At 28.9% G+C, this 57,671-nt stretch carries 53 protein-coding genes (1 of these 53 running past the window's edge); 7 read left to right on the forward strand and 46 right to left on the reverse strand.

Annotated features, from left to right (window positions below; translation table 11 throughout):
* Window positions 1-90 precede the first annotated feature (90 nt).
* The 4 genes from Y592_RS00005 to Y592_RS00020 form a co-directional block, all read right to left on the reverse strand.
* Window positions 91-1,956: an NAD(P)/FAD-dependent oxidoreductase gene (locus Y592_RS00005; RefSeq protein ID WP_075665044.1), complete on the reverse strand. Its 1,866-nt coding sequence runs from the start codon at window positions 1,954-1,956 to the stop codon at window positions 91-93.
* Between the two features lie 127 nt (window positions 1,957-2,083).
* Window positions 2,084-2,962, reverse strand: a complete 879-nt coding sequence (locus Y592_RS00010) for a DMT family transporter (RefSeq protein ID WP_075665045.1) — start codon at window positions 2,960-2,962, stop codon at window positions 2,084-2,086.
* Between the two features lie 49 nt (window positions 2,963-3,011).
* Window positions 3,012-3,623, reverse strand: a complete 612-nt coding sequence (locus Y592_RS00015) for a coiled-coil domain-containing protein (RefSeq protein ID WP_088368807.1) — start codon at window positions 3,621-3,623, stop codon at window positions 3,012-3,014.
* A complete protein-coding gene (locus tag Y592_RS00020) occupies window positions 3,616-7,575 on the reverse strand; it encodes a RecQ family ATP-dependent DNA helicase (protein ID WP_075665047.1) in 3,960 nt (1,319 codons plus the stop codon). Before Y592_RS00020 ends, Y592_RS00015 begins: the two co-directional genes overlap by 8 nt.
* A gap of 100 nt (window positions 7,576-7,675) precedes the next feature.
* Here Y592_RS00020 and Y592_RS00025 point away from each other — a divergent pair, with 100 nt between their 5' ends.
* From Y592_RS00025 to Y592_RS00035, 3 genes are all read left to right on the forward strand, one after another.
* A complete protein-coding gene (locus tag Y592_RS00025; protein WP_075665048.1) occupies window positions 7,676-8,725 on the forward strand; it encodes a DNA-processing protein DprA in 1,050 nt (349 codons plus the stop codon).
* 147 nt (window positions 8,726-8,872) lie between these two features.
* A complete protein-coding gene (locus Y592_RS00030) occupies window positions 8,873-9,694 on the forward strand; it encodes a patatin-like phospholipase family protein (protein WP_075665049.1) in 822 nt (273 codons plus the stop codon).
* Window positions 9,691-10,392: a hypothetical protein gene (locus Y592_RS00035; RefSeq protein ID WP_075665050.1), complete on the forward strand. Its 702-nt coding sequence runs from the start codon at window positions 9,691-9,693 to the stop codon at window positions 10,390-10,392. Before Y592_RS00030 ends, Y592_RS00035 begins: the two co-directional genes overlap by 4 nt.
* A 97-nt stretch (window positions 10,393-10,489) precedes the next feature.
* Here Y592_RS00035 and Y592_RS00040 read toward each other — a convergent pair whose 3' ends face one another.
* Window positions 10,490-11,560, reverse strand: a complete 1,071-nt coding sequence (locus Y592_RS00040; protein WP_075665051.1) for a SpoIIE family protein phosphatase — start codon at window positions 11,558-11,560, stop codon at window positions 10,490-10,492.
* A gap of 194 nt (window positions 11,561-11,754) precedes the next feature.
* Between Y592_RS00040 and Y592_RS00045 the strand changes: the two genes are divergently transcribed.
* Window positions 11,755-12,372 (forward strand): hypothetical protein, encoded by a 618-nt coding sequence (locus Y592_RS00045; protein WP_075665052.1) that lies wholly within the window; start codon window positions 11,755-11,757, stop codon window positions 12,370-12,372.
* 90 nt (window positions 12,373-12,462) lie between these two features.
* Here Y592_RS00045 and rmuC read toward each other — a convergent pair whose 3' ends face one another.
* Window positions 12,463-13,590: a DNA recombination protein RmuC gene (gene rmuC, locus Y592_RS00050; protein ID WP_075665053.1), complete on the reverse strand. Its 1,128-nt coding sequence runs from the start codon at window positions 13,588-13,590 to the stop codon at window positions 12,463-12,465.
* A 127-nt stretch (window positions 13,591-13,717) separates the two neighbouring features.
* On the opposite strand from rmuC, the gene Y592_RS00055 reads away from it, so the two are divergent.
* On the forward strand, window positions 13,718-14,551 hold the full coding sequence (locus tag Y592_RS00055) for a DMT family transporter (RefSeq protein WP_075665054.1): 834 nt from the start codon (window positions 13,718-13,720) through the stop codon (window positions 14,549-14,551).
* A gap of 11 nt (window positions 14,552-14,562) precedes the next feature.
* Here the strand turns inward: Y592_RS00055 and Y592_RS00060 are convergent, their stop codons facing one another.
* The 16 genes from Y592_RS00060 to Y592_RS00135 all read right to left on the reverse strand — a co-directional run bounded on the left by Y592_RS00060 (window position 14,563) and on the right by Y592_RS00135 (window position 33,887).
* Window positions 14,563-16,293, reverse strand: coding sequence for a penicillin-binding transpeptidase domain-containing protein (locus tag Y592_RS00060; protein ID WP_232218193.1), 1,731 nt, complete (start codon window positions 16,291-16,293; stop codon window positions 14,563-14,565).
* Window positions 16,290-16,553 (reverse strand): hypothetical protein, encoded by a 264-nt coding sequence (locus tag Y592_RS00065; protein WP_075665055.1) that lies wholly within the window; start codon window positions 16,551-16,553, stop codon window positions 16,290-16,292. The genes Y592_RS00060 and Y592_RS00065 overlap by 4 nt, the downstream gene beginning before the upstream one ends.
* A gap of 12 nt (window positions 16,554-16,565) precedes the next feature.
* Window positions 16,566-17,441, reverse strand: a complete 876-nt coding sequence (gene rsmH / locus Y592_RS00070) for a 16S rRNA (cytosine(1402)-N(4))-methyltransferase RsmH (protein WP_075665056.1) — start codon at window positions 17,439-17,441, stop codon at window positions 16,566-16,568.
* A gap of 173 nt (window positions 17,442-17,614) precedes the next feature.
* A complete protein-coding gene (locus Y592_RS00075) occupies window positions 17,615-18,973 on the reverse strand; it encodes an 8-oxoguanine deaminase (protein WP_075665057.1) in 1,359 nt (452 codons plus the stop codon).
* 10 nt (window positions 18,974-18,983) lie between these two features.
* The gene (locus tag Y592_RS00080) at window positions 18,984-20,399 is read right to left on the reverse strand and encodes a PLP-dependent cysteine synthase family protein (protein ID WP_075665058.1); all 1,416 of its coding nucleotides are present in this window, start codon (window positions 20,397-20,399) and stop codon (window positions 18,984-18,986) included.
* Between the two features lie 5 nt (window positions 20,400-20,404).
* Window positions 20,405-22,663 (reverse strand): xanthine dehydrogenase family protein molybdopterin-binding subunit, encoded by a 2,259-nt coding sequence (locus Y592_RS00085; RefSeq protein WP_075665059.1) that lies wholly within the window; start codon window positions 22,661-22,663, stop codon window positions 20,405-20,407.
* A 3-nt stretch (window positions 22,664-22,666) separates the two neighbouring features.
* Window positions 22,667-24,391: an adenine deaminase gene (ade, locus tag Y592_RS00090; RefSeq protein ID WP_075665060.1), complete on the reverse strand. Its 1,725-nt coding sequence runs from the start codon at window positions 24,389-24,391 to the stop codon at window positions 22,667-22,669.
* 231 nt (window positions 24,392-24,622) lie between these two features.
* Window positions 24,623-25,762 (reverse strand): ABC transporter ATP-binding protein, encoded by a 1,140-nt coding sequence (locus Y592_RS00095; protein ID WP_075665061.1) that lies wholly within the window; start codon window positions 25,760-25,762, stop codon window positions 24,623-24,625.
* A complete protein-coding gene (locus Y592_RS00100; RefSeq protein WP_075665062.1) occupies window positions 25,759-26,775 on the reverse strand; it encodes an ABC transporter ATP-binding protein in 1,017 nt (338 codons plus the stop codon). The genes Y592_RS00095 and Y592_RS00100 overlap by 4 nt, the downstream gene beginning before the upstream one ends.
* Before the next feature lie 13 nt (window positions 26,776-26,788).
* Complete coding sequence (locus Y592_RS00105; RefSeq protein WP_075665063.1) at window positions 26,789-27,703, reverse strand: ABC transporter permease; 915 nt, start codon at window positions 27,701-27,703, stop codon at window positions 26,789-26,791.
* 14 nt (window positions 27,704-27,717) lie between these two features.
* The gene (locus Y592_RS00110) at window positions 27,718-28,755 is read right to left on the reverse strand and encodes an ABC transporter permease (protein WP_075665064.1); all 1,038 of its coding nucleotides are present in this window, start codon (window positions 28,753-28,755) and stop codon (window positions 27,718-27,720) included.
* A 121-nt stretch (window positions 28,756-28,876) separates the two neighbouring features.
* Window positions 28,877-30,529, reverse strand: a complete 1,653-nt coding sequence (gene uvrC / locus Y592_RS00115) for an excinuclease ABC subunit UvrC (protein ID WP_075665065.1) — start codon at window positions 30,527-30,529, stop codon at window positions 28,877-28,879.
* A gap of 62 nt (window positions 30,530-30,591) precedes the next feature.
* On the reverse strand, window positions 30,592-31,032 hold the full coding sequence (locus tag Y592_RS00120) for a hypothetical protein (RefSeq protein WP_075665066.1): 441 nt from the start codon (window positions 31,030-31,032) through the stop codon (window positions 30,592-30,594).
* Complete coding sequence (gene gcvH / locus Y592_RS00125) at window positions 31,032-31,400, reverse strand: glycine cleavage system protein GcvH (RefSeq protein ID WP_075665067.1); 369 nt, start codon at window positions 31,398-31,400, stop codon at window positions 31,032-31,034. The genes Y592_RS00120 and gcvH overlap by 1 nt, the downstream gene beginning before the upstream one ends.
* Before the next feature lie 113 nt (window positions 31,401-31,513).
* A complete protein-coding gene (gene feoB / locus Y592_RS00130) occupies window positions 31,514-33,457 on the reverse strand; it encodes a ferrous iron transport protein B (protein WP_075665068.1) in 1,944 nt (647 codons plus the stop codon).
* A 1-nt stretch (window position 33,458) separates the two neighbouring features.
* A complete protein-coding gene (locus Y592_RS00135; RefSeq protein ID WP_075665069.1) occupies window positions 33,459-33,887 on the reverse strand; it encodes a FeoA family protein in 429 nt (142 codons plus the stop codon).
* Window positions 33,888-34,578: 691 nt separating this feature from the next.
* Here Y592_RS00135 and Y592_RS09160 point away from each other — a divergent pair.
* On the forward strand, window positions 34,579-34,947 hold the full coding sequence (locus Y592_RS09160; protein ID WP_075665071.1) for a hypothetical protein: 369 nt from the start codon (window positions 34,579-34,581) through the stop codon (window positions 34,945-34,947).
* On the opposite strand, the gene Y592_RS00150 is transcribed toward Y592_RS09160, so the two are convergent.
* From Y592_RS00150 to Y592_RS00205, 12 genes are read right to left on the reverse strand one after another with little or no spacing between them, the layout of a single operon-like run.
* A complete protein-coding gene (locus Y592_RS00150) occupies window positions 34,944-35,483 on the reverse strand; it encodes a ComEA family DNA-binding protein (protein WP_077286917.1) in 540 nt (179 codons plus the stop codon). The two genes, Y592_RS09160 and Y592_RS00150, sit on opposite strands and share 4 nt — an antisense overlap.
* Complete coding sequence (gene amrB, locus Y592_RS00155) at window positions 35,477-36,268, reverse strand: AmmeMemoRadiSam system protein B (RefSeq protein WP_232218194.1); 792 nt, start codon at window positions 36,266-36,268, stop codon at window positions 35,477-35,479. The genes Y592_RS00150 and amrB overlap by 7 nt, the downstream gene beginning before the upstream one ends.
* Complete coding sequence (locus Y592_RS00160) at window positions 36,265-40,182, reverse strand: type II secretion system protein GspD (protein ID WP_075665073.1); 3,918 nt, start codon at window positions 40,180-40,182, stop codon at window positions 36,265-36,267. The genes amrB and Y592_RS00160 overlap by 4 nt, the downstream gene beginning before the upstream one ends.
* The gene (locus tag Y592_RS00165; protein WP_077286920.1) at window positions 40,182-40,625 is read right to left on the reverse strand and encodes a hypothetical protein; all 444 of its coding nucleotides are present in this window, start codon (window positions 40,623-40,625) and stop codon (window positions 40,182-40,184) included. The genes Y592_RS00160 and Y592_RS00165 overlap by 1 nt, the downstream gene beginning before the upstream one ends.
* A complete protein-coding gene (locus Y592_RS00170) occupies window positions 40,618-41,040 on the reverse strand; it encodes a hypothetical protein (protein WP_075665074.1) in 423 nt (140 codons plus the stop codon). The genes Y592_RS00165 and Y592_RS00170 overlap by 8 nt, the downstream gene beginning before the upstream one ends.
* Window positions 41,037-41,594 (reverse strand): hypothetical protein, encoded by a 558-nt coding sequence (locus Y592_RS00175; RefSeq protein ID WP_075665075.1) that lies wholly within the window; start codon window positions 41,592-41,594, stop codon window positions 41,037-41,039. The genes Y592_RS00170 and Y592_RS00175 overlap by 4 nt, the downstream gene beginning before the upstream one ends.
* A complete protein-coding gene (locus Y592_RS00180; protein WP_143609902.1) occupies window positions 41,572-42,516 on the reverse strand; it encodes a hypothetical protein in 945 nt (314 codons plus the stop codon). The genes Y592_RS00175 and Y592_RS00180 overlap by 23 nt, the downstream gene beginning before the upstream one ends.
* Before the next feature lie 10 nt (window positions 42,517-42,526).
* A complete protein-coding gene (locus Y592_RS00185; RefSeq protein ID WP_075665077.1) occupies window positions 42,527-42,883 on the reverse strand; it encodes a hypothetical protein in 357 nt (118 codons plus the stop codon).
* Between the two features lies 1 nt (window position 42,884).
* Window positions 42,885-44,078, reverse strand: a complete 1,194-nt coding sequence (locus Y592_RS00190; protein ID WP_088368808.1) for a type II secretion system F family protein — start codon at window positions 44,076-44,078, stop codon at window positions 42,885-42,887.
* A complete protein-coding gene (locus tag Y592_RS00195) occupies window positions 44,075-44,803 on the reverse strand; it encodes an ATP-binding cassette domain-containing protein (protein ID WP_232218234.1) in 729 nt (242 codons plus the stop codon). Before Y592_RS00195 ends, Y592_RS00190 begins: the two co-directional genes overlap by 4 nt.
* Window positions 44,733-45,341: a class I SAM-dependent methyltransferase gene (locus Y592_RS00200; RefSeq protein WP_075665079.1), complete on the reverse strand. Its 609-nt coding sequence runs from the start codon at window positions 45,339-45,341 to the stop codon at window positions 44,733-44,735. Before Y592_RS00200 ends, Y592_RS00195 begins: the two co-directional genes overlap by 71 nt.
* Window positions 45,341-45,799 (reverse strand): flavin reductase family protein, encoded by a 459-nt coding sequence (locus tag Y592_RS00205; RefSeq protein WP_075665080.1) that lies wholly within the window; start codon window positions 45,797-45,799, stop codon window positions 45,341-45,343. Before Y592_RS00205 ends, Y592_RS00200 begins: the two co-directional genes overlap by 1 nt.
* Window positions 45,800-45,936: 137 nt before the next feature.
* On the opposite strand from Y592_RS00205, the gene Y592_RS00210 reads away from it, so the two are divergent.
* Window positions 45,937-47,793 (forward strand): transketolase, encoded by a 1,857-nt coding sequence (locus tag Y592_RS00210; protein ID WP_075665081.1) that lies wholly within the window; start codon window positions 45,937-45,939, stop codon window positions 47,791-47,793.
* A gap of 33 nt (window positions 47,794-47,826) precedes the next feature.
* On the opposite strand, the gene Y592_RS00215 is transcribed toward Y592_RS00210, so the two are convergent.
* The 12 genes in view from Y592_RS00215 to Y592_RS00270 are tightly spaced (at most 15 nt apart) and all read right to left on the reverse strand, a layout consistent with a single transcriptional unit that may run on beyond the window.
* Complete coding sequence (locus Y592_RS00215) at window positions 47,827-48,228, reverse strand: hypothetical protein (RefSeq protein ID WP_075665082.1); 402 nt, start codon at window positions 48,226-48,228, stop codon at window positions 47,827-47,829.
* Between the two features lie 12 nt (window positions 48,229-48,240).
* Window positions 48,241-48,519 carry a 30S ribosomal protein S20 gene (gene rpsT, locus Y592_RS00220; RefSeq protein WP_075665083.1) on the reverse strand — a complete coding sequence of 93 codons (279 nt, stop codon included), beginning with the start codon at window positions 48,517-48,519 and terminating at the stop codon, window positions 48,241-48,243.
* Between the two features lie 15 nt (window positions 48,520-48,534).
* Window positions 48,535-49,722: a methionine adenosyltransferase gene (gene metK, locus Y592_RS00225; RefSeq protein ID WP_075665084.1), complete on the reverse strand. Its 1,188-nt coding sequence runs from the start codon at window positions 49,720-49,722 to the stop codon at window positions 48,535-48,537.
* Window positions 49,719-50,033, reverse strand: coding sequence for a hypothetical protein (locus Y592_RS00230; protein WP_075665085.1), 315 nt, complete (start codon window positions 50,031-50,033; stop codon window positions 49,719-49,721). The genes metK and Y592_RS00230 overlap by 4 nt, the downstream gene beginning before the upstream one ends.
* A 2-nt stretch (window positions 50,034-50,035) precedes the next feature.
* Window positions 50,036-51,001 carry a M23 family metallopeptidase gene (locus Y592_RS00235; RefSeq protein ID WP_075666656.1) on the reverse strand — a complete coding sequence of 322 codons (966 nt, stop codon included), beginning with the start codon at window positions 50,999-51,001 and terminating at the stop codon, window positions 50,036-50,038.
* Between the two features lie 8 nt (window positions 51,002-51,009).
* The gene (gene hflX / locus Y592_RS00240; protein ID WP_232218195.1) at window positions 51,010-52,095 is read right to left on the reverse strand and encodes a GTPase HflX; all 1,086 of its coding nucleotides are present in this window, start codon (window positions 52,093-52,095) and stop codon (window positions 51,010-51,012) included.
* On the reverse strand, window positions 52,067-52,342 hold the full coding sequence (gene hfq / locus Y592_RS00245; RefSeq protein ID WP_075665086.1) for an RNA chaperone Hfq: 276 nt from the start codon (window positions 52,340-52,342) through the stop codon (window positions 52,067-52,069). Before hfq ends, hflX begins: the two co-directional genes overlap by 29 nt.
* 2 nt (window positions 52,343-52,344) lie before the next feature.
* Window positions 52,345-52,779, reverse strand: a complete 435-nt coding sequence (locus Y592_RS00250; protein ID WP_075665087.1) for a GerMN domain-containing protein — start codon at window positions 52,777-52,779, stop codon at window positions 52,345-52,347.
* The gene (locus Y592_RS00255; protein WP_075665088.1) at window positions 52,776-53,672 is read right to left on the reverse strand and encodes a DUF4941 domain-containing protein; all 897 of its coding nucleotides are present in this window, start codon (window positions 53,670-53,672) and stop codon (window positions 52,776-52,778) included. Before Y592_RS00255 ends, Y592_RS00250 begins: the two co-directional genes overlap by 4 nt.
* Window positions 53,669-55,345 carry a nucleoside kinase gene (locus tag Y592_RS00260; RefSeq protein WP_075665089.1) on the reverse strand — a complete coding sequence of 559 codons (1,677 nt, stop codon included), beginning with the start codon at window positions 55,343-55,345 and terminating at the stop codon, window positions 53,669-53,671. Before Y592_RS00260 ends, Y592_RS00255 begins: the two co-directional genes overlap by 4 nt.
* A 12-nt stretch (window positions 55,346-55,357) precedes the next feature.
* Entirely contained in the window at window positions 55,358-56,755 is a 1,398-nt protein-coding gene (locus Y592_RS00265) for an Rne/Rng family ribonuclease (RefSeq protein ID WP_077286925.1), read from the reverse strand.
* Window positions 56,756-56,759: 4 nt separating this feature from the next.
* On the reverse strand, window positions 56,760-57,671 hold the 3' portion of the coding sequence (locus tag Y592_RS00270) for an adenosylhomocysteinase (protein WP_077286928.1). Its footprint extends 288 nt past the window's final position; 912 of the gene's 1,200 nt are visible here — the last part of the coding sequence; the start codon falls outside the window, past its right edge; its stop codon occupies window positions 56,760-56,762.

Here is a 57,671-nt window from a genome sequence, read left to right on the forward strand (position 1 = left end):
GAATACAAAAATACCAAAAAAATTAAATAATATAACTCCAGCATAATACTAAAGTCATGCTATTTGAGAGATTGATTTTTGATCCAACTTCTATATTTTTTCTGCTAATTCCAACGCACCGTTAACTGCATCGAAAATTTGTCCAACTTTTAAAGCATCACCTACTAGATATACGTTTTTAATCTTTTTTGAAAGAGTGTTGTATAAAGAATTTTCGCTTTTTGTTCCTGCTGTCACAATTATTTCATCGAAATTTCCAATAGATTCAATTTTTCCATTGCGATTAATAAATACTTCATTATTTTCTTTTATTTCTTCTACAGATGAGTTGGTATAGACTTTTATCTTTGATAAGTATTTTAGAGAGAAAAGTTTTTTTGAAATAAGCTCCATTCCTCTGCCAATTTCATCAAATAATTCAACTATTGTTATATTTTTACCATTATTAACTAATGCTTCAGTAACTTCAACGCCAATTAATCCTCCACCTATAACTAAAATTTTATTTCCATTAACTTTTTTACCCGAAAAGAAATCAAAACCAGTAATATATTTTTTAAGTCCTTTAATTGATGGAACAAAAGGATTTGCACCTGTGGCAATTACAATAGCGTCAAAGTCTTTATCATCAAAGAACTTATCGTCAACTGTCGTATTTTTTATGATTTTTAATTCTTTTTCTGCTTTTCTTATCAAGTCGTCTAAAATATCTTTCATCGATAATTTTCCAGGTGCGTTATAAGCCATTACCCATTGTCCCCCTAAATAATTATTTTTTTCAAACAATGTTATATCATATCCTTTTTTCTTTAAGTATAAACCAGCAAAAATACCTGCTGGACCACCACCAACAATTGCGATTTTCTTCTTATCATTTGTTTTAGGAATAAACGTTTTATGAACTTCAGGATTCGCTATACAATTAATAGGTTTTCCACTTTTTACACTTGATAAACATCCTTGCAAACAACTCCCACATCTGATGTAATCATTTGAATGGTTTAAGATTTTATTTGGAAAATCAGGATCTATTATTAACTGTCTTCCAAAAACTACTCCATCAATTACGTGTTTTTCTAATAAATATTTGTATCTTTCATTTTTTTGCATTCTACCTGCAGATATTATTGGTATATTTGTCATGTTTTTAATAAGTTTAAGAATCTCATCCATAGGTTCAATTGGTAATGACATATGATTATAATACCATGGAACTGAATCACAAACATTTCCCCAACCTACATGTATTATTGAAACATCATATTTTTTAGCCAAATCTATAATTGAACTTATATCTTTAAGACTAATCCCATCATCAATAAACTCACTTCCAGAAATTCTCAGAAAAATTGGGATGGTAACTGAATTTTTGATACTAGAGAGTAGTTGTTCGGCAAAAAGAAATTTATTTTCACCGTATTCATCTGTCCTTTTGTTTAATCTATTGCTATAAAATTGTTGAACCAGATATCCATGACCAAATTGTATTTCAATAGCGTCTGCTCCAGCGCTCTGAGCTCTCAAAGCAGCATTTTTAAAATCATTGATTATATCTCTTATTTCAGATTTTGGCAATTCTCTCGGAAGTTGGTTTGTTGTTGGACATTTAATTGGCGATGGAGCGACTACATCCTCGACTATTTTCGGATTAGCAGCTCTTCCTGCATGATTTAGATGGACAACTATTTTTGTGCCGTATTTGTGAAGTTTTGTTATCAATTCTTTTAATTTTATTTCGTGTTTTTCAGAATTTAACATTAGTTGTTTAGGGTGTTCTTTTCCAGATAAAGAAACAGAAATTGGTTCAAGAATAACAGTTCCTACTCCACCTAAGGCTTTTCTTTCATAATAGTTAATCAATTGCTCAGTTATTAATCCATTTTTCGGTGTTGCTAAAGCAGTTTTAATTGGTGCCATAAAAATATTATTTTTTGCTTCAAATTCTTTGAATAACATATAATAATCTCCCCTTTAAAGAAATTAAGATCAGTATATGTATTTGGCATATACGTGAATATTATATAATTTTCCGAATATATTGTCAAGGAGTGCACGTTTTAGTAAGTATAGGATAAAAATGTTGTTAAGTATTTTTGTATTTCTTCTTGTAAATGGTAATATTTTCAACTATTGGAGCAAGACCAACAAGAATAAATCCAAAAATTTTTACATAGTTAAATTTTTCATGAAATATTAATATGGATAATAAACTTGCAAAAACGAGTTCAAGTGGCATTATAATTGCTAACGAATGTGATGATAATTTTTTTAGTGAAAAATAATTTAAAGTTAATGGTATAAAAGTTGAAAAAATTGCAAGTAGTAATCCGTAATTTAAATATTCAACCTTTAAAGAAATATATTGCCCACTAAATACCAGTATAATTGTATAAAATAAAATTGTACCCAAAAAAGTATAAAAAATATTTTCGATAATATCAGAATTAATTTTTTTAATTCTTTGACTAGAAACGGTAACAAATAAAGCATTTAATAATGCTGAGGTTAAAACAATAGTTGTACCTAAAAATAAGTTGTTATTTTCAATACCTTTTTCACCAAAATTTGCTAGGGTTACCCCTGTAAAAGATAGAAAAATTGAAATAACACTTATAAAATCAATTTTATGTTTATAAATTAATTTTTGAAAAATTAGAACAAATATGGGATTAGTGAAAAAAACTACAGTAGCATAAGCTGGATTTAGAAATCTTAGTCCATAAAAAAACAACAAGGCTGCTATACCATAATTTAGAATACCTAAACTTCCGAAAACTGAGAAATGTTTAAGATTAAAATTTTTTTTATATAAAGAAAATAAAATTAATGACAAAAGAAATGAAAACAAAAATCTAATAAACAATATTTGTAAAGGTGTAGCACCAATTTCAAATGATAATTTTCCAAAAATCGAGGTTATTGAAGAAGAAAATGCTGAGATTATGGCTGAAAGTAAATGCATTGAATATCACCTCCAATAAGAACTATATACAACTTATGTTGTTATAATGTTACTTAATGATAAGTATCAAAAAAAACATTATAACATTTAATGCAAAAATAAAGGTATAAGTTTTTTTGTTTCCTAAGAATATTTTTGAAAAGTTATTAATCGAATTTTCAAGCTGTTCGATTTTATTTTTTTGTTCGTTTGTTTCATAAACAAGTTTTTCAATAATTCTTTCTTGTCTTCCTACCTCTTTACTTAAATCAATTATTTTATTATTTTGATTTTCACTAATTATCTTCATCATACCTTCTAATTTTGAAAAATTTGAAATTATTAAATTTTCTAATTTTTCTTGAGAACTTAATATATTTTTTTTTATGTTTTCTAGCAGTTCGTTATTTTTATCTATAAGATTGTTTATTTGCTTTATCAACTCTTTAGTTTTAGAATAGAAATGTCCATATTCATCTTTTAATTTTTCTGTATTTTCGTTTAGTTTATTAAATGCCTCCCTAACTTTTTTTGCATTCTCATTTAATGTTTCTTTCAACATTTCTAAAATTTTTTTTGAAGATCTTTCAATTAACTCTATTGAAGCATTTAAATTTTTTAAATTTTCAATTTCATTTGAAATTTCTTCTAATATTTCATCTAAATCCACTAATTCATCCATTTTTTCTTCCTCCTTTGATATACATATTTATCTTTTTCACCTTGCTTAAAATTCTTTTTAAAACAACTTTCTTAGATAGTGTTGGAGCTAGATAATTGAATTTTAATATAATGTCTTTTAAGTAGAAATTATCAAGTAAGGTTTTATAAAACAATTTTTTTAAGTTCTCGTTAATATCAAAGTTAACGATTTTATTAAATATTGTATATACAAAGTTATCCAATTCATCTTCTTCAATATTATCACTTAAATACTTTAAAAAATTTTCCCAATCCCTTATTACTTCATCGTTGGTATAATTTAACTTAATTTTTGATAAAGTTGAAATGATATACAATGGAGGATTATCAGGATAACTTTCTAAAAGTCTTTGAACATTACCATACAGATTTTCAATTTTTTCAATATCTTCATAATAAATCTCATCCATAAAGTTAATAAGTTCTTTAATATTAAGTTCTTTAATAAAATGTATTAAATCTTTAGTATAAACGGATTCATTAAAGTAATTCAAAATATATTTTTTAATTTCCTCATTTGTTTTTGCATTTCGTGCAACTTCAACCATTGTATATAGTGCTCTTCGCCTTTGTTTTTCTATTTCGTCATAAACAAATTCTATCAATGCTTCGATTATTTTTATCATAAAATCTTCAAATGACATTTTATTTTTAAAATATTTTTTTACAAAATTATCAATATATGTCTTTGTTTTATATCTTTTTAGATAATTAATAAGGTTTTGTTTTATTTCTTCGACATTCAATTTCCTTAATTTTAATTCATAAGACCTTGATGAATTTTCATATTGAATTGTGTAATCTTCTACAACACCTAATATCGTTAACCTATAAATAGCTTTTTCACAATTTTTATCCAAGCTTTTAATAGTTAAGTATCCAACTTTACCATTATCTAGCTTTTTAATATATGGTTTTAATTTTTGAAAAAGTTTAATTAAATTTTTTCTTTCAATCTCTTCTCCTTCAAATGACCTAAAATGAAAAAATGCTTGTGTACTTATATCATCATATACTTTATACTTTGAATAGATTTTGTTTGCTTGTTCATTAGAAATAGATACATTTAGGATAGCATCGGTAAATTTATTATAATCTTCAGAATAGATCAAAAAGCAATATGCTAGTTTTCTATCTCTCCCAGCTCTACCCGCTTCTTGGTAAAAAGATTCAAGTGATGAAGGTAATGTATAATGAATTGTATATCTAATATTAGGCTTGTCAACTCCCATTCCAAAAGCTTTTGTCGCAACAAGTAATGGAAATTCATTATTTTTGAATTCTTTTTGGACATTAATTTTGTATTTATCATATTCTTCATCATTCATATTTGAATCTTTTGGTTTTTTACCGGAAAAGATTTTTGAATTTATCCCCAAATTCTTCAAAAATTTTGAAATTTCAAATACCCCTTTTAGACCATTGACTGTTGAAGTGAATATTATTCCAGATTTTGTTTTACAATCATTTAATTTGAATACATCATTTGTTTCTAATAACGAAGGCAATTTATTAAACAAGATATCTTTTAGAACTTCATTCTTATTATTAGATGGAGTTGAGATAATAAAAAATGTTAATTCATCTCTTTCAAAACTTTTTGGATAAATTTTTGCACTATTTTCAATTTGTAATTCTTTTTGAACGTCATTTAATACTGCATACGAAGCCGTGCCCGTTAACGCAACAATAGAAGGTTCATAATCATCATGTTTTGCAATATTTTTAATAATTCTTGCTACATTTAAATATGCTGTTCTAAAATCATGTCCCCATTCTGAAACACAATGTGCTTCGTCGATAACAACGAAAGGCACAGGGAGAAATTCAGTTAATTTTTTCAAGTTTTTTCTAAAACTTTTTATTTGTAATCTTTCTGGAGCAATAAAAATAAATTTATACATTCCATTTTTTAAATTTTCAAGCACAAAATCTTTTTCTTCGATTGAAAGATCACTATTAATATATGCAGATGAATTTATTCCCAGCGCTTTTAAGTTATACACTTGATCAAACATTAGAGATTTTATAGGGTCAATAACTATTACAGGCCCAGGTTGCAACAATCCACTTAGTTGGTAGCACAAGGATTTACCTGCACCTGTTGGTAAAAGACCTATTGTTGATTTTAAAGAAAGAATCCTTTTTATAATGGGGATTTGTCCATCTCTAAAATCAACTTTTCTAAATATGTTTTGCAACAAAAATCTTAAAACATCTTCTTTTGCTTTATTTATTTTAAATTTATATGGTTTAAATGAGAAAAACTTTGGAAGAAATAGATGGGGATTATTAGTTTCAAAGAAATGCATATTTTCATTTTCTGTTAATAAATTATATGTGCTATTATGAAGAACAACAATCTTATAATTTACAACTGAGATTACATCGTTTTGGGTTTCGTAATATTCATCATATTTTTTATGACTGAAGGAATTTGTCTTTGAAAATTCTGGTAATAATTCTGGAGTTTTTAGGGCACTTCTAACAATAACGTATGGAGAATTAGTTTCAAGCTCTTCAACATTTAACTTATATCCAATATCTATTGTTAAATCATATTCATCTTTATACAAATCAAATGTATAGTAATTTACTTCAACGTTTTTTTCCAGGATTTCCAAGGTTGTGTCTTCATTTCTATAAATATCAAGTTTTATCTTTGGTAAGTTATAATCAAATAACTTCGAAATTTTATTCATATAATTGTATGCATCAACAATAGAAATTTCAGAAAATTTCACATCCCTTTCAATAATAGCTATATTCCAAACTTCTTTATCATCTAATATGCCATCTGTTATAGCATTTGTCAAAACTTTGTGTAACCATGAAGATAAAATGTATTTAGCAAAAAAATTATTTTTTGTTACATTATACATTTTCAATTCACTAAAATATTTCTTTATAACTTTTAAAAAATACTTTTCATCTTTTAATTCAATAATATAATCAATGGTTCCAGTGTCAGATAATTTTCTGTATGATAACAAATCACTCATTGAATCCATAATAGATTTATCGTAAAAAATAGAAGCAAATGTTGGGATTCCTCTTGAAATAATATTGTTGAATATTTTTGCTGTTAATATTAGTGGATTATCTTCATTGAATTTTCTTTCATAGTTTTTTAAAATCTTGAAATTAAAATTGTTCATTTTATCATAATATTCCTTTAGAGTATTTCTCAGGGCATGTGAAATATATGAAGCTTCACCATGGTAAAATTTTTTGTTTATTTCTAGATCTTCTTCATATTCAATAATATAATCTTCTAATCTAAATTTTTCATTAAAAGTTTTTCCAAGAAAAATTCCAATTACATTTTTTGCACCCAAATTTTTAAGTTCATTTGCTATATTTAAAAATGAATTTCCAGAGGTTATTATGTCGTCAAAGAGTATTATCTCCTTACCTTTAATCTTTTCCGAATCAAACTTTAAATATTCAAGTATATTACCTTTAAAATGTTCTCTATGTTTTGAAGGTCTGTCGATTAAATTCTTGATAAAATCGTATCCATTAATAACATCTAATTTTACCGAAAGATTTTTAACAAAATTCTTATAGCGAATTTCTGTTTTTTCTTTATTTGATGCCGGAATAATAGATATTGCCGTATTATTTTTATCATTAATTATATTATTTTTTATGATAAGCCTCGATATTATGTCACAGAAAAGTTCCGATATTTTCTCGTTACCATCTTTGAATTCATAAATGTATCTTCTATATATTCTTTCTTGGTCATCTAAAATATCATCAGAAAAGCTATTTTTAGGATAATAAGTTGAAAGAGAGAAAATAGAATAGTCGTCAATTTTAAATTTATATTCAAAATCTGTAAAATATATATAATGATACTGATCTGTTTTGAAAAAATTTTCAATTTCGATATCTAGTATATTTTGTTTGTTTTTTCTATTTTTCAACTATATTCCCCCTATTAAAAAACTTCCTCTAAATAAATACGAATAAAATTATAACACATGATTTGGTATAATTTAATAAAGAAAAAAAGGAGATGATCTTGTGAAAATATATAGCAAGATTCAATATATAGCATTTAGCATTCTATATTCAAAAATAAACGGGAATTTTCCAAAATATAATTACAAAAACTTAGCAAAAATATTTTTACATTCCAAAGAAAATGATATTAACTTATTTGAGGCACCAGAAAAAGAGGTAAAATCATTTTTCGAAAAATTTAGTATTAATATATTTAATTCTAGGCAAAAAAATATTGTAGGTAAGATAAAGGAATTCATAGATATTTTCGCAAATAACGAAAAATTACTGATGCAGGCTGAAGAGGAATATATTCTTTGCAAAAAAAACAACATTAATATTTTAACATATGAGGATGATCTATTTCCTAAAAAACTAAAAATTCTAGATGACATTTCCCAACCAGTTTATACAGTGTATTTTAAAGGACCACTTCTTGATTTTGATAAGCTAAGATCTCTGGCTATCGTTGGTTCTAGAAAAGCAGAAGAGATTGGAAAAAAATTGGCAAAAAATATTGCAAAAAAACTTGATAAAACTTTCATAATAATTAGTGGACTTGCAATTGGTATAGACACATTTGCACATATTGGTGCACTCAAATCAAAAATCCCAACTGTTGCTGTATTGGGACAAGGTCTAAACAAAATTGAACAAAATTTATATCCTAAGGAAAATATAAAATTAGGATTAGAAATATTGAAAAATTCCGGAATGATTTTGTCAGAAGTTCCTCCATCAAAAAGAGTTAATAAATACTATCTTTTGTACAGAAATAGAATTCAAGCCGCTTTATCGGATTACATTATAATAATTGAAACTGCCGAAAAAGGTGGAACGATTAAAACTATTTTCTATGGAGAGAAATTAAAGAAGAAGATATTGATCTTTAATCCCAAACAAGAACAACTGAAAATTATACAGAAAAACAATCCGGAAGTTATCAAAGGAAACATTAAATTATTGAAAAATCGAAAATTCCTGTCGTTTTCTAATGAAGATGAATTATTTCTTTTGATTAATTCAAAAACGTTAGTAGAGAACACACTTTTTAATGAAAAAGAGATTTAAATTTAGAATAACCTAAAATAAGATGTAGAATTTTTAGTATGTTAAATACTTATTAAAAGAAATTGTACTCAAATGAATTTATGTTGGAAAAATTTTTTAAGGAAAATTCAAGAACACTGAAAAAAGATGAAGATGGAGGAAATTAATATGAAAAAATTTCTTGTATTAAGTGGTGGCGCTGCAAGGGGGGCTGCTCATGTTGGAGTTATACGTGCGCTTGAAGAAAAAGGATTTGTTCCAGATGCAATAATTGGAGTAAGTATCGGAGCAGTTGTTGGTGCAGGATATGCTGTCTTAAAAGATTCAAAAAAACTTTGGGATTATTCTGAAAAAATTTACAAGAAATCATTTAAATTTTTCCCTATTATCTTTTCATCAAATAGAAAATTTAATCGCCATTTTGCAAAGATAAGTTGTTATCATATGACAAATAAGGTTTCTGTTTTACCTTCAAAATTATATTTTAAAATTTTTGAAAAGGCTTTTGGGAAACTTTCTTTTGAAGATTTAAAGATAAAATTTTATGCTGTATCAAATGATTTGAAAAGTGGAAAAGTAATTATTCATTCTTCTGGAAAGATTATTGAGCCACTTAAAGCTTCCATGGCAATTCCAGGTATTTTTCCTCCAGTAGAATTTGAAGATAAAATTTTGGTAGATGGCGGGACAATTAACAATTTACCAACAGATATTGCAAGAAAACTTGGAGCTGATTATATAATTGCAGTTGATTTGTCTGAAAATAATAAGAAAATAAAAATACCTAAAACTTCAAATGATATACTTAATGTGATTAATCATATGTGTGGAAATAAGATTCTTTCATTTTTAATAAAAGAAGCCGATTTTATTGTTAGACCACCTGTTAATAATATTGGAACATTTGAGTTTAAACGTAGTTTGGAAGTAATGGAAAAAGCATATAAATATACTAAAAAGATTGATCTTCCAAAGGAGATGTTGATGTGAGAATTCATGTGGGAGGATATGGCTTACAAGGTTTAGCTGCAATTCCAGCTATTGAAAGATTTTTATCTCCCAAAGATAAAAATTTAGAGATAATAGCAAATGGTCTTGCTGGTTTTTATGCAATTTTGTTTGAAAATTTTGGAAGTGAAAAAGCAAGAGAGAAAATAAATAGTTTTGTAAAAAAATTTGAAAGTACTTTTTGGATCATAGATAGAGTACAAAAAAAAGAAAAGATTGACAAAAGAAAATCAAGAAAAAATAAAATAAAATACTGTGTTCTTTGGAGTACTTCTATAGCGATTCATAAATGGAAAGAAATTGAGGAGTTTTTAGGTGGTTTAAATGAAGACACGTGTGTTAAAGCTGAGGTAATAAACCTTGAAAAGCAAACAGTAGAACTTTATGAGGGCTCTTCTTATAATGTCGCAAAAGCCTGTCTTGCTTTTCCGGGAGTTTTTCCGCCTTTTAAAAGAAAATATATTAATACAACATATCTTTCACAAATACCTGTTTCATTTATAGAAAATGGCGATATAGTAGTATTGAACTTTCGTGATTTATCTCAAATTAAATTTGAAAGTGCCAGCGAAATTCTTCTTCAGGCAATGGAATGTAGGATGATTGAATTTGCAAAAAGAGTGCTAGAATCAAAAAATGTGGAGAAAATTGATATTAACCAACAAATTACAAAATTATGACTATATTTCTTTTTTTCTTTACTTTTTCCCTCCTTTACTTTAGGCTATATCATTTATCCATCGTTTAAATAAAAAAACAATAGGGTATTACTCTAATTTATTTGTGGCCTTTTATTAATACCATACTTATATCATCTTTTTGGTAAATATCTATATTTTTTTTCATAGCTTCTTCGTATATTTTCTTCAAATCTTGGGTATTGCTAAATAATTTTTCTAATCCTTTTGATGTTAGCATATCTTTTTTAGAAATTTTCAATTCTGTTATTCCATCTGAGTAAAATAGAATCTTTTTATTTTTGAGATCTATAATTGTTGGGGCGATTTTGGAGTTAATAAGCCCCATCCCCACGGGAAATGTTCGAGAAACTTCTATAATCTTTGTTTTATTGTTATCAAATATAATTGGATCAGGATGTCCACAACTTATTATTTTTATTTTGGTTCCTTCAAGCTTCCCTATTATAGCTGAAAAATAATTTTGTTCACAAATTTGTTCAGCGTGTTTTTCTAGTATAATAGGAAGTTCACTGATTGATAATTTGTCATCTTCAAGTATTGAATCTATTAAAAGTTTTATGGAAGTAGAAAGTAGTGCTGCTGCAAGCCCATGACCACTTATATCTATTAACATAATCCATGGTTTTTTGTAATATATTAGATCCCCACCAAGAACATTAGAAGGATAATATACAAATTCTACTGTATCATCTTCTTTTGGTAATAGAGCTTGTTGAATTTCAAAGGCTTTTGAAAGTTCCCTATCAGCTATTGAAGCATCTTCAAACATCTCTATTGCTCCGACAACATTTCCATTATCATCTTTTAAAGGCATAGCATATACACTTACAGGTATTCTATTTCCTTGTTTGGTCAGGGAATATACAGCAAATGGTACTCTAAAATATTTTTTATTTTTTATTGACATAACAAGTGGGCATAAATCTGTACGACATACAACTATACCGTTTCTGTCTATATGTTTGAGTATATTGTTTGAGCAAGATCTTCCAACAACTTCTTCCATGCCATAGCCAATAAGTTTTTCAGCTGCTTTATTCCAAAATTGTATATTTCTGTTTCTATCAACTACATATGCTGGAATGTCTAAGCTTTTAAGCCAATCCATTATCTTGTATTCTTCTAAGAGTTTTTTAAAATTTATCATACTATCCGCTCCTTTTTCATAAGAATAATTTTAAAAAAAATATTTATCCTCAAATTAAGAATATCATATTTTTTCCTATTTAAAAACAACTTCTGAAAACTTCTAAAACATGGAATTTAATTTAAGATTTGGTAATATAAAGTGTTATAATAAAAACAAGTACTGTTAATATAAATACATAAAGGAGTGATATAATGATAAAAAAGTTTGTATGGTTATTGACAATTTATTCCATAATTGTATTTCCAATTGATGTTTACTATGAATTAATTGTGCCAAATAAAACTGAAGACACTGTTCAAGAATTATATAACTTTATTTTGGAAAATGACCCTAAAATTTCGCTTACTGATTACGGAATCACTAAAAAAAGTTATGAGTATTTATATTCTCCATATCATGAAAAATTTCAAAAACATGTGTTAACTATTCTAGATTATTTTTTGTTCAAAGAAGTTAATTCTGAATATGTTTTACCACTAAATTTTATTGAAGAATTTAAGATTCAAGGTGATATTTACTTGTACTGTATATTGCTGTTCAATAAAGATTTAAAAGTTATTACAAAATCATTTAATACATATGCATTCGATGAAAATGGTACCATATCTTCTGATGCATTGAGTATTTACAATTCTTTGATTGAAATTGTTAAAAAAATGTTTGAAAATGATCCACCTATAAATTATAACATTGATAATATTTTACTAACTTTATATTTAGATATTTCTGAAAAAGGTAAGGCAATTTTGGAGGTTATTTTTATTTCAAAAACAAAGAAAAATATGGGGTTGCTTTATTTTATAATGTAGTTATACATTGAACTTTAATTTGTTTGTTAATCTCAAACAATTTTGAAGTTTGATTTGTTCATGATTATGATACATATTTTTGTAAATCACTTATTTTGCTTCACTTACGGTGTTTTTTCCTTTTGCCACACCTTTTCGAATATCCTCATTTGCATTCCTGATAGTAGTTAAAGCCCTCTCTATTGTATCAGTTTTTTTGCTTATCTGTTCAAGCAATTGAATTAAAGTTTCTATAATTTGTTTGTATTTACCTATATCTCCTTCTTCTTTTAATTTTACATATCTATCTTGTAAAGTATGGGCTACAACAAATACATCTTTATAGCTACAAATATATACTTTATTTTCCTTTCCCGTTTCAATAAGTTCTGGAGCGAGATCAAGGATTGATTCTGGAACTACTAAGATACAACTATCAATTGTATTTACAAGATTTTGATATTTTTGTATTCTTTGTATTTCTTTCTTTACTTTATTTATTATCTCTTTTTTTAGTTTTTCTCTTAAATTTATATCTTCTTCTTCATTATACTTTTCTAAAATCTCAAATATGTCGGGTAATTTTGAATCAATTGGAATATATTTACCATCTCCCAAATCCCAAGCAAATTCAACTTCTCCGTTTTCTGTTTTTAGATTTGCTTTTATTAATCCCACTTTTATTGATTCCTTAATTGCATCTTTTAATAATATTTCTCCTGTTATACCACGAGTCTTTGTTCCTGAAACTGCTTTTGTGAAAATAGAAATCATTCTTTTCATATCCTCTATCTGAGCATCTCTTCTTTTTTCAATTTCCTCTCTTGACTTTCCTTGTTCAATTAAAAATTGTTCAGTATTTTTTCTTTGTTCTTCAAGAAAATTTTTCATTTGTTCAACAAGTTCAGAAATTCTTTTATCTTTTTGCTCATCAATCATTATCGTTTTCTGGGTTAATTCTGAAAATAACTTATGAGTATTTTGAATAAATTCATTTAACCTTTTTTCTCTTTCTTCATCTAATTTTTCTTTTTGTTTCACAGCCTCAAGTCTTGATTTTTCAATTTCTTCATATTTTGCTTTTAATTCAGCAATTTGAATTGAAAGATTATTTATAGTGGAAAGCTGATTAGAAAAATCTTCAGATTTTTTATCTCTTTTTCCCAAAATATAACCAAATTTATATCCAATAAAAATACCGATTAGCAAACTTATCATAGCAACAAAAACGTAATTCATAAAACACTCTCCTTTTTTAATATGTTTTGACTTAATTTTACCATAAATGTTTGATATAATTTAGAAAGGAATAAATTGAAAACAAGGAGGGGCTTTCATTTTCAAAGTAACTATTTCTGGCTTATTTATGGCTTTTATATTCGGATTGTCGTTTCTTTTTACAAAAAATGCCCTTGATTATACTTCCCCGATGAACTTCATAGCAATTCGATTTACGATTGCTAGTTTGTTTTTGTTCTTTCTTTCTATTTTTAAAATAATTTCCTTGCAAAGAAAAAATTATTTTAAATTATTAATTGTATCTTTATTTCAACCGATTTTATATTTTATATTCGAAACCTCCGGGTTATTATACATTCCATCCTCTGAAGCGGGGATTTTAATCGCTTCAATACCTATTTTTATAACATTTTTAACTCCTATTGTTTTAAAAGAAAAAGTACATAATATGAACTTTTTATTTGTTTTCTTAAGTTTTTTTGGAGTTCTACTAATAATTGGTTTTAACAATTTTAAAGGAAACATTAAAGGGGATTTGTTGATACTTTGTGCTGTTTTTTCGGCAACTTTTTATAACTTCACTTCAAGAAAATTTTCAAAAGAATTTCAACCGGTTGAAATAACTTTTTTTATGATGATTATCGGTGCTATCTTTTTTAATGCATTAGCAATTATAAGAGAAGAACTTGATTATACAGTACTAACAAATATTCATGTATTGATCCCGGCTTTATATCTAGGTATTCTATCTTCTTCTGTAGCATTTTTCCTTGTCAATTATATGCTTTCTAAGATATCACCTACGCAGTCATCAATTTTTGCTAATTTAACTACTGTTACATCCGTTTTGGCAGGTGCTTTATTTAGAAACGAACAAATAACTTTGAAACACATAATAGGAATGACGCTTATTATATTAGGTGTTTGGGGAGTAAATTATTATAAGTATAATAATTCTTAGGACCAATTAATTTATTTTAGATAAACTGTTATCTCGTTGGATAAGCTTCCAGCTTCAGGAATTTGTTTATAAACATAGATTCCTTTTCCAACAAATTTTATTTTAAAGAATTTTTCTAATACCAATATTTGCCTTAAATTCCATCCTTTTACATTTGGTACAATGCCAGGAGTTACAAAGATATAATTCTCATTTTTGGTGTAATAATCTTTTACAACTTTTATAAGTTCGGAAAAAAGTGGAGCAGCAACTTGACTTGATAACCCATAACCTTTGGGATTTCTAACCCAAACCATTCCCGTATATAAATTATCTTTAATCGAAAATCCTCCTAAAAAAGTCATCATATATTCCTTATTTCCCGGCTTTATTTGACTGGTACCAGTTTTTCCTAGTATATCAATTCCAGGTACTTTTGCTAATTTTCCCGTACCATTTTCTATAACATCTCTTAGAAATTCTTTAACTAATTTTGCAGTTTTTGAAGTTATTACTCTATATCTTTTCTGATATGAATCAAGTACGATAGTTGGCGATATGTATATACCATCATTCAAAATACTGTTAAAAGCCGTAATTAACTGAATTGGAGTTACACCTATAGAATAACCAATAGGTAAATAAGCCCAATCTACTTTCGACCAGTTTTTAGGATTTTTTAGGATTCCTTTAATTTCTCCTGGAAGTTCTATATTTGTTAAATCTCCAAAATTAAATGTTTTAAAAATTTTATATAAAGTTTCTTTTCCAAATTCACTTACTAATTTATCAGAAGTTTTTACCGCAGCGATATTGCACGATTCAGATATTGCTTTTTTCAAATTTATTAGTCCATGTGGGTGTATGTCTGTAATTTTTATACTTAAATTTTTTTCAGGATAAATATAACCATTGCATAGGAATGTTGAATCTTTTGATATAACTCCTAAATCTAAAGCTGCTGCATAAAATATTGGCTTAATTGCTGATCCTGGTTCAATATATCCCATTGTGTAATCTGGCCAGGAATTTGTAGTTACTAGTGATTTTATTCTACCAGTTTTTGTTTCCATTAAAATTATTCCTACGCTTTCAGCATTATATTTTTTTTTAGCTTTAGTTGCTAGCTTGTAAATATTTTTTTGTAAAAGAGAATCTATTGTTAATTTTAAATTATTTCCATTTTTAGGAGGTATATATTGGGTTATAGTTCCATTTTTATTAAACTGACCAGAAAATTTGAATATAATTTTTCCATTTTTCTTTCCTTTTAGATAAGAATTATATACTTTTTCAATTCCGCTAATTCCATTAGAAGAACTTACCTTTCCAATTATCATGTCCATACCATAGTTTAAAAGCGAAATTCTCTTAGAACTAATTGATATATTAACAAACTTTCTCAAGTTGCTTGGAATTTTTCTTTTAATATCATCGATGTCATATGCTTCACCAATTTTATTAAATTCTTTGTTAAAATCTATTTTTACACCAAATCGACTTTCTAAAAGTTTTAAATCAAAATCCAATGAAGGATTATAAAATCTTTTAAAAAAACGGGTGTCAAAGTATGCTACATAATATGGAATGCTCGTTGAAAGGAGGTTTTCATTACAATCAAAAATCTTCCCTCTTAATGAAGGAATACTTAATTCTAAAACTTCTTCACTATTAGTATTGTTAATTTTAAATAAGCTGAGCATCTCTATGAAAATTATTACAGTTAGAACTATGTATATAAAAATTACTCTAGAGTTTTTCATTTCAAGGTTTCAGATCCAACCATTAATGCTTCTATGTTTTTGTTTATATTGATTATTTTCCTATTTAATTCTAAAGTTTCCCTTTTAAACGCCTCTTTCTGAATTTGAATTTCCAAATTCAATCTTGAATAATGGAGAGAAATGGCAAAAGATAGAATTACCAAAATAACAGGAATTGTAACAAAAAAAACAAATTTAAAAAATTTAGATAATCTAATACTAACTTCTTTACTTCGCTTCGCTTGTACACTAACAGCCATAATGTTCCCCCCTTAAATACGCTCCGCTACTCTCAATTTTGCACTCCTTGCTCTAGGATTACTTTTTATTTCATCTTCACTAGGCTTGATTGGTCCTGCTATTTGTTTAAGAAATTTCGAGTTTTTAATAAAGTGCTTAACTATCCTATCTTCCAGTGAATGAAATGATATTATAGCCAATCTCCCTCCTATCTCTAAAAGCTCTTCAGCATTCTTTAACAATTGTTCTATATTTTTTAATTCTTTATTTACTTCTATTCTTATTGCTTGAAAAGTTTTTGTTGCAAAATGTCTCCTTCTTTTTCTAAGTTCAGCTGGTGGTAAAGCCTTTCGGATTACTTCAACTAATTCTCTAGTTGTGTTTATCGGTCTGTTATTTACAATTGATTTTGCAATACGCCTCGAGAATCTTTCTTCGCCATATCTAAAAATAATATCTGCAAGTTTTTTCTCTGAGTATGAATTAACAATATCGTGGGCACTTGTGGTTTGTTCCAAATCCATTCGCATATCTAAAGGTTCATCTCTATTAAAAGTGAATCCCCTATCTTTAGCCTTTAACTGATATGTTGAGATACCTAAATCTGCAAGAATACCTGAAACTCTTTCAATTCCCATAGTTTTCAATATCAATGGAAGGTCAACATAGGAGGCTTTTATGAGGGTGACATTACCAAACCCTTCAAGTCTTTGCCTTGCAAGTTCCAAAACTTCGAAATCAACATCAAAACCAATAACACGAGAATTTGGACACTTATTGGCAATTAAAGCAGTATGTCCACCTTCTCCAACTGTACAATCCACGTATATTCCATTATCGTTCCATATAAGGTAACTTATAACTTCTTGTGGCAAAACCGGAATATGCTTATCATTGTATTTTCTCATACTATCTCTCCGCTCCGCTATACTTACACATTGTAAAGAATAACATATGTATTTTTAAATTCAAAATTAAAAGAAAAAAAGACTAAGTGCATTTAAGCACTTAGTCATGGTAATTTGGATAATTTTAAAATATAAAAACAATAGTATACATAATTATTACGATAATATTTCATTTAACCTTTTAATGATTTTTCAAGGATCTTTTTAGAAATAATGTTATGTTTTTCAATATATTTACTTATTTCAAAATTTACAAACTCGCTATTAAATATCTTAATCTCCCCGTTAATAACGGATAAATCGACTTGTTTTGCATCGCAGAGTAATATTGCATTAATAGGATTGTGAAGTGCTCCCGCAAATTCAACTTTATCAAGTTTAAAACCAATAAAATCTGCTGCTTTGTCTTTTGCTAATGTACCAAGATAATCATCTACGTGTAAAACTTTTGCACCACCCAAAGTACCCATCTTCAAAATTTCTTCGATCGTTACAGCTTTAGCCCCATACTTTACTCTTTGTAATAAAAGTGCATTTCTCAATTCTAGCAACATGTTATTTGTGTCATTGCTAGCACTTCCGTCAACTGCTATACCTATTTTTAATTTTTTCTTCATTTCTGTAACTGGGGATATTCCAGACCCCAACCGCATATTTGATGATGGACAATGGGCCATTCCCACATTATTACTGGACAATTTTTCTACATCTTTTTCGTTTAAATAAACTAAATGTGCAAACCACACTTTATCGTTCAACCATCCTAATTCTTCCATATAATCTACTGGTCGCTTACCAAATTTTTCAATACAATACATTTCTTCATCGTAAGTTTCGGCAAGATGTGTGTGGAGAAGCACGTTATATTTTTCTGATAACTTTAAAGTTTCAATCATAAGAGTTTTAGTAACTGAAAATGGTGAACATGGAGCCAAGGCTATTCTTAACATTGAGTACTTTGATGCGTCGTGGTATTGTTTGATAACTCTTTCAGATTCGATTAATATTTCGTCATCTTTTTGTACCACAGTATCAGGTGGTAACCCTCCATCTTTTTTGCTCAAAGACATACTACCTCTAGTTGGATAAAATCTAATTCCAATATTTTTGGCAGCTTCAATTTCAGCATCAAACAATTTATTGTTCCCGAATGGATACAAATAAAGATGATCGGTAGTCGTTGTAACACCCGTTTTAATCATTTCATAAGTTGCGATCATTGTACTTATATATATTGCTTCTTCGTCTATAAACTTCCAAATCTCATATAAATAAACAAGCCAATCAAACAGTTTACTATTTTCAGCAAGTCCCCTTGTTAAGGTTTGAAACATGTGATGATGTGTATTTATAAATCCTGGAATAACCATATATCCATTTAAATCATAGACTTCGTCAGCTTCAATTCCCTCGTGATTTTTACCAATATCTATGATCCTGTTATTTTCTACCAAAATGTATCCATTCTTTAAGTTTCCTATTTTTTCATCAAATGTGTATATATAGGAAATGTTCTTAAACAATTTTTTCATGTAATTCACCTCAATCTTCAAAATAAATCTTTTCTAACTCATTTTTGTGTTTTCCTCTATACTCAACAATTAATTCATCGATTTCTTCAACTTTTTCTTGTTCCTTTTTCCAATAGTTATAATCTCTTTGTGCGTTTAATTCTTCAACAGTTTTCCCCTGTTGTTCTACCCAAGTATAATATTTTAAATTATGCCATCTTTCTTTGTTATACATAGTGCCCTCAAAAATCCAAGAAGGTTCCTGATATGAAATTATTCTTTCGTATCTATTTTTTGCTTCATTTAAAGTTAACTTTCCAAATTTTTCTTCTAAATCTTTCATAACGGACCTATATCTTTCAATTGAATCGGTAGCAACTATAAAGATATTATCATCAGCACCGAATTTATAGTGTTTTGCAACTTTTATTGCTCCAATCAGATTTGCAACACCAGAAATTCCAAATTTATCCGAAATAAATTCAATTAAATCTTTATTTACAAAACTTTTCAAAAATTCTTTTCCAACTGGATCACTAAAAACATGTAGCATTTTTTTCGAGTCCATGTCATCAACTAGTACTACGGCATCATTATTTAAAACGTTATGTATCCAAGTTACGTGCTTATCGCCAATACCTTGAATGTCATGTCCTCCGTATCCATTAAGTGAAATCGTAGGACATTGTAAAGGTTCTACTGCTACAACTTTTGCATTTGGAAATTCTTGTTTTACTCTATCTCCAGAAGCAATTGTTCCTGCAGAACCGACGCCAAGAACAACAGCAGAAATTTTTCCATTACCTATATTTCTCTTTTTTACAAGATCAATCATTGAATTTCCTGTTACATAGTAGTGAAATCTATAGTTTCCAAATTCCTCAAATTGATTTAAAATCCTTATTTTTTCAGGATCTTTGTTATATAACTCCTTTGCTTTATCATAAATTTCTTTGACATTTGATTCACATCCAGGAGTTGCAATAACCTCAGCACCATATGCTCTGATAATTTCAAATCTTTCCTTACTCATAAGTTCTGGTAATAATACAATTGATTTATAATTCATTCGTGATGATACCCAAGCACCGCCTATACCGTAATTTCCAGTAGAAGGCCATACTAAAGTATGTTTAAATGGATCTACTTCTCCACTTACAGTTTTCTCTGCTAAAATTGAATATGTTGCACCAACTTTATGACTTCCAGATGGAAATTCCTTTGCATAAAGCACTATAATATTTGGTTTTACACCTGTTAATTCACTTGGAAGAATAAAATAGTAGTACTCGTTATTTTCGTTCTTCCATGTGATATTAAATAAATTAATAGGATGCAATGGATCTTTCTTTTTCATTTCAAGTGCTCTTTTTCTAATCTTTGAATCAAGTTTTTCTGGGTTAAGCATTTCAGAAAATGTAGGTCCAATCACAGGAACTTTTTTCATAACTATCACTCCTTTTTTATAATTTCTTCAATAGATACAGGAATTTTATTTAACTGCTTCCCTATAGCAGCTGATATAGCGTTTAAAATAGAAGGTGGGGCACTCATTAGTGATGGTTCACCCAATCCTTTGGCACCAAATGGACCTTCTGAAAAACTATCCTCTACAAAGTCAACATAAAATTCAATAGGAATATCTTTAATTGTGGGAATTAAATAGTTGTTGAAATTTTTAGTTGTGATTTTTCCATCTTTGTACTTTAAATCTTCAAAAAGAACATACCCCATTCCTTGAATAACTCCACCATGTACCTGTCCAATTGCTCCATCCAAATTTATAACTTTTCCTATATCATGGCATACCCAAACCTTTTTTAATTCTATTTTGCCAGTTAAAATATCGACTTCTACTAATGATAATTGCGTAGCATACGAATAAGTAACATATGCTTCACCAACACCATTTTCGTGATTAAAATCAAGTTTTGGAGTTTTGTACCATCCCGTTTCAGATAACTTTACGTTATTATTATTACAGAGCATAGCAATCTCATTAAAAGAAAATTTTTTATCATTCACGTAAACAAAGCCATCTTTGAATTTTATTTCATCTTTTTTTACGTTGAAGTATTCTCCCAAGAAGTTTAACATGTTGTTCTTAATTTTTTCGGTAGCAATTTTTACAGCATTACCACTGAAAAAAGTAGTTCTTGATGCAACTGTTGGCCCACTATCCTGGATAAATAATGTTTGAGGCTGTAATACCCTAATTTTTGATAAATCTTGACCTAAAATTTCTGAAACAATTATTGAAATTGTTGTTTTGGCACCTTGTCCCATTTCAGTATTGCCTATCATAATGGCAATTGTTCCATCAGATTGAACATTAACCATTGCTGTAGCTCCATCTAAAAATTGTCCACCAGCTCCTAAGCTCACCCCATAGAATATGTGAGCCCAGCCTAGACCTTGTTTTTTTAACAAATTGCTTTCGTTAAATTTTTTAACACTTTCCTTTAATTGTTCGTAGTTTGAAGCTTCATATACCTTTTTTAAAGTTTCTTTGGCCCCCACAGATTCAGTAAGTAAATGTCCTGTGGCAGTTTGTTTATTCTTTTCAAGTGCATTTTTCATTCTGATATCGAATGGATCAATATTAAGTTTTTTAGCAGCTATGTCCATCATTGATTCCATTGCCATCAAAACTTGTGGAGAACCAAATCCTCGGAAAGCACCGCATGGAACTTTATTTGTGTAAACTCCATAGACATCGACTTTTACGTTATCAACACTGTATGCTCCACATGCATGAACCATTGTTCTGTACATAACTATTGGAGATAATGTGGAATATGCCCCCATATCAAGATAAATTTTTGCTTTAACACCAAGAATTTTTCCTTCTTTATTAAATGACACCTCATAAAATGATTTGCTAGGATGCCTTTTACTAGTTTCTTTAATATCCATCTCACGTGTGTAAATTAACTTAACAGGCCTTTTAGTTAAAAAAGATAACAAAGCAGCCTTTGAGGCAATATAAGATGGCACATCTTCTTTTCCGCCAAATCCTCCACCCGTTTCAGTTTGGATAACATTAATATCCTTTAAATCTATTCCTAATATTTTTGATACATCTTTTTGTACATAAAATGGGCATTGTGCAGATACATAGAGTTCTAATTTATCAGAATAATTTGCAACAACACCTTGTGTTTCAAGATAAGCATGTTCTTGATATCCCGTTTCAAAGGTTTCTTTGATTATTAAATCTGCATTTTTAAACGCATTTTCAACATTCCCTCTTCTAATTTTTCTTGTAAATGCCACATTATTCTCATGCACCAAAACTTCATTTTTTATTGCATCGTCTATAGTAAAAACGCCTGGTAGCTCTTTTATTTTAAACTTTACCAATTCTTTTGCTTTTTTTGCAATTTCTGGAGTTTCTGCCGCAATTATAGCAAGAACATCTCCTTCAAATCTTACTTTTTCACCTTCAGGAACTAAAAAAAACATATCATCAATTACATGACCAAATTTATTTGTGCCAGGTACATCTTTATAAGTGGCAATCTTAATAACACCAGGTAATTTTTCTGCTTCACTTATATCTATATGTTCAAGTATTCCATGTGGAACATCTGCATAAACAACCTCTGTATAGAGCATGTTCGGAAAGTAATAATCAGAAGCATATTTAGAAATACCGTAAGCTTTTTCTTTTGCATCAATTCTTATTACTTTTTTTCCAATTATATTCATATATTACACCTCCACAAATAAATCCACAATTTTTTGCTTTTCAACATCAATTAATCCTTTGTCAGTTATCTTTAATTTTGGAATTACAGCTAATTGTAAGAAATGAATATTCATTAAAACATCTTTTCTTGGCCCCAGAGATTCGATTGCAGTTTTTATTTGTTTTAAATTGTTAATTACATATGTATAATCTCTATCCGACATAAGACCGGCGATAGGTAATGATAATTCGGAAATTACTTTACCGCCTTTTACAACAACTATTCCCCCATTAATTTCTTGAATTCGTCTTATTGCTTTATTCATATCATTATCATTTTCGCCAACAACTGCTAAATTATGTGAATCATGACCAATTGTAGTTGCAATAGCTCCTTTCTTTATTCCCGTACCTTTAACAAAACCTATTGTATATCCCGAGGCTTTGTGCCTATCAAAGACAACCATTTTTACAATATCATTTTCAACATCTGAAATTATCTCATTTTTAGATACCTTAGGCGAAATAATTATTTCCTCAGTAAAAAGAGAATAGTCTTTAATAGAAATTACCCTAATCTTTTTATTTTGATTTTTGATTTTTAAATTATAGTCTTTTCTTATGTTTATAACTCCTAAAGTTTCTGGTACATCCTTAAAAATACTTTCAATTGTTAAATTTAGTTTATTGTTCTTCACCACAAATCTTGAATCTTTTATTACAAATTTAATGTTAAAACTTTCTAAATCATCAATCAAAACAATATCAGCTTTGTACCCAGGTGAAATAGCACCCATACTTCTTAGATTAAAATATTTTGCGGTATTAATTGTCGCCATTCTTATTGCTATAACTGGTGGAATACCGTTATCAATCGATTCTTTGACAATCTGATTAATATGTCCTCTTTTATTAATATCCTCTGGATCCCTATCATCTGTACAAAATGAAAAAAAGAAGTGGTTCATCAAATCAACGGCGGGTAAAAGAGATTTTAAATTTCTTGCTGCGGTACCTTCTCTAATAAAAATATGCATTCCTTTTGAGAGTTTTTCTAACGCTTCATTGACAGTTTCGCATTCGTGATCGGATCTAACAAATGCATCAATATAAGCGTTAAGATTTTTTCCAGATAATCCAGGAGCATGACCATCAATTCTTTTGTATTTATGACGCAAAATTTCAATTTTAGTAATTAATTCTCTATTACAATTAATTACCCCTGGATAGTTCATAACTTCACCTAATGCAATAATTCGAAATGGATACTTTTCAATTAAACTAACCATATCTTCTGGCCCAAGTATTGCTCCTGAAGTTTCCAAAGAAGTTGCAGGGACAGCTGAAGGAATTGCAAAATATACATTTAATGGAATTCCTTCAGTAGCCTTAATCATATAATTAATCCCCTCAACTCCTAAAACATTTGCAATTTCATGTGGATCAGCAATTACAGTTGTTGTTCCATTTAGTAAAACCATTTTTGCAAATTCAATTGGTGAAAGCATAGAACTTTCAATATGTACATGAGCATCAATCAAGCCTGGAATTGCATATAATCCATTTGCATCAAATATTTTTTTTGCATCTGTATATTCAAATCCAATACCTGCTATTCTCTTTTTGTATAATGCAATATTTGTATTTTCAATTTTTCCAGTATACACATTAACTAAATTTACGTTTTTTATTAATAAGTCAGGAACTTTTTTTCCAAGTGCTACTGGAACCATTTCACAAATTTTCATTTTATCCCCCCTTTTTTTGCATTATATACGAAAAGTTAAATAAAAAGAAAATTATGATATTTAAAGTTTTTTTTATCATAATCGTTTTAAACTTTATTTAATTGTTTTTTTTTCTTTTTTTTGGATGATATGAAATATTGTTGAACAAACATATCATATCTAACAAATGTATACTCACATAACAAAAAAAGCTGGCCAAAATGGCCAGCTTTCGTTATAGATAAATCTTTATTATAATGAACCCGGGAAATGACATGCCACAAAATGCCCCGGACTAATCTCTCTTAATTCAGGTTCTTCTTTGGAGCATATATCTTTTGCAACGGGACATCTTGGATGAAATCTGCACCCCTTTGGTGGGTTTACTGGACTTGGAACATCTCCTTTCAGTATAATTCTATTCTTTTTATATTCAGGATCAGGCACAGGTATTGCACTCATAAGGGCTTTTGTGTAAGGGTGCATTGGACTGTCAAATAATTCTTTTTTAGAAGCGTTCTCAACTATTTTACCAAGATACATAACAACTACTCTATCAGAAATATACTTCACAACAGAAAGGTCATGTGAAATAAAAATATATGTAAGGTTATGTTTTTTCTGCAAATCTATCATTAAATTAATTACCTGTGACCTAATTGAAACATCTAAAGCGGCTACTGCTTCGTCGGCTACTATTAACTTTGGATTCATTAATAAGGCCCTTGCTATTCCAATCCTTTGCCTTTGCCCACCCGAAAATTGGTGTGGAAACCTGTACATATGCTCACCATGAATTCCCACTTCTTCTAGTGCATTTCTAACTTTTTCTATGACTTCTGACTTTTTAATTACTCCATGTAATACAGGGCCTTCTGATACAATTGTCTTCACTCTAATTCTTGGATTTAAAGAACTATACGGATCTTGAAATACTATTTGCATAGTTCTTCTAAATTCTGACCTTTTCTCGGAAAGATTTGAAAGAAGTTTATTATAAAATCCATTCTCTCCTAATTCTTTATAAAGTTCATAATACTTTTTATCTATACCGTTCAATTCTCGTGAGTCAATATTTTTAAATTTATCCACATAAGTTGTTTTTAGATACTTTTTTGCGCGAAATCTTGGCATAAAATAATACGTTGTATCTTCACCATCAACAATTATTCTTCCAGAAGTTGGCTCGTATAATCGCAATAACGTCATCCCTGCAGTAGTCTTTCCACATCCAGACTCACCAACTAATCCTACTGTCTCACCTTCATAGACATCAAAAGTTATATCATCGACTGCTTTAACCCATGCAACAACTCTTTTGAAAACTCCTGCTCTAATTGGAAAGTATTTTACAAGATTTTCTATTCTAAGTAATACCTTTTTTTCGCTCATGCACTTTCACCAGCCTTTTTTAGTTTCTGTGCTTCTTCAATTTTATGATAATAAAAACATCTTGAATAATGATCTTCCCCAACCTTTTGTAATGGAGGAATTTCTTTTCTACATCTTTCATCTGAAAATTCACATCTTGTATTAAACCTACATCCCGGTGGAAAATGTAACGGATCAGGTACAATACCTGGAATATTGTACAATCTATCCTGATCAATATCCAATCTTGGTATAGAATTTAACAATCCCCACGTGTACGGATGTCTCATTTTCTTAAAAACTTCCTTTACATCAGCTGTTTCCATAACCATACCACCATACATAACCACAACTCTATCCGCATTTTCTGCTATTACCCCTACATCATGTGTAATAAATATAATTGCCATACCATATTCTTTTTGTAGTTGTTTCATTAAATCTAGAATTTGAGCCTGTATAGTTACATCTAAAGCAGTAGTAGGCTCATCTGCGATTAACAATTTCGGTCTACACGACAGAGCCATTGCAATCATTGCACGTTGCCTCATACCACCCGAAAGTTCATGTGGATATTCATCAATCCTTTTTTCTGGTTCAGGAATTCCAACTTTCCTAAGCATGTCAATTGCCATTTCTCTTGCTTCTTTTTTATTAACATCTTGATGAAGTAAAATTGCTTCCATAATTTGTTCGCCAATTGTGAAAACCGGATTTAAAGCCACCATTGGTTCCTGAAAAATCATCGCAATATCATTTCCTCTTATTTTTCTCATTTCATCATCAGAAAGTTCCAAAAGATTTTTACCTTCAAAAATAATTTCACTACCTTCTAAAATCTCTCCGTTTGGATCAAGTAATCTTAATATTGAAAGAGATGTAACACTTTTTCCACTACCCGATTCACCAACAATTCCAAGCGTTTCACCAGGATACACTTCAAAATCCACACCATCAACAGCCTTTACAATCCCATCTTCTGTATGAAAATATGTTTTAAGATTTTTTACTTGCAATAATGGTTTCTTTTCCAACTTTACCACTCCTTTATTTCAATTTCGGATCAAATACATCTCTAAGGGCATCACCCACCAAATTCCACGCAAGCACAAACAATACCATTGCCATACCTGGATAAAAAATAGTATACCAATACGCAAAAGCCTGTCCACTAGAACCTAAAATATAATTTCTTGTATAATTTAACATCGAACCCCAATCAGCATAACCAATAGGTGCACCTAATCCTAAAAATGACAAGGCAGCAGCAGTAATAACAAGTGACCCAAGTCTCATTGTTGCCTGAACTAACACAGGAAAAATTGTATTCGGTAGTACATGTCTTAAAATAATAACATAATCTTTTATACCAAGTGCTTTAGCAGCAAGTACAAATTGTTCCTCTTTAACCTGTAAAATGTTAGCTCTAATAAGCCTTGCAACAGCCATCCAACCAAAAACAGTCATAGCTATCATCACCTTATCAAGTCCACTCCCCAAAATAGTGGTTAATACCATGGCAGCAAGTAGAAACGGAATTGAAAGAAAAACATCAGTAATTCTCATTAAAACTTCATCAATCCATCCACCAAAATACCCTGCAATTGAACCTATTATTAAACCTATTATTGTAGACAAAATAACTACGGTTAAACCAATTTTAAATGCTGTTCTAGTTCCCCAAACAACACCGTAATAAATATCTCTTCCCGCAATCATTCCAAATGGATGATCCTTACTTGGTTGTACTGGATCAGAGCTCCATGAAAGAATTGGCATAATATATGGGTCCTCTAATTTAGAAGGATTTCCATTTTCATCTGGAAACATTGGATTCACAGGTGGTGCAAGAAATGGTGCAAAGATTGCCACAAATGTAAAAAAAAGTAATAATGAGAAGCCTAATACTGCAGATGGATTTCTAAATAATTTTCTTAAAGTTCTTTTAAATTCTGTATTCACTCAAAAACACCTCCTTAACCGAGTCTAATCCTTGGATCAAGAATAGCATATAGTATATCAATTATAAGATTACCAATAACAAGCAACGTAGAATAAAAGAGTGTACTCCCCAATATTGCTGCATAATCAAGTTGTGTTGCAGCCTGTGCAGTAAATCTCCCCATACCAATTCTATTGAATATAACCTCAACAATAACTGTACCGGCTAACAAACCAATAACCATAGCACCTGCAACTGTTACCACAGGAATCATTGCATTTTTCTTGGCATGTTTATGAATAACATCCTTTTCTGGAACACCTTTGGCTCTTGCAGTCCTAACATACTCTTTCCCCAATACTTCCAACATGCTTGACCTTGTTATTCTTAAAAGATATGCCCACCACAACCATGAAATTGTCAAAATGGGACCTATTAAATGTCTAAGCGCATCCCAAAAAATGTCTAATCTACCATTTAAAAGAGCATCAATTGTCAATATTTTAGTAAATCTATGAAATTCTCCTGATTTAACCACTTGTTCTGCCCATCCACTTAAAGTACCAGGTGGAAACCATCCTAATACTGAATAAAATATCATTAACACAATTAATCCAAACACAAAATCTGGTAATGACCACCCTATTATTGCGAAAATCCTAATAAAATGATCTATAAATTTATCTCTGTTAACAGCAGCAGTAACTCCTAACCAAATACCTACAACTACTACTGGTATAAATGCGTAAATAGCAAGTTCAATAGTATAAGGTATTCTGTCTTTAATGGCTTTTGCAACTGGTTCCTTTGCTGTAACCGACCAACCAAGATCTCCTTTTAAAACACCACTGATCCATTTAAAATACCTCGTCCACATTGGATCATTCAATCCATACTGTTCAATCAATTTGTCCAGTTCTTCATTTGACAACTTATCGAACATATTAGGATTTACATATGCTGACAACATTTTCTCTGGACCTAAAATTTCGGTAAAACTAAAAATAACCAATGTTACACCAAAAATAATCAATGGTAACAACAAAAGCCTCCGAATAATATACGCCGTCAACTGTAACACCTCCTATATGCATTTAATGTTATTCTCACTTTAATTATATCAGTAGTAAAAAATGTTTCAAGTCTGAATAAATCTTAATATTAATGCAAAACTTTTAATTTTGTTTATATAATCACAATTCTTCCTTAATCCGCATTGCTAATTTTTTACCAACAATTTTTTCTAATTCATATAATGGTGCATTTTTAATATTTTCCAACGTTTTAAACTTCATGAGCAATTGCTTTTTTCTTTTTGAACCTATGCCAGATATATCATCTAATTTACTTACTTTATAACTTTTTAATTTTAAATGTCCACTAAATGTATTAGCAACTCTGTGGGTTTCATCCCTTATAAAAATTAATGTCCTTAACACATCATCTGTATGCTCAAGCTTTATAACTCCACCTCTTACCACAATTAGTTCTTCTTCCTTTGCAATACCCACAACATCCACATCTAAACTCATCTTTTCTAGTTCTTGAATTGCAGCATTAACTTGCCCTTTTCCTCCATCAATAAAAAGTAAATCTGGTAATTTATGCTTTGAATATCTTTTTCTAATAAACATTCTAATACTCTCATAATCATCTAATATATTTCCAAGTTTATACCTTCTATACTCTTCTTTTTTTGGATAGCCGTTTTCAAATACCACTAATGATGCCACAGTATATTTTCCATTTCTATGGGAAATATCAGTACCCTCAATTCTTAAAGGAATTTTCTTCAAATTTAGAATCTCTTTCATTTTTAAGAGCACTCTTTTATTAAATTTAATTGTTTTAACATGTTCATTTAAATTTTCTAAGGCAATTTCGTAAATATATATATCCTTTTCATCTTTTGGTAAAGTTATAGGAACTGTAAAATCTAGTTTTATCTTTTGGTTAAAAACTATTTTTTCAGGAAGGTCACTTTTTAATCCATAATAAAATTGAAAAAGAAATTCCTCAAAGGTTAATGCTGACTCATAGAATAGTTTTGATACCAAAATTCCACTTCTTACCTTTAAAATTGTAAACATATTATCCCTGAATGCTATATAATCTACATTTCTATTATCATTTAAAATTACTCCTTGTGATTTCATAAGACTGTCAAATGAAAATAATAAATCTCTATATTTTGCCGCATTTTCAAAATCAAGCATTTTAGAATGATATAACATCTTATTTTCAACAAAATTTCTAACATAATCATAATTACCATTTAACACATTCTCCAACTTTTCTATAATCTTAATATAAAGATTTTTGTTTTCTTTTTCTTTTAAACATGGAGCAATACAAGTTTTTAGATAATAATTTAAACATGGTTTTTTTATTTTTTCTAAGCTTTTCTTACAATTTCTAAAATTTAACACTTTTTGTAAAACTTCCAAAAAAAGTCTCACAAAGCCTATGTTGGTGTATGGTCCAAAATACTTTCCACCTTTTTTTCTATTCCTAGTAATTTCAACATACGGAAATTCATCATCAGAAATTCTTATATATACATATGATTCACTTTCTTTCAACATTACATTATATTTGGGCTTATATTTGTAAATCAAAGTAGCTTCTAATAATAATGATTCCTTTTCATTTTTTACAATTATAGTTTCTAATTTGTCGGATTCTTCAATAATCAATTTACTTTTTTCTTCTTTAAATAAAAAATGCGAACTTAACCTTTTTTTTAAATTTTTTGATTTTCCAATGTAGACATATTCATTGGATTTTTTGAAAATATAGACTCCAGGTTTTTCAGGAATATCTTCAATAACACTTTTTTCTAACATAAAACCACTCCCAATACAAAAATAGTGGGGATTCCCCCACTATTTATCTGAAAAATCATTTTCTATTCTAAATTTCTGTTTTTAATACCAAAAATTAAAGTTACAACATATGACCATCCAATTGAAAATGAAGAAATATAAACAGCATTCTTAACCCACAACGCATCAATAACCAAAAATGCTATTAGTATTATTGAAAATAAAATTCCTTTTCTCATAGCAGAACGAATATTCAAACTTGCCAAATCTTTCATTTCAAACATTGAATAAATAGCTATTACTAAATATGCAATAGGTGATATAGACAAACCCAACTTTGTAAAGAATTCCACAAACCCACCTGTTAGAAAAAACAACAATGAAATTACAAAAAATAACCACGCCATAACTGTAGAAATACCAAAAACTGATTTACCTTGCTGAATAATTCCAAGAGTTAATAATATTCCAAGCAAGATATTAACAATACACATTAAAACAGAGTAAGCAGTAACTCCCAACATTAACTTTCACCCTCATTTTCCAAAAATTCTTTATATTCTTCTTCACTCATCAATTCATCAAATTCTTCTTTGTTCGAAAATTCAATTTTAATAATCCATCCTTTTCCTTCAGCATCTTCATTTATTAACTCTGGTTGAGAATCCAACTCTTCATTAACTTCGACAATTTTCCCACTTACCGGTACATAAATATCTGATGCTGCTTTAACACTTTCAATTGAAAGTAAAATATCCCCTTTTTTTAGTTCGACTCCAACTTCTGGAAGATCAACATAGACTATATCACCAAGCTTTTCTTGAGCATGCTCAGTGATTCCAACATATCCATTTTCATCAACCCATTCATGAGTTTTTGTATATCTTTTCATATAATCCCCTCCCTATTATATATTTAACCAATACTATTCTAACACATAAAATAAGTTATTCAAGGTTCAAAAAAGTAATATTTGGACAAAAAAACGTAAAAAATAAAATCAAGCTAAAAAATAAAGGCTTTTCCAACAAATATAACAATATATGAAAATAAATATGCTAAGCTAAAACTATAAACTACTGAAAAAACAACCCATTTCCAACTACCAGTTTCTGATTTAATAGTAGCAAGTGTTGCAAAACATGGAATATACAACAAAACAAATACAAGAAATGCATATGCACTTAAAGGCGATAAAGATTGAGAAAGTAACATTTTTGCACTTGAGATATCTCCTTGGGCAAATCCATATAACATTGAAATTGTAGAAACAATAACTTCTTTTGCAACCCCACCAAAAAACAAAGCTGTACTTATTTTCCAATCAAATCCCAAGGGTTTCAATATTATTTCTAAACCTTTACCAATATAAGATGCAAAACTTGTATCTATATTTCCATGATTTGGAAAATACGTTAACCCCCATACTGCGATACTTGTAACTAGTATTATAGTCCCAGCTTTTTTCAAAAAATGGCTTCCTTTATTCCAAGTATAAATGAAAATATTTCTAAAAGTAGGTACTCTATATCTTGGTAATTCCATAACTAATGGTACATTTTCTCCTTTGAAGAAGATTTTGTTGATAAAGTAAGCTGAAAAAGCGGTTAAAAGTATACTAATAAGATAAATGCTAAAAAGAACTTCAGATTTATACCCTTTGAAAAAAATTCCAATTATCATTATATACACTGGAAGCCTTGCACTACAACTTATAAAAGGGGATGATAATATGGTACCAATTCTTTCTTTTTCATCTGGTAAACCTCTTGCTGTCATTATTGAAGGAACATTACATCCAAATCCCAATATTAAGGACATAAATGCTCTACCAGATAATTTTAACTTGTACATTAGCCTATCTAAAACAAAAGCAGCTCTAGGTAAATATCCAGATTCTTCCAAAATCCCTAAAGCTAAAAATAAACCAAAAATATTTGGAACAAAAACTAAAATTCCACCAACCCCACCAATTACTCCATCTGCAATTAACGAAATAAATGCGTTGTTACCAAATGATTTTACATATTCGGATAAATTTGAAAAAGCTACATCTAATAAATCAGATAGAGGTTGCATAACTTCAAACGTAAATTTAAACACAAGATAGAAAACAAATATTAATATTGGTATTCCAAAAATCTTGTGAGTCAAAATATGGTCAATTCTGTCATTAATATTTTTCACATAACTTAAATTATTCCCTGAATATGCCTCTTTTATGATATACACCACATGTTCATATCTTGTTTTTGAAATTTCAGATGAAAAATCTTCATCACATTCAATATTTACATGGGATTTTAATTTTTCATAAAAAAATTCATCTTTTTCCAAAAATTTTAACGCTGCATATCGTTTATTTGTAAATACGTTGTCCGGAATCTGTTTTATTACTTTGTTTATATAATTTTCAATTCTACTTCCATAATCAAATAACACTTTTTTTGAGTGTTTGCCATTTGCCACCTCGATTATCTTATCTTTTAATTCATCAATTCCTTCGCCAGTTTTTGCAGAAGTAAAAACCACAGGCACCCCAAAGTGTTTTTCAAGTTCAAATTTATCTATTTTAACTCCTCTATTTCTTATCTCATCAATTGAATTCATTACCAAAATAACACTATTTGTTATTTCCAACAATTCGATTAAAAGATAAAAACTTTGTTCAGGATTTAGTGAATCTGCAATTAAAAGAGATACGTTAGGTGGGGTAAAAAATAAATAATCTCTTGTTACTTTTTCATCAATCGTCTTTGACGTCAAAGAATAGGTCCCAGGTAAATCAATAAAATGAAGGGTATTTCCTTTCCATTCCGTTGCACCTTCAATTTTAGTTACAGTAACCCCAGGCCAATTAGCCACATATTGCCTTGCTCCAACAAGCCTATTAAATATACTAGTTTTTCCAACATTTGGATTTCCAACCAATGCTGCGGAAATTACCATCTTAGCCCCTCCTCAAAATTATTTTTCTTTTCATTCCACTCCCAATAACAACTTTTTTTTCATGAATATATAATTCACCATTTGAAATTTTCAATTTTACTCCAACACTTACCCCTAATTTTTCTACTTTTACCCTAAACATTCTTCCACCACATAATTTTTCGACTATATATTCTCCATCAGAAGCAAATATTAATGGTATAGAATCATTCAATAATTCCACTTCAACTAAGTTTGCTTCGCTATTTCTTAAAGAAATTGTCTTATTAAAAACCCTATACATCCTTGGATCTCCCATCGGTGAAGTACGTACAACTTCAACTACACTCCCCGGTACAATCCCCAACCCTAAAATTCTGTTTCTGATATTTGAATCCATAATTGATAAAATTTTCACTTTAGTGCATTCTGGTACTTGATCCAAAGTCATAAACACACCTCCAATTATTGAAAATAATTCTCAATAAGATTGTATCAAATGTTATGTTTATTGTCAATTAAATTGAGAGACTATTCATCAAAAAAGCAAAAAGAGATAAAATAAAAAATGGAAAACAAAAGACAAAGCAAAGAAGAAAACAGGAATTAGACGAAGTTATAAATTCAACAAAGGATTTTACAAATTTATTTTGCAATATTCTAAAAAGAAAGATAAACCACGAAAATACCCAGAACCCATGATTTGTTTTCTCTTTTTTTACAAGTTCTTTTGAAAGCATTATTACAAAATATAAAGAATAAAATACCCTCTCACACGTCTCTTTGGTATAGCTTCAAAGTATTAAATACTCAAACACGTTTTAGCTTTCATATAAAACATATAAAAAAAGACAACAATTAAGGAAAGCAAAAAATCACGTAAAAATAGAAATACTTGCTGGAATAATCAAAGATAAAACAATAGTATCAAACATAAATGCTTCTTTAGCATATACAGATGAAGGTAAACTCTTAAAACCAATGCTTGAATAATTTTGTGAAAAGTGTAAATATTTTGCAGCAGATAGATATTATCTGCTTTGTTTTATATCTCCTTATTTTTTGAACAGGTTCATTAAATTAACATTTCAAACGAAAACGAAATTAAATTAAACATAATCTAAATAAATGGGAGGGATACTATGAAAAAAATTTTTATTATTTTAAGTATTCTTTGTTTGATACTTAGCATGTCAATCCTTACCTTGTACGGAAAGGGTATAGTAAAATATACTTGGATATTACGCATTCCTGAAAGAATACCAGGTGGGCAAATTATACCTTCATTTGAAAAGCTATATACAAGATTTTTTACAAGTTTTATATTGGATTTAATTTCTGTTATATTCTTAATTTCTCTAATCTTTAGAGATATAAACTTTCGATTTTTTATATCAATTTATATACTATCTCTAATCTTGATTGGAGCTTCTTTAATAACTACTTATAATTTCTTTCAACTTCTATCTCTACTTTTACTCATTCCTATTATCTTCTTTTCTAAATATTAAAATGAAATCATTGATTCAATTTTCTCCAGTGTTTTTGGTCCTATACCTTTAACATTTAATAGTTCATCTTTCGAGCTAAATAGTCCGTTTTTGTTTCTGTAATTTATTATTTCTCTTGCTTTTACCTTACCAATTCCAGGAAGTTTCATTAACTCATCTATTGAAGCAGTGTTAATATTTATCTTATCTTCAACTTTTTCTTTGGCTACATTTTTAACTTTGGACAATCTTAAAAAAGGCTTCATTTTTTTCAAAGTTGATGGACCTATTCCTGAAACATTTAGCAAATCATCAATGGCATAAAACATTCCGTTTTTTTCTCTATAATCGATTATATTCTTTGCTTTTGTTGGCCCTATTCCTGGTAAAGCCAAAAGCTGATCATATGTAGCAGTATTAATATCAATTATCTGTTCAGAGTAAATTCTTTTTTGTTTTTCATGAACTATTTCTTTCTTTTGAAAAACCGCAGTCGTTAACACCAAAAAAATTAAAAATAATATAACAAATTCCTTGAAATACTTTCCTTTTACCATAATACAAAACCTGCATACCCCACAGTAAAATTGTAATCTCCTGAAAATTCAGCACTTGTTGTATGATAAACTAACTTCACATTTTGAAAATATTCCACCACAACCGAAATAGGACCTATTCCACACGCAGATACTTCTTGACCTAATTTGAAAAATTCAGTTGTATTACGTTTTAATATCTCATTAATTAATAGTTCATCTTTTTCCAACGTTTTTTTGTGCGAATCATAATGATTAAAATCAGACGATGCAATAATCAATGTCTTTTCTAAATTAAGACTCCTTAAAAATTCAACCATTTCGAGTGTAGAATTATAATTTTGATAATTATACACAATAGGTACTATCTTAAAATCATTATAACAATACTTCAAGAAAGGCAAAATAACTTCAATTGAATGCTCATATAAATGTACAGAATAATCAGAACTAACTCTTTCATATTCTAATAATTTTTTTGTAAAAAGCTCATCAATTTGTAAATCACCAAACGGTGTTTCCCACTTTCCTCTTTCCCAAACGGAAAAAGTCTCCTTACCAAAACCTGTATGATTTGTTCCAAAAATTATAACCCTTTCTGGTTTTCCAAAACTTAAAGCTTCTTTCAATGTTAACAAAACAGTTTTACCACTATATACATATCCAGCATGTGGTAGAATCATTCCAAAATTTTTTTTAGATTTTTCTAAGAATACTTTATCAATATAAGTGTCAAAGAAACTCTTTAACTTATATACATCTTTGGGATAAAACTTATCAGCAAAAGCCATTTTCCTTTTCATCATTCCACAACCTTTGCCGATATTAAAATTACTATGTTTCTTTTTACTTTGTCATCTTTTTCTGTTTTAAAAAACTTTCCTATAATAGGTAAATCCCCCAAAATTGGAATCTTACTTTCCGTTTTTGAATTTTCTTCCCTTGTTAGTCCACCAATAATTAGTGTCTCATTCTCTTTCAAAGAAATTTTAGAATTAAACTCCCTGGTCCTTTCCAACGGTAACGCAAGTCCGTATTGATTTTTTATATCCCAATCAAAACTACTTACTTTTATATTTAATTCAAGATCAATTGTATTATCCGCATTTACAAACGGTATTATTTCCAAAGTAACACCTGATTCTATATACCTAATTTCTTGAGAATTCTCACCAGCGTTTAAAACAATCGGAATTTTGTCACCAATTAAAATACTTGCTTTTTCGCCGCTTTTGGCAACAATATTGGGACTAGCGAGTAGCTTTGCATCTTTATCAGTTAAATTCATTTTTCCATTCAATCTTACAGTAAGTTCATTTGCCGAACCAATTGAAAGTAGTTTATCTATAATTTTCTCTAAAGGCATTTCTCCCAAAGAAAGTGTTATATCAAATCCATTTTTTGATAAAGTTCCAATATTGGAAGTAATCTCTCCAAGATTTATGTCTAGAGAATTTGTTAATTCCTCATCTACTACTCTAACTTCAATCAATGCTAGCTTAGAATTTAAATATTTTTCAATATAACCTTTTATCTCTCCGGATATTTTAGCATCAATTCCCGTTGCAATTACCACACCTGCAGCAGAATCCACAAAAGAATTTCCTCCATAAAAACCTATAAGTTCCTGTATCTTTTCTACATTTCTTGGAACAGAAAATACAAAAGTATTTACAGTCTTTGTTGAATCTGTCGTTAACGAATCAAATACATAAATACCATCTTCTTGTTTCACCTCTATATTATAATGATTTAATATTTTTTCAAACTCTTTAAAATCTAGTTCATTGACGTAAAGATTAGCAGTAGAATTGATATCTTTAGAAATAACCGCAGAAAAACCATATCCTTTAACAACTTGCTTGATAATTTCTCTAAGTTGCACATTCTCAGCACTTATACTAAATCTTTTGTTTTTTCCAAAAGTTATAAAATCTTTCATCTCAGTTTCTTTCACTTGATCTTTAGGTTCAATATACACTATACTTCCTTCTTTTGTAATATCTACTTTTTTCGTTAAAATTTTTTCAAAATCTTCTAAAGTCGACTTGTTCAAAACTAAATTTAATTTTTCATCAACTGAATCTACGATTACAGCATAACCAAATTTAGGATAAACTTCCCTAACCATATCTGCAATCGAAACATCAGTTGCATTTATAGAAATCTTCCCATCTTTAACATTTAATATTTTAGAAGTTTTTTCAATATATACTATTTTCCCATTTTTGCGAATATCAATTCCATATTTTTTCAAATAGTCTTCAAAATTGTTCAAAGTTATACCTTCAACTTTCAACGTTACACTACCAACGATATCCGATTCAAATACAACATCTTTGCCATATGCTCTGAAAACTCTTTCAATCAAATCTTTCAAATTATAGTCTTTAACATCTATTTTTAATTTTTCATCTTCCACATTAACAATTTTTTCGTCAAAGTCCCTGAGCCTTTCTTGAAGTTTTTTCAAATCTTCTGGAGTACCTTTTGCCAAAATCTTCCCATTTAAATTCAGAATTTTTATCCTATCTTCAAAATTAAATTTAACAAATTCTTCAATATTTTGAACATTTGAATTAATTTCAATTATAGATTGTTTGGCATCAATACTATTTAATAAATCTTCAACTTCAAGAAGTTCTCTTTCTTCACCAACCAACAATATTTTTCCGTTCAAATCAAATACTTTTACTGATGATGTACTTTCAACAACAGATTTAATACCATCTGTATAAGGTAAATCAACAAATTTTATTACTTTACCTTTGTTATAGTTATCCAAGAATTTTTTTGCTTGTTTTATATTTTCGTCAGTTCCTCTAAGAATCAACAATTTACTTTCCGGATAATATTTAGTCTCAATATTGTACAAATCTTTTATTATGGATTGTACTTCTCCAAAATTTTCAATCTTTACATTAACTTTTTCTGTTTTATATGAAACACTATTTTTATCAAAAAACTCCTTAGCTTGTTTTGCTTTCTCACCCTTTATATATACCTTATTTTTCAATCTATAAACTGTTACACCAAATAACTCTTCCAATATCTTTTTAAAATTATCATCAATAACACCAATTTCGACAATTTCATTTCCAAATTGTTTCCTTATTTTTTCTATCTCAGCAATTAATGAATCATCTATGTTATCGTATATTAAAGTCTTATCAGAATAATACACCGGCGTTGCATCTATAAGAGACAAAAATAACTCTTTTGGTGGATCAAAAGGTGTCAATTCAAGAACGTATCTTTTCTTATTTTGAGTCATCCTCATTAATTTTTCAATTATCTTCTCCTTACCTTCTATTAAGTAAGTACCATCATCAAATTCTTTCAGAACTTTTACTTTACTCAATAAACTTCTATCAAGCTTCAACCTTGCAGTTTTTGTACCTGCAATTTCAATGAATTGATTAAATCTTTTATATAATTCTTCAGTAACAAATAACGTAACAAAAATTTTGCCATTTACCTCTGTTACCTTTGCATTATTTTCACCAATACCTAAATATGAAATTGCAGATTTAACAGTATCTAACTTAATACTTTCAATCACCATCCTATAAGGATTTCCAATACTCCTATCATTGTTTATCTTTTCAACTAAACCTTTAAAAATTTTTGGAACTTTTATTACTTCACCAAACATTTTATATGGAATATTTATTGAATCAAGAACCGATGCAATTCTTTGAGGATACCTTACCTTAACATCAATATAATCATAAAAATCAACAATCCCATTATCCCTTAAAGTTGAAATTAAATAACCAATTGTGTTTGAAATTTCTGTATCTGCATAAATAGCTACTTGCTTTAATGGCTCCAAAACAACATATTTAAATTCATATATAGACGAAATATTTTTTAAAAATTCCTCAACTGTGTTTTTACTAACTGTGTATGAATAATAGTACCAAGATTTGCTTGGTCTTACTGAAATTGCATCCGAAATTATCCTATGTTCTCTAATACCACCATATACAAATACTTTACTTTTATCCTTTAAGAAGCTCATAAAAGTACCTGATCCAAGTAACGATTTTATCTTTTCCGCACTAACTTCTCCATCGTAGATCTGCCAATACATTGCAAAATTCTTGTTAATTTCTTCTTCCAACCCTAAGTATAAAGTACCATCTGGTCCATATGCATAACAAACCTTTGGGTTATTTAAAAATAACAATCTCAAAGCCTTTTCAATTGTAACATCTTTTACATCAAGGTTAACCTCTATATTTCTAACTCCTTCATACAACGAAATATTTATTCCTAAAGCTTTTGAAAACTCCCTTATAACTACATCTAAAGGTGCATTTAAAAATGAAAAACTAAATTTTCTATCTTTCACACTACTTGGAAAATCAACAATAATTTTATTTCCAACAACATACCAATCAGAATTTACTGGAACAATCGTAAAGAAAAAGATGTCTGCAGAATTCTCAGATGGTGATAATTGTATTCCCTCTAAAGGACCTTTCGAAACAGGTAAAAAGGAACTTTGAACAAATTCCCCATTAATTGATAAATAATACACCGTTTTTGAATCATTCCAACCGAATCTAACTTTTGAAGGCAAAACTTCATTGTCAAGTTCTAAAACCACCTGAAGTTTATCTTCAACAAAATAGTAATCAATATTCAATATTTTCGAAAACAAGAAACTAAATAATATCATTATGAATAACAAAGATAAAAATTTTTTCCTCATTAGTCATTCCCCCCTATCTTCTTTGGAACAATTAATTTAATACTACCATCGTCAATATCAAGCACTACAAGATTTTTATTACTTACATTTAAAATATAATATTTATTTAAAAATATTGATTTCGGCTTAATTTTCAAGACTTTATCCGAATTTTTAATGTATGCATAAAACTTATTATCTTCTAAATAATATCCCAAATAACTTATATTACCAACAATTGTATAACTTTTTAAATGCTCGCTATCCAAAGTAATTTCCAAATAAAACGGCTCAAAATAATTAATCTTTTCTATATTTTTAAAATTAACATAATCATTTTTTGCTCTAACTATATATTTTTTCGTATCAGATAAATTTGGTAATTTTTTGTTTGAAAAAATCAACATAAAGATAAATAACACTATTAATAATCCAATTAAGATTAGTATGTATTTTTTATTCAATTATATCACCTACTTTCATTTGAAAACTGACCATTATTTTTTTATCTTTATCAAAAATAATAGGAAAATTAGTTTTGACATCTACCTTTAAAATTTCAATTGGTACACTTTTTGAATTCACAATTTCACAAAAAATTTTTTCAAATTCTTTGACATCCAATTCCTTTGATATATAACCATTTTCCAATAAGTTCAAAAATTCTCTATCGTCATTTTTTACTATACTCTCCAGCTTTTTGAAATTAATATTGAATTTATTGTAAAGCTTAATTTTTTCGTTTAAAATCTCTGTGTTATATTTAAAATTCTTTAAAAAATTTAATTTCACAACAAACACATTAAATAATAGTAAAAATGTTAAAAAGGTTATTAAAATACCAAAAAACAAGTTAGCATATTTTTGTTTTATATTCATAGTTCCCCCTCCAAATAAAATTCAAACATTTTAAAATCACTATATAAAGTTTTTGTATCTTTTAAAGATATCCCCACATTTTTGTAAACATTATTAAGTTTATTTACAACCTCACTAAAATCATCTTTTTGATTTGAAAATTCGTAAAATAAGATCTTAAATTTTCCATCAGAAAAATTTATACTTTTTATAAAAAATCTCTCGTTTTTTTTCTTGAAAAAATCCAACAATTCTTGTAAAAAATATTTGGAATAATAAACCTTATTTAAGTAATTTTTATAATAAGTTATCTTGTTCACAATAATATTTAATTTTGAATCATATTTTAAAATTTCGTTTTCAACAATTTTAGGAATTTCAAGTGGTTCTAAAAAAGTAATGTTATTAAAAACAAGAGGGTAACTTTCTACAGTTTTAGAAATACTTTGATATACCCAAAATTGCGAAAGAAAAAACGCCGAAAAAAACGGAATTAGGACTATTATTACAAAAATCAAAAATTTCTTTATTGAAATTCTTCTTTCCTTCGTCTTATATAAGTTTAATCTTTCCAACACTTATCCCCCCTCTTTTTAAAAGACCTAAAACCCCTAAAAATCTATAATGTTTAACTAATGGAATAAAATCTTGAAAAAAGAATCTATTTAATAAAAGAGTAGAATCATCATAATGTTCTTTTAAAAGCTCATTAATTATATTTGAATCAGTTACAATTTGAATAGTTTGTATATTTTCAAGTCCTATTTTTTCTTCCATCGAATTTATAGTAATAAAGACTTCACGTTCAATCAACGATAAAAAATCACTAAAGAAATTCATCAAAAAGGCTTTAACATCTTTGATTAATGTTTCATCGTCAATATATTCCAATTCGTATATAGAATAACCAAACTCATCCAATAAAACCTCGTCAAAATTTTTTAAACTTAAATCAGAGTATCTTACCTCAATTAAATCTGAATCATTAAAAACTAACATTCCTGAATACTTTTTGTTTATAAACAACTGCATACTATATCCAGGAAATCTACTCAAAAGAATAGATTCTTTGAAAAAATCTGGATATAGAATATCTGGTTCTGGAATTTTTTTAGCATAAAGATTTTGAAAATAATTCTGAAGTTCCTCTTTTTTTACAACAAACACATTTGCAATATTATTAGATGTTATTAAATAATCGTAATATATTTGCTCTGGTTGTATACCCAAATTTTGTGTAATTTCTAATAGTAATAACTTGTCAATTTCCTTTTTGTTTTTTACTGCGGGAAGAGGAATCTTCAAATTTAAAATATAATCCCATGGAATGTTAACAACAATTATATCATCCACAGTGGGTTGAAAATCTAAATCCCATTCTTTGAAAGAAGATAATCTAGTTTTACCAAAAAAATATTCAAGACTTCCATAAAAAATTTCATTATCATTTCTAAAATCAAATGAAATAATCCTTTTGCCTAAAATTTCCCTTAACAAACTTTCCCTCCTATTCCCCTGAAATATCAAAAACAATAGGTTCAATTTTAAAATTTCCAAATGTACCTCCACTAACTCTATACAGTGGAATAATTGTTAAATCAAGTTTATTAAAATAATCTCCTAAATCCACCTCTTTTTTTATAACTACATTTTCTTTCTCAAAAAACGTGTAATGAATATATACTTTATTTTTAGAATACCTTATATAATCGGCATTTGAAGACCAAAGACCACAATATACAATTGTTTTAAACAATTCTTCATTTAAAACAACTTTATCCATTAAATTGAATACAGATATAACACTAATGGAAAATATAATGACAGTTATAATCAGAACAGTTATAACTTCAATATAAGTCATATTATCCTCCAAAAGTTGATTGCATTTGAAAAATAGTCGAATACATTGTATACGCTAAAAAAGCAATGAATAATCCCACAAAGGCTATCATCAAAGGTTCTAACATAGACAAAAGTTTCTTAGTATCTTGTTGTATTTGATCATCAAAAAAATCTGCAACTTTTTCCATAACAATCTCAAGTTTACCTGTTTCCTCACCTGTACCTATCATTTCATAAATTATTTGTGGGAACACTTTTTCAGATTTTAGAGCCTGCTTTAATGAACTACCACTTTTTACCTTTTCTTCTACACTTTTTATTTTAGAAATAAATTTTCTGTTATTAGATGCTTTTGCCGCCATTTCTAACGAATCAATTATTGAAACACCGCTCCCAACTAATACCCCAAAGGTTCTGGAAAATCTTTCATACGTAATCTTTTCCCTAAGTTTTCTAATCGGTGGAAACAAATTTCCTAAAAACTCCTTAAATATTTTTCCATATTCAGTCTTGAAAAACACGTAAATGCCAATAAATATCAACACTGAGAAGAAACCAACCAAAAATCCGTTTTCAGTTAATAATTTATTCAACTTAACAAGCGTTGAAATTAAACCAGAAGTTGGAATGTTACCAAAAACAGAAAACAATTTTGGTAAAATAAATAAACTAATTACCAAAACCACTACTATAGCAAAACTTAATATAAAAATTGGATAAACCATTGCCGTTTTTACTTGTTGTTGAGTCCTGTTTAAATTTTCATAATAATTTGATAATTTCTCTAAAGTTTCTTCAAGTACTCCTCCTTCTTCTCCAGCCTTTAACATATTAATAAACACTTCATCAAAAACCCCTTGTTTTTTAAACGCCTCTGTTAATGATGTACCAACGTCTAATTCATTTACTACGTTAACAAGAACATTTCTAAATCTTTTAGAAAAAATTTCTTGATTTGATAGTATATAAATTGCTTCTCTCAATCTTAATCCCGCTTTTATCATAGTTTCTAATTGCCTTGTAAAAAAAACTATATCTTTTAGTGGAATCCCAAATATATTCTTTAATACTTTTCTCTTTTTCGACTCCTTGATATCTACTATCATCAACCCATTTGATTTTAGCCTTCCCAACGCTTCCTGCAAACTAGAAGCTTCAATCTCACCTTTAATCTTCTTCATATCTTTGTTATACGCAAGATATACAAATTTCAATGCTTAACCCCTCTCTTTCTTAATATTCCATCATCTAACTCATATACTATTCCTTTAAAATCAACAAATTTTTCAAAATCATGGGTAACAATAACCAAAGTCTTTCTAGCATCATCATTCCATTTTTTTAAATACTGAATTATTTTTTTTTCATTTTTCCTATCTAGTCCAACTGTCGGCTCATCTAAAATTAGAATATCTGGATTATGAGCAACGGCAGAGGCTATGGCTATTCTTCTTTGTTCTCCTCCTGATAACTGGAATGGAGATCTATCCAAATACTCATTCAAATCAAAAAAATTTACAACTTCTCTAAATCGCATTTTTGGATTCTCCACCTCAAAATTTTTGATTGAAAAATATATCTCATCTCTAACTTTTTCGGAAAAAAATTGTCTTTCTGGAAATTGAAATGAAAAACCTATCTTCTTTCTATATTCATATGGATTTTCATAAGGATCTCTAAAATCATCTACCCAAATTTTACCACTAGTAGGTTTAATTAAAAAATCTAATAAATATAGAAGCGTGGTTTTACCACTTCCAGTATTCCCAAGAATAAAAACAGTTTCTCCATCATTAATTCTAAAATTTATATCTTTTAACACATGTTTCTCAAATGGTGTATTTTGATTGTAAATATATTCGACTTTTTCAAAAATCATTCTCATATTTTTCTGAATAATAAACTCTAATACCTCCCTCTTTACATAATTCTTTAACATTACCAAAAATATTCCTCATATATTCTCTTATTCTTTTTCCACCTTTATTATGGTACGCAACTAATTGTAAAGTACCATTTAAATTTAAATGTTCTTTGGACTTTTCAATTAGCTCCATCCAAACTTTCTTTCCCGCAACAATAGGCGGGTTCGATATTATATGATCAAATTTTTCGCCCTGCCACACCTCAAACAAATAACCTTGCTTCACAACCGCATTCACATTGTTATTTTTAGCGTTAATTTTTGCAAATTCAACGGCTCGTTCATTTATATCACTCATATACAAATCAATATTTGGATTTTCCTTTTTTAGAGTAATACCTATAACTCCATAACCACAACCTAAATCTAAAACCTTTCCACTATCTATATTAACATTCTCAATCAAGATTTTTGTAGCCTTATCAATTTTACCAAAAGAATAAACTCCACTAGGAGATTTAAATTTATAGATATGTCCATTCTTTAATGTTAAAACTATTTCTCTGACTTTCAATTTACTTGTTGGCTTTTCTGTATAATAATGTTCAAACACTAAAATCCCTCCAATATTTTATGTTCACCATACAATAACGGTTCCACATTATTATATAATTTCTCATCAATTACCTTTCCTACAAAAATAGAATGATCCCCTGCATCATAAATACGAACTATTTCACATTCAATATAACCCACGATTCCCCTTAAGATTGGAATACCATTTTTACTTAATTCATAATCAATTCCTTCAAACTTGTCATAATCTCTCCCACTTACACTTCCAAAATGAATTGCTAAATCTTTTTGAAATTTACTCAATATATTTACACCAAAAAAACTGGAACTTTTTAGCAAAAGATAACTAAACCTTTCTTTACCAATAGAAATTGCAATTAACTTTGGATTAATTGAAACTCTAGTTATCCACGCAACACTAATACCATTAATCTTGTCATTCAACCTCATTGTAACAACAACAGTTGAATTATAGATCTTTTTTACCATATCCATAATCTCACCTCTTTAAGTATTATATCATATGTAAATTTTTATAAAATTTTTTTACTCAAAATTTGTCTAATCAATAAACTTATGCTATATGATATAATTAATATGAAAAAGTTCAAAATTCGAGGAGGTGGCCTATTTTGATTAAAAAATTAAAAAACATCTCAAAACAATGTAGAGCAGATATTCTAACCATGACAACTGTTGCAGGTTCTGGACATCCAGGTGGTTCGATGTCATCAATTGACCTTTTAGTAACTTTATATTCTTTTGCAAATATCTTTCCAAATGATCCTTGGAATGAAAATCGTGACAGGATATTAGTCAGTCACGGACATATTTCACCAGCAGTTTATAGTACTTTGTCGGCATATGGTTTTATAAACAGAGATGATGTGTTATCAGGATTTAGACATCCTGGAAGTATATTTGAAGGTCACATTACACGCGGAATTCCTGGTATTGAATGGACTACTGGAAATCTCGGCCAAGGTTTATCCGCTGGAGTTGGAATGGCACTTGCAGCAAAATTAAAAAAGCAACAACATCACGTTTATGTATTAATGAGTGATGGTGAAAGTGCAAAAGGACAAGTTACTGAAGCAAGAAGAACCGCAAAAAAATACAATCTTGATAATTTAACAGTTATTATTGATTACAACGATATACAAATTAGTGGTAGAGCAAGAGATATTATGTACGTAAATATTAAAGAAGAATATGAAGCTGCTGGATGGAATGTTATAGAAATCGATGGTCATGATTTTGAGCAGATTTTATCTGCACTAAAAATAGCCAAAAATGATAAAAATCCAACTGTTATCATTGCACACACTATTATCGGTAAAGGTGTCAGCTTTATGGAAGATACTCCAAAATATCATGGAAAACCACTTTCACTCGATGAATATAAAAAAGCATTAAAAGAATTAGGAATATCTATTGATATCAACAAATACATTGAAATGAGAAAAAAAATAGATATTTCTGAACACAAAAAAATTTATTTAAAATACCCAATTTCAATAAATACTGGAAAACCAATAATATACAAAGAAAAAATCGATAACAGAACAGCCCTAGGTAATGCAATTGCCGATCTTGCCACTTTAAACGATAATGTAATTGCAATTGATTGTGATCTAAAATCATCCGTAAAACTTGATAAACTTGATCAAGTCAAACCGGAAAGTCTAATCGAAATTGGCGTTCAAGAACATAACGCTGCTGCAATTGCTGGGGCATTAAGTGCAGAAGGATTCGTAACATTCTTTGCCGATTTTGGAGTGTTTGGTATTGATGAAACCTTTAATCAACACAGATTAAACGCGATAAATAATACAAATTTAAAAGTTGTGGTAACTCACTGTGGCATTGATGTTGGAGAAGATGGAAAAACCCACCACGCACTAAATTACATTTCTGCTCCACTATCATGGTTTGGCTTTAAAGTGATCGTTCCTGCAGACCCAAATCAAACAGACAAGGTGATTAGGTATATTGCTACCCAATATGGTAACTATGTTGTAGCAATGGGAAGAAGTAAAATTGAACCTATTACAAAATCAGACGGCTCTATCTTCTATGATGAAAACTATGAATTTGAATACGGAAAAATCGATGTGATAAGAGATGGCGAAGAAATTGTTGTTATAACATATGGATCAGTATTACCACATGCTCTAAAAGCTGTAGATGAATTAGAAAAAGAAGGAATAAAAGTTGGACTTCTAAACGTTTCATGCCCATATGATCTTGATGAAGAAATACTTTCAAGATATGCAAGAAAAAAAGTTGTTGTTTTTGAAGATCATAATATATATAACGGTCTTGGTACTTTATTGGAGTCAAAATTATTTAATCTAAAGATTATCCCCGAAAAATTTGTAAAAGTTGGAATCGATAGATTCCCAGTTTCTGGTAATAGCAAATACCTGTTTGATATTTATGGACTTGACAGCCAAAAAATTAAAGAAACAATTAAGAACCTAATTTAAAAATTCCCCATCCATGTTGGATGGGGAATTTTTTTATTCTTCTTCATCATAATTCAAAAAATCTTCCAAATCTTCATCTATTGGTATTCCATCGTCTTCTTCTTCTAAACTATCTATCGTTCTTTCTTCAAACTCCTCATCTGACATTCCAAATGGGTTCTTTGGATCTAGCTTACCGTTGAAAATCTCCACTTTACTTTTTCCATCAATTAAATAAGCTTTTGCATTAACTGTTCCGCTAACAGAACCTAATATTTTTTTTACTAATTCTTCATCAATATCATGATTTTCTGCACAAGTTAATATTAATTTACCATCTTTGTACCTTATTTCTGTCTGATTTTTCCGGGCAAGTTCTTCTATTTCTTTGTTTTTCATTATCGTATTTGCTTTTATATCACTTAAGAACATCTCTATAGTATAATGAAATGGCATAACACACCTCCATTATTCTTTACTAGCAAAATGCTTATTAATCTTTTTCATCAATCTTGATTTTCTTCTCGACGCTTCATTCTTATGTATTGCACCAATTTTTGCAGCTTTATCTATAAAACCTTGGGCAACTTTGTATAATTTTTCTACTTCATCTCTATCTTTACCTTCATTTAATGCTTCCAAAACTTTTTTAATAGAGTTTTTCATTCTTGTTTTATATGCTTTGTTTATCAATCTATTTCTTTCTGAAACTTTAACTCTTCTCTTTGCAGACTTTATGTTAGGCATTATCTCTACCTCCTATTATAATATTTTTTTTAATTCATCAACCATATCTAATTTTTCCCAAGTAAATTCTTCAAGCTCTCTTCCAAAATGACCGTATGCAGCAGTTTTCTTGTAAATCGGTCTTAAAAGATCTAGTTTTTTAATAATTGCACCTGGCCTAAAGTCAAATAATTCAAGAACTGCCTTTAAAATTTTATCTTCCTCAATTTTAGCTGTACCAAATGTGTTTATCATTACTGAAACGGGTTTTGCTTTTCCTATTGCATATGCAACTTGAACCATAAATTTGTCTGCCAAACCAGCTGCAACAACATTCTTTGCAACATACCTTGCGAAATAATGCGCAGATCTATCTACTTTTGTAGGATCCTTTCCACTAAATGCTCCTCCACCATGAGGAATAGAACCACCATATGTATCAACTATAATTTTTCTGCCAGTTAAACCGGTATCTGCAGATGGTCCTCCTAATACAAATCTTCCAGTTGGGTTTACAAGAATCTTCACTTTATCATCCATTAAATTTTCGGGAATAATTGGCTCAATAACATGCTTAATAAGAACATCTTTGATTTCTTCAATAGTAACATCTGGTTCATGTTGCGTTGAAATTAAAATTGTATCAACTCTAACAGGTCTATCATTCTCATCATATTCAACAGTTACCTGTGTCTTACCATCAGGCCTTAAAAACGGAACTATACCATTTTTTCTGACTTCTGAAAGTCTAATTGCAAGTTTGTGAGCTAACATTATTGGTAATGGCATTAATTCTTTCGTTTCATTAGTTGCATAACCAAACATCATACCTTGGTCACCAGCACCAACTAATTCAAGTTCATCAGCTGCATTTAGTTCTCCTTCTTTGACCTCAAGTGCTTTATCAACCCCAAGAGCTATATCCGGTGATTGACTATGAATAGACGAAAGTACAGCACAAGTCTCACCATCAAATCCGTACTTAGCCCTTGTATAACCAATATCCAAAATAGTCTTTCTTACTATATCTTGAATATCCACGTATGCTCTGGTAGTTACCTCACCCGAAACAATAGCAATACCTGTTGTAACTAACGTTTCCACTGCAACTCTTGACTTTGGGTCTTGTTCTAACATCGCGTCCAAGATAGCATCACTGATTTGATCTGCTACCTTATCTGGATGACCTTCTGTAACGCTTTCACTCGTAAAAAGTTTTCTCATCGCTCAACCTCCTTTTCATAATCTTCTTTGGAGATAAACTTTCCTCCAAATATATCAAAACTTACTGGTTTATATGCACCAGTAAATTGTGCTTTCACTTCAATCTTATTAGGGCATTTTGAACCAACATATACCTTCTCTATTTTATACGCTATATTTTTATTATCATACTCTATCAAAAAATCGTATCCTTTTCTCAAATGACTTCTAAACATCTCTCCACATTTATCACATTTTATATATATAACCAATGAATCTTTATCTTTGTAAAATGGGTTTTTTGATAAATTCTTCTTTCTTTTAAAAAACATGCCTATCTCTCCCGTTTCAGATTAAAACTAAATTCTTTCTTTCTATTCCAAAAATCAAAAACCTCAATTCTCACCTGAAAAAAGTCTAAATTTGTATTCAAAGTTGGAAAATTATTGATTTTTATAGGTGTCCCCAAAACTTCAGGATATAACCTATAATACGTCTTATATATATAACCTGCTGCAATTGAATCTTTCGAGTACACTGAATATGGTTTATAAAATTCTTCCATAGGTATCTCATCAAGTAATATATCATACATTAATTTGTTTGCAAAGTAAAGCTTTATTTCTTTAAGACCAAGCATATTATTGTTAATTTTTAGAAAAGCATTCATTTCAATTTTTGGATAATCTCCCGTAAAAGTATAAACAGAACCTCTATTATATTCTACTTTCTTACCATCTATAATCAATTCTTTCAAGATAATATCACCTTCAGGTGGAGCAATTTCAAAAAATTCCAAAGGATCCACTAAAATAGATTCATCATGGTTCCTTATTTCAATATGACAATGTGGTTTGACTGCTTCCCCCGTTTTTCCTGAATAAGCAATAACATCTCCTTTAGAAAAACTAATTTCATTATCGGAAAATTCTATAACCACTTTTTCATTTTGAAACTCCTTAACCACGTCATCTACAATTGGTTGTAATACATAATTAAAGCTTCTCAAATGTGCATACAATGAGCGATAACCATTGGGATGTTGCAAAACAATAATGTTACCATAAATTGGATCGTTTAACTCTAACCGAACTACGTACCCCTCATAAATTGCTCTAATGGGAATTCCTTCTTTAGAAAATGTACTAAAATCAATTCCTCCGTGAAAATGAGGAGAATTCCCAGTGCTTCTAAACTCTGCAAATGAAGAAGTTAAATAACTATCATCAACTGGTGGAATAAATCCCGAAAAAGACAGTACAGAAATAAAAACTATTAGTAAAAATAAAATTTTTTTCATATCTATTGTCAAACCTCCTTAAAATTTATTCTATCAATCTCATACAATAACAAATCCAAATTTATCTTTTTTCTAGCTGATATAAATATAGCTTTTTTATATTCACCCTTTAATTTTTTCAAATAATCCAAATTACAAAGATCAATTTTATTAAATACAAGAATCATTTTCTTATCTTTTATTCCGAGCTCTTCTAATGTTTCAAAAATCACCTTTATTTTATCTTTAAAGTTAATATCTGATGCATCAACAAGAATTAAAATTAAATCCGAATAAACAATCTCCTCTAAAGTTGAATGGAATGCTTCAACAATTAATGGATGCAATTTCTTTATAAATCCCACGGTATCTGAAAATAACACATAAGCTCCAGATGGTAGCCTTACCCTTCTTGTGATAGGAGACACCGTTGAAAACATCTCATTTTTAGAGTAAAGTAATTCCTTTGATAAAGCAGAAAGCAAAGTAGTTTTTCCAGCATTAGTATACCCAACAATTGAAATCTTAATTAAGTTTGACTTTATCCTTTTTTTTCTTTGAACATCCCTATTTTTTCTTATTTCATACAATTCTTTCTCTAAAAAAGAAACTCTCTTCTTTAAATACCTTTTTGTATACTCCAACTTTGTCTCACCAGGTCCTCGTGTTCCAATACCGCCACCAAGTCTTGAAAGTTCCTTTCCTTTTCCAACTAGATACGACATAAGATATTTCAACCTGGCAATTTCAACTTGTAATTTTCCTTCCTTTGTTTTAGCGTGTTTTGCAAATATTTCCAATATCAGTTCCGTTCTGTCATAAACCTTGTTTTCAATTGTCCTTTCGATGTTTCTTCTTTGAATAATAGTTAAATCATCATTTATAATTAAATAATCTATATTCCCACTTTCAAATAACAAATTAAATTTTTCCAAAAAACCCCTACCAAAATAAAACCTTGCATCAGGTTTTTTTCTTTTTTGAAACACCCTATCTATTACGTTCCAACTTAAAGTTTTACACAACGATTCTAATTCATAAAACGATTCGTCAATAAATTCACTATAAATACCAGCTATAATAACATTATTCTTCTCCATTACTTTCCTTTTCATTATTTTCACTTTCATCTTGCGACTGTTTACTCGTTAATCTAACAAACGCCTCAGGCATAATAGTACTTACAGCATGTTTGTAAATTAAATTTTGCTGACTACCATTTTCCAAAAGCATGGTAAAATTATCAAATGATCGTATAATACCCTTAGTTTGAAAACCGTTTACTAAATAAACTTTTACAGGAATTTTGCTAGTTCTTAAAATGTTCAAAAACCTATCCTGTAAATTAAATTTCTCCGCCATACCTATTCCCCCTTTTTAACGTATAGTTCCTTTGGAAAAGAAAAATAAACATTAACACTCTTAATAAAAATATCCGTTTGTTCTCCATCAACTAAAATATAAATTCTATCTATACCATTTATGTTCTCAAATAACGAATATAAAATCTGTAAAACTAACATTACTTCTCTATCAATTGAATAGTTTTGTATACTTTTAGAGGACAAATCTATAATCAATGCCGTATCTACAAAATAATATGCATTCAAAATACCTTTTGGTACAAATGTTTCGATACCATCACTAAGTTTGTATGTAGAAAGTTTCTCAAAAATTTCTTGTACAGAATTAATTTTCCCAACATCTAGGAAAATTATATCATCATTTTTCACAAAAGCAATCTCAGAAGAAAATAAAAACAATGAAAAAAACAAAAACAATAAAATCAATTTTTTCACATAATTTCCTCCTCAACGAACTTTTTTATATCATTCCACGTTTCTTTGGGTGCAAATATTATTATTCCAGGCAAATCCTTTGGTAATTGTACAAAAGGTAAATAGTATATCTTAAGTTTAAATCTTTTTGAAGTCACTTTTCCTATTTTTTCTGATATAGAAAATATCTTCCAATCTTTACCATCAAAATCTGGAGAATAGTTTGGAACAAAAATTATATTTAAATTAGAATTTTTAAACACCAACGCAAAACTCTTTGAATCATATGAATCTATCTTTTCTCCAAAAACTTTAACTATTAAATTGTCAATATTGTATTCTCTAAAAAACTGAATAATTACTCTTCCAGGGAGCTTGTTAATCTCCATTTCAAAGTTTAAATCTATCTTTTTTGAGAAAATTATAGCCCCTTTTTCAAATAATACATCATCATAGTAAATTAACCCTTGTGAGTAAACCTTCAATAAATCTCCATTCTTCGAGATCTCTAACTTATATTCTCCATTATAATCAAACTGTATATAGCTTCTAAAATCAACAACTTTAGATATTATCATATCCGGTAAACGATAACTTTTTTCATATTTTCTAAAAGGTATATCAAAAAACTTAAATATATCTTCAATTGAAACCTCTTCTACTGGTTTTTCATCCAAAACTAATACATTTCTTGAAAAAGAAACGAATTTTCCTTTCCATTCAATATATTTAAACGAAGAAATGGCCCCTGTAGATGGAGATTCCACCCTTAAAAAATTTGAATAATCGTTTAACAAGGCATAAGTAGAATCAAAATCAATTTCTTCTATTTTTATAGATCTTCCACCATAGCTTATATTAAACGCAAAGGAGATTATAGCAACAAAAACAAGCAATACAGAAAGTCTTCTCAATATTTAAAAACACTCCTTCCGATAAATTCTCTTATTAAAGATGTTCTAGGAATATCTTCAATATTTGTAATTGGGAGGAAATATTCCAAAATTTTCAATAACCTTGTTACTTCAGAATACTCTGGAACATTGTCTGGAACAACTATTAAAAGCTGCTCAGCAAAAATCTTTAATACTGAAATCTCGTATACAAGCGCACTGTTAAACATTATATCGGCATTTTCTTGGTAGGGAAAGATATTTTTATCTTCCCCTCTTCTCACACTTGGCCACATCTTCAACGTTGCTAAAGCATCATGATTTCTGAATTTACTATCTCTAACTACTCTTCTTAAAAGTCTTGTATCTGTTGTATGCAATCTATTTGTATTATCCAAATTCAACTGTGTCAATGCACTAGCATAAATTTTATACTTTAACTCCTCGGGTATTTGTTCTGTTAATCTTGTGTTCAACCCATGTATACCTTCTACTATAATAGGTTGATCTTTTTCAATTTTCAATATTTTACCTTTTTTTCTTTTTCCCAAAGTAAAATCAAATTTTGGTATTTCAACCTCTTTACCCTCAAACAAATCCAATAAATTTTTATTAAACAAATCAATATCAATTGCCTCAAGAGCTTCAAAATCTGGTTTTCCATTTTCATCAACTGGAGTTCTTTCCCTATCTACAAAATAATCATCCAAGGAAATAGCAACAGGTCTTAGCCCACTTGCCCTTAATTGCACCATCAATCTTTTTGAAAAAGTTGTTTTTCCGCTAGATGAAGGCCCAGCAATCAAAATAAGCCTTACATTCTTCTTTTTCTTTATTTCTTCTGCTATAAACGCAATTTTTTTTTCATGAAGTGCTTCTGACATTATTATCAAATCAGTAACGCTTCTCTCACCCTTTGCAATTAAATTATTTAAATCCCCCACGCTATCAATATTCATTATCTCTAACCATTTTTTGTATTCAATGAAAACTTGGCTCAATTTAGGAAGGGGCTTAAATTCCAGTACGGGTTTTCCATTCTTAAAAACAGGCAAGACTAACACAAAACCATTCTCATACTTTAACAAATCAAAATATTTTAAAACTCCTGTAGAATAGGGCATATACCCATAAAAATAATCAAAACTATCTCCAAGTTTATAAACTTTCACAGTTTTTTTCTTACGATATCTCAACAAATTTATTTTATCGTAATATCCAAACTTCTCAAACAATTTTAACGCTTCACTTTTCATAAACTCAAATTTCAAAAATCTTTCATCTTTTTCAATTATTTCAAGCATTTTTTCTTTCACAACCAAAATTTCATCGTCAGCTAAAACTTTTACTCTGTTATTCGCATCCTTTAATTCGCAATAAATAGACTTACCTACACTGTGAGAAACTTTTAAAAAGTATTGCGGATACATTTTTTTCAAAACAGATTTTAATATAAAAAGCAAACCTCTTTGATATATTCTAAATCCGTCAACAGAATTAACATCTAAAAACAAAACCTTACCAGAATAATGTAAAGGCCTAAACAATTCAATAATTGTATTATCTATCTTCGCCGCTATTATAGGTGAATCATAATATTTTGAATAATTATCTACAAACTTTTTTAGAGTTTCACCTTTTTCAACTTCTACAACTTTACCATCATCCAAAAATTCCAGTTTTATCTTTTCCATATTTCCCCTCCTTTAAATTTTCCACGTTATTTCGAATGATTTTGGATCATGGTAAGTAAAATGTATATGATACACTAAATCTTTTACCTTTTTTAACTTTGACTTCTCAATAAGATTCTTAAAATGAGGATGTAACTTAATAATTACTTCTTTTGCTTCCTTTGGCGCCTCTTCTATTTTTTGATATAAATTTTTAATTGTTATCTTTGGAGAAACAATAAAACCAGCCCCACCACATACAGGACATGGTGAAATATAATTCTCAAAAAAAGACCTTACAGTTCTTTTTCTTGACATTTCCAAAAGCCCTAGTTTTGTAAAGCCAAATATTTCAATTTTACTTTTATCTTTTTTTATTTCTTCGTTTATCTGTTCTAATAACATGTTTTTCATATCATTTGAATCCATATCAATAAAATCAACCAAAACAATTCCACCAATATTCCTTAAACGTAATTGCCTGAAAATTTCCGAAACTGCCTCTTTGTTTGTTTGAAATGCAGTTTCTTGTTGACTTTTTCCTTTTACAAAATGCTTTGAATTGACATCTATTATAGTTAATGCTTCAGTTTTATCAATTATTATTTCTCCACCCGAAGGCAATGAAACCTTTCTACTAAACAATTCCCTAAAGTATTTGTAAATATTCATGTAATCAAAAGTATCACCATCTATTATTTCAATTTTTGGCCTTTTAATGAAAATTTTTAAATATTTCTTTATTGTTTCTAAATGTTTTAAGTTGTTAGTAATAATCAACCTTACATCTTTTGTTAACTTTTCTCTTAAAACATAATCGAGCAGATTCTCTTCTTTATACAAAATTTGAGCTTTCCTTTTACGTTTAAATATCTCTAAAACTTCAAAAGCTCTATTTGCCAGCAAATCCATTTCAGATTGAATATATGATTCATCCAATCCTTCTGCAGCAGTTCTAATTATAACACCTAAATTAGAATTTTCAGAAATATATTTTGCAATATCATGCAATCTTGCCCTCTCATTTTCATCTTCAATTTTTTTTGACACCCCTATAACTTTAGAAAAAGGAAATAAAACCATATACCTTCCCGCAATACTAATATTTGCAGTTAACTGTGGCCCTTTATCTCCAACTGGATCCTTTTTTACTTGTACTAATAGTTTAGTTCCTTTATCTATCTTTTTCAATGAGAAATAATTGTAATATTCTTCTGGGATATCTTTCAATCTTAAAAAACCATTTTTTTTATTTCCGATATTTACGAATATTGCGTCTAATGCATTTACTACCTTTTCTACACGTCCAAGATAAATGTTACCAGTAAGCTTTTCTTCTTCATCAGACACAATTTCAACTAATCTATTATTTTCAATAACTGCATAATGTAAGTTATCTTCAACCGAATTTAAAACTAACACTTTTTCCATGCTTTCAAAATCCTTTCATATACTCCCTTTGGTTTTCATTTAAAACGTCAATCTCTATTCCCAAAGATTTTAACTTTAAATCAGCAACTTCTATATCCAATTCCTCAGGATAACCGTATACTTTGTTCTCTAACTTACCATGATTCTTTTTTAAATAAATTAACGACAAAGTTTGAAGGGCAAAAGATATGTCCATTATTTCTATTGGATGACCATCAGCCGCTGCCAAATTTACCAATCTTCCTTCACCAATTAGAAAAATCTTTTTCCCGTTAATTTTATATCCTTTAACATTTGGTCTTGCTTCAAATACAAATTCTGCGTTTTTTTCAAGTTCATCAACCGGAATTTCAACATTAAAATGCCCTGCATTTGCTAGTATAACACCATCTTTCATATTAACAATATCTTCGTATTTTACCACATCTTTCATTCCAGTTGAAGTAACAACTATATCTGCAATTTTTGAAGTTTCTGACATTTTCATGACTCTATAACCATCCATTAGTGCTTCTAAAGCTTTAACTGGATCAACTTCTGTTATAATAACATTTGCACCTAATGCTTTGGCCCTCATTGCTATTCCACGGCCACACCATCCATACCCAGCAACAACAACATTTTTACCTGCAATTAGTGTATTTGTGTTTCTCATAATTGAATCCCATGTCGACTGACCTGTCCCATATCTATTATCAAATAAATACTTCATACGAGCATTGTTAACTGCAATTACCGGAACCGATAGTATACCACTCTTTTCCAAGTTTTTAATTCTTCGTACACCTGTAGTTGTTTCTTCGGAAATTCCCTTAAGATTTTTTAATAATTCTTTTCTTTCAGTATGTACAATAACACTCAAATCCGCCCCATCATCAAGAATTAGATCAGGATTGTAATCAAGTACTTTATTAAG

The sequence above is a fragment of the Thermosipho sp. 1070 genome, assembly GCF_001682135.1.
GTDB lineage: Bacteria > Thermotogota > Thermotogae > Thermotogales > Fervidobacteriaceae > Thermosipho > Thermosipho affectus.

Bases quoted from the DNA above. Each gene is read 5' to 3' on its own strand.
- Y592_RS00135 (WP_075665069.1), bottom strand. From the start codon at position 33,887: ATGACTTTGGATCAAGTACCAGAATGCACTAAAGTGAAAATTTTATCA.
- Y592_RS00040 (WP_075665051.1), bottom strand. From the start codon at position 11,560: ATGATAAATTTTAAAAAACTCTTAGAAGAATACAAGATAATGGATTGG.
- Y592_RS00120 (WP_075665066.1), bottom strand. From the start codon at position 31,032: ATGTTGGGAGTTACTGCTTACTCTGTTTTAATGTGTATTGTTAATATC.
- Y592_RS00215 (WP_075665082.1), bottom strand. From the start codon at position 48,228: ATGCCATTTCATTATACTATAGAGATGTTCTTAAGTGATATAAAAGCA.
- metK (WP_075665084.1), bottom strand. From the start codon at position 49,722: ATGAGAAAACTTTTTACGAGTGAAAGCGTTACAGAAGGTCATCCAGAT.
- hfq (WP_075665086.1), bottom strand. From the start codon at position 52,342: ATGGCGGAGAAATTTAATTTACAGGATAGGTTTTTGAACATTTTAAGA.
- Y592_RS00235 (WP_075666656.1), bottom strand. From the start codon at position 51,001: ATGAAAAAAATTTTATTTTTACTAATAGTTTTTATTTCTGTACTGTCT.
- Y592_RS00045 (WP_075665052.1), top strand. From the start codon at position 11,755: ATGATAAAAAAGTTTGTATGGTTATTGACAATTTATTCCATAATTGTA.
- rsmH (WP_075665056.1), bottom strand. From the start codon at position 17,441: ATGAGAAAATACAATGATAAGCATATTCCGGTTTTGCCACAAGAAGTT.
- feoB (WP_075665068.1), bottom strand. From the start codon at position 33,457: ATGGTAATTTCCGCAGCATTGGTTGGAAATCCAAATGTTGGAAAAACT.
- Y592_RS00015 (WP_088368807.1), bottom strand. From the start codon at position 3,623: ATGGATGAATTAGTGGATTTAGATGAAATATTAGAAGAAATTTCAAAT.
- Y592_RS00065 (WP_075665055.1), bottom strand. From the start codon at position 16,553: ATGGCTGTTAGTGTACAAGCGAAGCGAAGTAAAGAAGTTAGTATTAGA.
- Y592_RS09160 (WP_075665071.1), top strand. From the start codon at position 34,579: ATGAAAAAAATTTTTATTATTTTAAGTATTCTTTGTTTGATACTTAGC.
- Y592_RS00055 (WP_075665054.1), top strand. From the start codon at position 13,718: ATGGCTTTTATATTCGGATTGTCGTTTCTTTTTACAAAAAATGCCCTT.
- uvrC (WP_075665065.1), bottom strand. From the start codon at position 30,529: ATGTTAGAAAAAAGTGTTATTGAAGATATTCCTGAAAAACCTGGAGTC.
- Y592_RS00085 (WP_075665059.1), bottom strand. From the start codon at position 22,663: ATGAATATAATTGGAAAAAAAGTAATAAGAATTGATGCAAAAGAAAAA.
- Y592_RS00005 (WP_075665044.1), bottom strand. From the start codon at position 1,956: ATGTTATTCAAAGAATTTGAAGCAAAAAATAATATTTTTATGGCACCA.
- Y592_RS00075 (WP_075665057.1), bottom strand. From the start codon at position 18,973: ATGAAAAAATTGTTTAAGAACATTTCCTATATATACACATTTGATGAA.
- Y592_RS00150 (WP_077286917.1), bottom strand. From the start codon at position 35,483: ATGGTAAAAGGAAAGTATTTCAAGGAATTTGTTATATTATTTTTAATT.
- amrB (WP_232218194.1), bottom strand. From the start codon at position 36,268: ATGATGAAAAGGAAAATGGCTTTTGCTGATAAGTTTTATCCCAAAGAT.
- Y592_RS00030 (WP_075665049.1), top strand. From the start codon at position 8,873: ATGAAAAAATTTCTTGTATTAAGTGGTGGCGCTGCAAGGGGGGCTGCT.
- Y592_RS00265 (WP_077286925.1), bottom strand. From the start codon at position 56,755: ATGGAAAAAGTGTTAGTTTTAAATTCGGTTGAAGATAACTTACATTAT.
- Y592_RS00010 (WP_075665045.1), bottom strand. From the start codon at position 2,962: ATGCATTTACTTTCAGCCATAATCTCAGCATTTTCTTCTTCAATAACC.
- Y592_RS00160 (WP_075665073.1), bottom strand. From the start codon at position 40,182: ATGAGGAAAAAATTTTTATCTTTGTTATTCATAATGATATTATTTAGT.
- rmuC (WP_075665053.1), bottom strand. From the start codon at position 13,590: ATGAATTACGTTTTTGTTGCTATGATAAGTTTGCTAATCGGTATTTTT.
- rpsT (WP_075665083.1), bottom strand. From the start codon at position 48,519: ATGCCTAACATAAAGTCTGCAAAGAGAAGAGTTAAAGTTTCAGAAAGA.
- Y592_RS00230 (WP_075665085.1), bottom strand. From the start codon at position 50,033: ATGTTTTTTAAAAGAAAGAAGAATTTATCAAAAAACCCATTTTACAAA.
- Y592_RS00205 (WP_075665080.1), bottom strand. From the start codon at position 45,799: ATGGATATGGTAAAAAAGATCTATAATTCAACTGTTGTTGTTACAATG.
- ade (WP_075665060.1), bottom strand. From the start codon at position 24,391: ATGAAAATTTGTGAAATGGTTCCAGTAGCACTTGGAAAAAAAGTTCCT.
- Y592_RS00095 (WP_075665061.1), bottom strand. From the start codon at position 25,762: ATGAGCGAAAAAAAGGTATTACTTAGAATAGAAAATCTTGTAAAATAC.
- gcvH (WP_075665067.1), bottom strand. From the start codon at position 31,400: ATGAAAAGATATACAAAAACTCATGAATGGGTTGATGAAAATGGATAT.
- Y592_RS00185 (WP_075665077.1), bottom strand. From the start codon at position 42,883: ATGACTTATATTGAAGTTATAACTGTTCTGATTATAACTGTCATTATA.
- Y592_RS00260 (WP_075665089.1), bottom strand. From the start codon at position 55,345: ATGGAAAAGATAAAACTGGAATTTTTGGATGATGGTAAAGTTGTAGAA.
- Y592_RS00195 (WP_232218234.1), bottom strand. From the start codon at position 44,803: ATGTTAAAGAATTATGTAAAGAGGGAGGTATTAGAGTTTATTATTCAG.
- Y592_RS00170 (WP_075665074.1), bottom strand. From the start codon at position 41,040: ATGAATATAAAACAAAAATATGCTAACTTGTTTTTTGGTATTTTAATA.
- hflX (WP_232218195.1), bottom strand. From the start codon at position 52,095: ATGAAAAGGAAAGTAATGGAGAAGAATAATGTTATTATAGCTGGTATT.
- Y592_RS00060 (WP_232218193.1), bottom strand. From the start codon at position 16,293: ATGAAAAACTCTAGAGTAATTTTTATATACATAGTTCTAACTGTAATA.
- Y592_RS00080 (WP_075665058.1), bottom strand. From the start codon at position 20,399: ATGAAAAAAGTTCCTGTGATTGGACCTACATTTTCTGAAATGCTTAAC.